At 71.6% G+C, this 55,435-nt stretch carries 55 protein-coding genes and 1 tRNA gene (1 of these 56 cut by a window edge); 22 read left to right on the forward strand and 34 right to left on the reverse strand.

The window, feature by feature from the left end; translation table 11 throughout:
* A tRNA-Gly gene (locus BM430_RS06055) sits at positions 1-75 on the forward strand.
* 267 nt (positions 76-342) lie between these two features.
* On the opposite strand, the gene BM430_RS06060 is transcribed toward BM430_RS06055, so the two are convergent.
* The 5 genes from BM430_RS06060 to mnmA all read right to left on the reverse strand — a co-directional run bounded on the left by BM430_RS06060 (position 343) and on the right by mnmA (position 5,643).
* Positions 343-1,239, reverse strand: a complete 897-nt coding sequence (locus BM430_RS06060) for a LysR substrate-binding domain-containing protein (protein WP_093566338.1) — start codon at positions 1,237-1,239, stop codon at positions 343-345.
* Between the two features lie 45 nt (positions 1,240-1,284).
* On the reverse strand, positions 1,285-2,721 hold the full coding sequence (locus BM430_RS06065) for a sensor histidine kinase (protein ID WP_093566339.1): 1,437 nt from the start codon (positions 2,719-2,721) through the stop codon (positions 1,285-1,287).
* A 162-nt stretch (positions 2,722-2,883) separates the two neighbouring features.
* Positions 2,884-3,738, reverse strand: a complete 855-nt coding sequence (locus tag BM430_RS06070; RefSeq protein ID WP_093566340.1) for a TVP38/TMEM64 family protein — start codon at positions 3,736-3,738, stop codon at positions 2,884-2,886.
* Positions 3,735-4,388, reverse strand: a complete 654-nt coding sequence (locus BM430_RS06075; protein WP_093566341.1) for a class I SAM-dependent methyltransferase — start codon at positions 4,386-4,388, stop codon at positions 3,735-3,737. Before BM430_RS06075 ends, BM430_RS06070 begins: the two co-directional genes overlap by 4 nt.
* 106 nt (positions 4,389-4,494) lie before the next feature.
* Positions 4,495-5,643: a tRNA 2-thiouridine(34) synthase MnmA gene (mnmA, locus tag BM430_RS06080; protein WP_093566342.1), complete on the reverse strand. Its 1,149-nt coding sequence runs from the start codon at positions 5,641-5,643 to the stop codon at positions 4,495-4,497.
* A 262-nt stretch (positions 5,644-5,905) separates the two neighbouring features.
* On the opposite strand from mnmA, the gene BM430_RS35025 reads away from it, so the two are divergent.
* The 9 genes from BM430_RS35025 to BM430_RS06125 all read left to right on the forward strand — a co-directional run bounded on the left by BM430_RS35025 (position 5,906) and on the right by BM430_RS06125 (position 16,355).
* The gene (locus BM430_RS35025; protein ID WP_244539343.1) at positions 5,906-7,207 is read left to right on the forward strand and encodes a flagellar hook-length control protein FliK; all 1,302 of its coding nucleotides are present in this window, start codon (positions 5,906-5,908) and stop codon (positions 7,205-7,207) included.
* 36 nt (positions 7,208-7,243) lie between these two features.
* Positions 7,244-7,924, forward strand: coding sequence for a flagellar hook assembly protein FlgD (locus tag BM430_RS06090; protein WP_093566344.1), 681 nt, complete (start codon positions 7,244-7,246; stop codon positions 7,922-7,924).
* Positions 7,925-8,036: 112 nt separating this feature from the next.
* Entirely contained in the window at positions 8,037-8,312 is a 276-nt protein-coding gene (locus tag BM430_RS06095) for a CtrA inhibitor SciP (protein WP_048436039.1), read from the forward strand.
* 531 nt (positions 8,313-8,843) lie between these two features.
* On the forward strand, positions 8,844-10,484 hold the full coding sequence (gene fliF / locus BM430_RS06100) for a flagellar basal-body MS-ring/collar protein FliF (protein WP_093566345.1): 1,641 nt from the start codon (positions 8,844-8,846) through the stop codon (positions 10,482-10,484).
* A gap of 58 nt (positions 10,485-10,542) precedes the next feature.
* Positions 10,543-11,592 carry a flagellar motor switch protein FliG gene (gene fliG, locus BM430_RS06105; RefSeq protein WP_093566346.1) on the forward strand — a complete coding sequence of 350 codons (1,050 nt, stop codon included), beginning with the start codon at positions 10,543-10,545 and terminating at the stop codon, positions 11,590-11,592.
* Between the two features lie 46 nt (positions 11,593-11,638).
* Entirely contained in the window at positions 11,639-12,277 is a 639-nt protein-coding gene (locus tag BM430_RS06110) for a FliH/SctL family protein (protein WP_093566347.1), read from the forward strand.
* Positions 12,278-12,320: 43 nt separating this feature from the next.
* Entirely contained in the window at positions 12,321-12,671 is a 351-nt protein-coding gene (fliN, locus tag BM430_RS06115) for a flagellar motor switch protein FliN (RefSeq protein WP_093566348.1), read from the forward strand.
* Between the two features lie 45 nt (positions 12,672-12,716).
* Positions 12,717-14,078, forward strand: a complete 1,362-nt coding sequence (locus BM430_RS06120; RefSeq protein ID WP_093566349.1) for a sigma-54-dependent transcriptional regulator FlbD — start codon at positions 12,717-12,719, stop codon at positions 14,076-14,078.
* 294 nt (positions 14,079-14,372) lie between these two features.
* A complete protein-coding gene (locus BM430_RS06125) occupies positions 14,373-16,355 on the forward strand; it encodes a methyl-accepting chemotaxis protein (RefSeq protein WP_177302954.1) in 1,983 nt (660 codons plus the stop codon).
* Positions 16,356-16,567: 212 nt separating this feature from the next.
* Here BM430_RS06125 and BM430_RS34580 read toward each other — a convergent pair whose 3' ends face one another.
* The 19 genes from BM430_RS34580 to BM430_RS06215 all read right to left on the reverse strand — a co-directional run bounded on the left by BM430_RS34580 (position 16,568) and on the right by BM430_RS06215 (position 38,124).
* Positions 16,568-16,717 (reverse strand): hypothetical protein, encoded by a 150-nt coding sequence (locus BM430_RS34580; protein ID WP_177302955.1) that lies wholly within the window; start codon positions 16,715-16,717, stop codon positions 16,568-16,570.
* Between the two features lie 117 nt (positions 16,718-16,834).
* On the reverse strand, positions 16,835-18,370 hold the full coding sequence (locus tag BM430_RS06130) for an ATP-binding cassette domain-containing protein (protein ID WP_093566351.1): 1,536 nt from the start codon (positions 18,368-18,370) through the stop codon (positions 16,835-16,837).
* A 49-nt stretch (positions 18,371-18,419) separates the two neighbouring features.
* Positions 18,420-19,346, reverse strand: coding sequence for a branched-chain amino acid ABC transporter permease (locus BM430_RS06135; RefSeq protein ID WP_093566352.1), 927 nt, complete (start codon positions 19,344-19,346; stop codon positions 18,420-18,422).
* A gap of 37 nt (positions 19,347-19,383) precedes the next feature.
* A complete protein-coding gene (locus BM430_RS06140) occupies positions 19,384-20,259 on the reverse strand; it encodes a branched-chain amino acid ABC transporter permease (RefSeq protein WP_093566353.1) in 876 nt (291 codons plus the stop codon).
* Positions 20,260-20,507: 248 nt separating this feature from the next.
* Positions 20,508-21,773: an ABC transporter substrate-binding protein gene (locus BM430_RS06145; RefSeq protein WP_093566354.1), complete on the reverse strand. Its 1,266-nt coding sequence runs from the start codon at positions 21,771-21,773 to the stop codon at positions 20,508-20,510.
* 456 nt (positions 21,774-22,229) lie between these two features.
* Positions 22,230-22,838: a 3-isopropylmalate dehydratase small subunit gene (leuD, locus tag BM430_RS06150; RefSeq protein WP_093566355.1), complete on the reverse strand. Its 609-nt coding sequence runs from the start codon at positions 22,836-22,838 to the stop codon at positions 22,230-22,232.
* A gap of 1 nt (position 22,839) precedes the next feature.
* On the reverse strand, positions 22,840-24,246 hold the full coding sequence (gene leuC, locus BM430_RS06155; RefSeq protein WP_093566356.1) for a 3-isopropylmalate dehydratase large subunit: 1,407 nt from the start codon (positions 24,244-24,246) through the stop codon (positions 22,840-22,842).
* A 249-nt stretch (positions 24,247-24,495) separates the two neighbouring features.
* On the reverse strand, positions 24,496-25,884 hold the full coding sequence (locus BM430_RS06160; protein ID WP_093566357.1) for an FAD-dependent oxidoreductase: 1,389 nt from the start codon (positions 25,882-25,884) through the stop codon (positions 24,496-24,498).
* Positions 25,881-26,492, reverse strand: coding sequence for a cysteine hydrolase family protein (locus BM430_RS06165; RefSeq protein ID WP_093566358.1), 612 nt, complete (start codon positions 26,490-26,492; stop codon positions 25,881-25,883). The genes BM430_RS06160 and BM430_RS06165 overlap by 4 nt, the downstream gene beginning before the upstream one ends.
* Positions 26,489-28,555: a hydantoinase/oxoprolinase family protein gene (locus BM430_RS06170; RefSeq protein WP_093566359.1), complete on the reverse strand. Its 2,067-nt coding sequence runs from the start codon at positions 28,553-28,555 to the stop codon at positions 26,489-26,491. The genes BM430_RS06165 and BM430_RS06170 overlap by 4 nt, the downstream gene beginning before the upstream one ends.
* Positions 28,552-30,237, reverse strand: coding sequence for a hydantoinase B/oxoprolinase family protein (locus tag BM430_RS06175; protein WP_093566360.1), 1,686 nt, complete (start codon positions 30,235-30,237; stop codon positions 28,552-28,554). Before BM430_RS06175 ends, BM430_RS06170 begins: the two co-directional genes overlap by 4 nt.
* Positions 30,234-31,133 (reverse strand): isocitrate lyase/PEP mutase family protein, encoded by a 900-nt coding sequence (locus tag BM430_RS06180; RefSeq protein WP_093566361.1) that lies wholly within the window; start codon positions 31,131-31,133, stop codon positions 30,234-30,236. Before BM430_RS06180 ends, BM430_RS06175 begins: the two co-directional genes overlap by 4 nt.
* A 269-nt stretch (positions 31,134-31,402) precedes the next feature.
* The gene (locus tag BM430_RS06185) at positions 31,403-32,797 is read right to left on the reverse strand and encodes an MmgE/PrpD family protein (protein WP_093566362.1); all 1,395 of its coding nucleotides are present in this window, start codon (positions 32,795-32,797) and stop codon (positions 31,403-31,405) included.
* Positions 32,798-32,800: 3 nt separating this feature from the next.
* Complete coding sequence (locus BM430_RS06190) at positions 32,801-33,502, reverse strand: ABC transporter ATP-binding protein (protein ID WP_093566363.1); 702 nt, start codon at positions 33,500-33,502, stop codon at positions 32,801-32,803.
* Positions 33,495-34,241, reverse strand: a complete 747-nt coding sequence (locus BM430_RS06195) for an ABC transporter ATP-binding protein (RefSeq protein ID WP_093566364.1) — start codon at positions 34,239-34,241, stop codon at positions 33,495-33,497. The genes BM430_RS06190 and BM430_RS06195 overlap by 8 nt, the downstream gene beginning before the upstream one ends.
* Before the next feature lie 4 nt (positions 34,242-34,245).
* Complete coding sequence (locus BM430_RS06200; protein WP_093566365.1) at positions 34,246-35,217, reverse strand: branched-chain amino acid ABC transporter permease; 972 nt, start codon at positions 35,215-35,217, stop codon at positions 34,246-34,248.
* Complete coding sequence (locus tag BM430_RS06205; protein ID WP_093566366.1) at positions 35,214-36,086, reverse strand: branched-chain amino acid ABC transporter permease; 873 nt, start codon at positions 36,084-36,086, stop codon at positions 35,214-35,216. The genes BM430_RS06200 and BM430_RS06205 overlap by 4 nt, the downstream gene beginning before the upstream one ends.
* A gap of 2 nt (positions 36,087-36,088) precedes the next feature.
* Complete coding sequence (locus BM430_RS06210) at positions 36,089-37,306, reverse strand: ABC transporter substrate-binding protein (protein ID WP_244539344.1); 1,218 nt, start codon at positions 37,304-37,306, stop codon at positions 36,089-36,091.
* Positions 37,303-38,124 (reverse strand): GntR family transcriptional regulator, encoded by an 822-nt coding sequence (locus BM430_RS06215; protein ID WP_093566367.1) that lies wholly within the window; start codon positions 38,122-38,124, stop codon positions 37,303-37,305. The genes BM430_RS06210 and BM430_RS06215 overlap by 4 nt, the downstream gene beginning before the upstream one ends.
* A gap of 545 nt (positions 38,125-38,669) precedes the next feature.
* On the opposite strand from BM430_RS06215, the gene BM430_RS06220 reads away from it, so the two are divergent.
* On the forward strand, positions 38,670-39,764 hold the full coding sequence (locus BM430_RS06220; protein WP_093566368.1) for a COX15/CtaA family protein: 1,095 nt from the start codon (positions 38,670-38,672) through the stop codon (positions 39,762-39,764).
* A gap of 91 nt (positions 39,765-39,855) precedes the next feature.
* Positions 39,856-40,578: a PAQR family membrane homeostasis protein TrhA gene (locus BM430_RS06225; RefSeq protein WP_093566369.1), complete on the forward strand. Its 723-nt coding sequence runs from the start codon at positions 39,856-39,858 to the stop codon at positions 40,576-40,578.
* Positions 40,579-40,582: 4 nt separating this feature from the next.
* Here BM430_RS06225 and BM430_RS06230 read toward each other — a convergent pair whose 3' ends face one another.
* A complete protein-coding gene (locus tag BM430_RS06230) occupies positions 40,583-41,035 on the reverse strand; it encodes a GNAT family N-acetyltransferase (RefSeq protein ID WP_093566370.1) in 453 nt (150 codons plus the stop codon).
* Between the two features lie 13 nt (positions 41,036-41,048).
* Positions 41,049-41,297, reverse strand: coding sequence for a hypothetical protein (locus BM430_RS06235; protein WP_093566371.1), 249 nt, complete (start codon positions 41,295-41,297; stop codon positions 41,049-41,051).
* Positions 41,298-41,514: 217 nt separating this feature from the next.
* On the opposite strand from BM430_RS06235, the gene BM430_RS06240 reads away from it, so the two are divergent.
* Complete coding sequence (locus tag BM430_RS06240) at positions 41,515-41,730, forward strand: hypothetical protein (protein ID WP_093566372.1); 216 nt, start codon at positions 41,515-41,517, stop codon at positions 41,728-41,730.
* A 36-nt stretch (positions 41,731-41,766) separates the two neighbouring features.
* Here BM430_RS06240 and BM430_RS06245 read toward each other — a convergent pair whose 3' ends face one another.
* Both BM430_RS06245 and BM430_RS06250 read right to left on the reverse strand, forming a co-directional pair.
* Positions 41,767-42,261 carry a DUF192 domain-containing protein gene (locus tag BM430_RS06245; protein WP_093566373.1) on the reverse strand — a complete coding sequence of 165 codons (495 nt, stop codon included), beginning with the start codon at positions 42,259-42,261 and terminating at the stop codon, positions 41,767-41,769.
* A gap of 94 nt (positions 42,262-42,355) precedes the next feature.
* Complete coding sequence (locus BM430_RS06250; protein ID WP_093566374.1) at positions 42,356-42,994, reverse strand: cold-shock protein; 639 nt, start codon at positions 42,992-42,994, stop codon at positions 42,356-42,358.
* A 338-nt stretch (positions 42,995-43,332) separates the two neighbouring features.
* Here BM430_RS06250 and BM430_RS06255 point away from each other — a divergent pair, with 338 nt between their 5' ends.
* The gene (locus BM430_RS06255; protein ID WP_280142265.1) at positions 43,333-44,274 is read left to right on the forward strand and encodes an acetyltransferase domain-containing protein; all 942 of its coding nucleotides are present in this window, start codon (positions 43,333-43,335) and stop codon (positions 44,272-44,274) included.
* A gap of 16 nt (positions 44,275-44,290) precedes the next feature.
* On the opposite strand, the gene efp is transcribed toward BM430_RS06255, so the two are convergent.
* Positions 44,291-44,860, reverse strand: coding sequence for an elongation factor P (efp, locus tag BM430_RS06260; protein ID WP_093566375.1), 570 nt, complete (start codon positions 44,858-44,860; stop codon positions 44,291-44,293).
* 166 nt (positions 44,861-45,026) lie between these two features.
* Between efp and epmA the strand changes: the two genes are divergently transcribed.
* The 5 genes from epmA to BM430_RS06285 all read left to right on the forward strand — a co-directional run bounded on the left by epmA (position 45,027) and on the right by BM430_RS06285 (position 49,383).
* The gene (gene epmA, locus BM430_RS06265; RefSeq protein WP_093566376.1) at positions 45,027-46,094 is read left to right on the forward strand and encodes an EF-P lysine aminoacylase EpmA; all 1,068 of its coding nucleotides are present in this window, start codon (positions 45,027-45,029) and stop codon (positions 46,092-46,094) included.
* Entirely contained in the window at positions 46,091-47,161 is a 1,071-nt protein-coding gene (locus tag BM430_RS06270; RefSeq protein ID WP_093566377.1) for a lysine-2,3-aminomutase-like protein, read from the forward strand. The genes epmA and BM430_RS06270 overlap by 4 nt, the downstream gene beginning before the upstream one ends.
* Positions 47,137-47,754, forward strand: coding sequence for a glutathione S-transferase family protein (locus tag BM430_RS06275; RefSeq protein ID WP_093566378.1), 618 nt, complete (start codon positions 47,137-47,139; stop codon positions 47,752-47,754). Before BM430_RS06270 ends, BM430_RS06275 begins: the two co-directional genes overlap by 25 nt.
* Before the next feature lie 107 nt (positions 47,755-47,861).
* Positions 47,862-48,566 carry a ribonuclease activity regulator RraA gene (locus tag BM430_RS06280; RefSeq protein ID WP_093566379.1) on the forward strand — a complete coding sequence of 235 codons (705 nt, stop codon included), beginning with the start codon at positions 47,862-47,864 and terminating at the stop codon, positions 48,564-48,566.
* Between the two features lie 28 nt (positions 48,567-48,594).
* Complete coding sequence (locus tag BM430_RS06285; RefSeq protein ID WP_093566380.1) at positions 48,595-49,383, forward strand: YdcF family protein; 789 nt, start codon at positions 48,595-48,597, stop codon at positions 49,381-49,383.
* Here the strand turns inward: BM430_RS06285 and BM430_RS06290 are convergent, their stop codons facing one another.
* The 4 genes from BM430_RS06290 to BM430_RS06305 form a co-directional block, all read right to left on the reverse strand.
* Positions 49,384-49,650 carry a DUF3253 domain-containing protein gene (locus tag BM430_RS06290; RefSeq protein WP_093566381.1) on the reverse strand — a complete coding sequence of 89 codons (267 nt, stop codon included), beginning with the start codon at positions 49,648-49,650 and terminating at the stop codon, positions 49,384-49,386.
* Positions 49,640-50,344 carry a DUF599 domain-containing protein gene (locus BM430_RS06295; protein ID WP_093566382.1) on the reverse strand — a complete coding sequence of 235 codons (705 nt, stop codon included), beginning with the start codon at positions 50,342-50,344 and terminating at the stop codon, positions 49,640-49,642. Before BM430_RS06295 ends, BM430_RS06290 begins: the two co-directional genes overlap by 11 nt.
* 11 nt (positions 50,345-50,355) lie before the next feature.
* Complete coding sequence (locus BM430_RS06300) at positions 50,356-50,652, reverse strand: acylphosphatase (RefSeq protein WP_093566383.1); 297 nt, start codon at positions 50,650-50,652, stop codon at positions 50,356-50,358.
* A gap of 70 nt (positions 50,653-50,722) precedes the next feature.
* Positions 50,723-51,127 carry a hypothetical protein gene (locus BM430_RS06305; RefSeq protein ID WP_093566384.1) on the reverse strand — a complete coding sequence of 135 codons (405 nt, stop codon included), beginning with the start codon at positions 51,125-51,127 and terminating at the stop codon, positions 50,723-50,725.
* A gap of 238 nt (positions 51,128-51,365) precedes the next feature.
* Here BM430_RS06305 and BM430_RS06310 point away from each other — a divergent pair, with 238 nt between their 5' ends.
* The 3 genes from BM430_RS06310 to BM430_RS06320 are packed head-to-tail and all read left to right on the forward strand — an operon-like array spanning position 51,366 to position 54,637.
* A complete protein-coding gene (locus BM430_RS06310) occupies positions 51,366-51,659 on the forward strand; it encodes a hypothetical protein (RefSeq protein ID WP_093566434.1) in 294 nt (97 codons plus the stop codon).
* A gap of 39 nt (positions 51,660-51,698) precedes the next feature.
* A complete protein-coding gene (locus BM430_RS06315; protein WP_093566385.1) occupies positions 51,699-53,639 on the forward strand; it encodes an ATP-binding protein in 1,941 nt (646 codons plus the stop codon).
* Positions 53,636-54,637 carry a hypothetical protein gene (locus BM430_RS06320; RefSeq protein ID WP_093566386.1) on the forward strand — a complete coding sequence of 334 codons (1,002 nt, stop codon included), beginning with the start codon at positions 53,636-53,638 and terminating at the stop codon, positions 54,635-54,637. The genes BM430_RS06315 and BM430_RS06320 overlap by 4 nt, the downstream gene beginning before the upstream one ends.
* Before the next feature lie 71 nt (positions 54,638-54,708).
* Here BM430_RS06320 and BM430_RS35675 read toward each other — a convergent pair whose 3' ends face one another.
* A protein-coding gene (locus BM430_RS35675) for a glyoxalase superfamily protein (RefSeq protein WP_093566387.1) crosses the window boundary here: on the reverse strand, positions 54,709-55,435 show its 3' portion. Its footprint extends 20 nt past the window's final position; the window shows 727 of its 747 coding nt (coding positions 21-747); its start codon lies beyond the right edge, outside the window — the gene reads right to left on this strand; its stop codon occupies positions 54,709-54,711.

The following is a 55,435-nucleotide window of genomic DNA, read 5'->3' on the forward strand; positions in this document are numbered from 1 at the left end:
GCGGGTGTAGCTCAGGGGTAGAGCACAACCTTGCCAAGGTTGGGGTCGAGGGTTCGAATCCCTTCGCCCGCTCCATTTTGTCCTCTGAATCAAATTCGATGCAGCCTGAGTCGGCCTCGTTCTTCGAGTGAGAAGAACGCATCGTCGACCGAGCGTCATGGGCGATACGTCATCTCAATCGAAATCGCGGTACCCTAATCCGGCTCAGTCGAACACGCTTCACGCCGATCGATCCGGCGCGCCCATCGATACCTCTCGACGTCATCCAGTGGCTCGCTGCAAGCGAGAACCCGGGATGACGATGGAGGATGTCAGTACCGGGACTGCCCCTCGGACATCTCCTCACGCCAGATCCTCCGGCAGCACCAGACCCATCTCCTGCGCCAGCCAGCGGGCGAAGACTCGTAAAGGCGCCCGCCGGCGGGTGGTCGCCGGGTAGACGAGGTAGTGGCCGACATAGGTCACGTCCTGCGCCAGGCCGCGGAGCGGCGCCACGAGGCGGCCGCTGGCGATCTCGCGCTCGGCGAGCAGCGTCGATTCGAGCGCGACCCCGAGCCCGTCGGCGGCGGCCGCGATGGCGAGGAAGCTGCGGTCGAACCGCACCCCGAGGGGGCGGGGGGCCGGCAGGCCGTTGCGGGCGAACCAGAGCGGCCAGCGCACCTGCTTGTTGTCGCTCTGGATCAGCACCTGGTCGAGGAGGTCTTCCGGCCTGCGGATGCGGGCGGCGCGAGCGGGGTCGCAGAGCGGGGTCACCGTCTCGGTGCAGAGCGGCACCGCCACCAGCCCCTCGCCCCGGGGCGGGCCGTAGACGAGGTCGGCGTCGAACTCGTCGCCGACGAAGCGGGCATAGTCCATGCCGGCGGCGAGCCGCACCTCGAAACCCGGATGGGCGGCGAGGAACCGGGCGAGGCGCGGCGTCAACCACTGCGCCGCGAGGCTCGGCGCGCAATGCAGGCGCAGCAGCTGAGGGCCCTGCGCGGCGACGAGGTCGAGGCCGCGATGCAGTTCGTCGAAGGCGCGGCTGACGTGCTCCAGCAGCGCCTCGCCGGCAGCGGTCGGCACGACGCCCTGGCCCTGGCGCTCGAACAGGGTGACGCCGAGCGACGCCTCCATCTTGCGGATGGCATGGCTGACGGCGCTCGCGGTGAGGTTCAGCTCCGCCGCCGCGTCCTTGAACGAGCGGCGGCGCGCCGCCGCCTCGAAGGAGCGCACGGCGGAGAGGGGGACGCGCAGGGACATGACGCTACGATGGGGCGTCGGCGCGCACCTTGGCAACCGCTCCGTTCAGCCGTCGCGGTCGGTCAGCAGGATGCGGAAGCGCGCTCCGGAACGGGTCTCGTCGAGGCTCAGGGTTCCCCCGTTGAGCCGCACCAGCTCGGCCGCGATGGCGAGGCCGAGCCCGGTGCCGCCGGAGCGGCCCGAGCCCTGGAACGCCTCGAACAGGTGGGCCCGGGCCCGCTCTGGCAGGCCGGGGCCGTTGTCGGCGACGAGGATCGTGACGGCGGCACCCGTACGCTCGGCCTCGATCGTGACCAGTGGCGCGCCCTCGCCGGCCCCGGCGAGGCCGATCGCCTGGACGGCGTTGCGCACCAGGTTGACCAGCACCCGCGACAGCTGGTCGGGATCGGCATCGACGCTCAACCCCTCCGGCGTGCGGTCCTCGATGGTGACGGCGGCGCCCGGCGCCAGCCCGGCGAGGTCGAGGGCGTCGCGCAGGATCGGCCGCAGCGGGGTCATCCGGCGCTCGGGCGGGCGCTCGGCGGCGCGGCCATAGGCGAGGGTGCCCTCGCAGTAGCGGATCGCCCGGCCGAGCGTCGCGACGAGGCGGGGAGCCACCCGCTGCACTCCCGGATCGCTGACATGCTCGAGCCGGTCGACCAGGAGTTGCGCGGTGGTGAGCAGGTTGCGCAGCTCGTGGTTGATCTTGCTCACCGAGAGGCCGAGATCGGCCAGCCGCCGCTTCTGGCGCAGCTCGTCCGACAGGATGGTCTCCATCCGGGCGAGGGCCGTCTCGGCGGCGCCGATCTCGTCGCTGCGCCAGGACGGGTTGATCCGCCGCGACAGATCCTCCGGATCCTCCGCGAAGGTCGCGATGTTGCGCGCCAGCCGCCGCACCGGCCGCACGATCGAGAGTTGCAGCACCAGGAAGACGAGGCCGGCGGTGATGCCGGAGATCGCCAGCGAAGCGACGAGGATCCGTCCCGAGAAGGCGACCATCGCCCGGCGCAACGGCGCCGGATCGAGGACCAGCTCGACAAAATCGACGCCGTCCATGCCGTGGCCGACGACCCGGATGGGCAGGGGATCGCTCCGCGTCAGGGTGCGCCAGGCGCCGCGGATGCTGTCCAGCCAGCCGGCCTCGCGCAGGTCGACGGTCTCGCCGACTTCCGGCGGCATCGGCGTGAGGTTGAGGAGGCGCCGCGCGCCGCCGGCCTTGAGGGCGATGGCCTGGGCGCCGACGCCCATCAGCAGGCGCCGGGCGAGGTCGTCCGAGACGCGGCTCTGAGGCGCAGCGTCGAGCACCAGGGCGGCGACCTGGGCGGCGGCGACCCGGTCGGAGAGCCAGGAGCGCCGGTAGCTCGCGACGCTCGGCACGTAGATCAGCACCTCGGCGATGAGGACGAACACCACCGTGAGCAGCAGCAGGCGGCCGGACAGGCCGATCCGCCCGGCGAGACGCCGGATGCCACCCTGGCTCGCCGCGTCATCGGCCCAATGCACGGTCTCGACGTCCCCGCTCGCCCGACTCCCGCACGCACGCAGGCCGGACACTAACACACTTGCTCCGCCCCGATCCCTCGCACGGGGCCGGCGGGGAAGCTATTCCCAAATTGTCGAAGATCAAGTCGCCGGCAAGAGAATTGTGCGCGGTCCTCCTGGTGCTCAGCCGGGACGGCCGCGCCAGCGCCGCCAAGCGACCGGCAGCAGCGCCAGCACGCCGAGGCCGACGAGGGTGGCGATGAGTTGCGGCGTGACGAGGGCCCGCAGCGACAGGGCGGCGTCGCAGGCGATGCCCCCGGCGACCACGCAGGCTTCCTTCGCCGCCTGGTGGGCCGCCACGATGGTCTCCACCCCGGCCCCCGCCGAGGCGTAGATGAAGGCGCCGGGGCTGATGCCGATCAGGGTCGCGAGCGCGAAGGTCCGCAGGCGCACGCCGAAGATCGCCGGCGCGAGGTTGGTCATCCAGAACGGGAAGACCGGCAGGAGGCGCAAGACCATCACGTAGGAGAAGGCGTCGCGGCGAAACCCCTCCGCGAGCCGGCCGAGCCGCGAGCCGGCGCGCCGCAGCAGCACCTCGCCCGCCGCGGTGCGGCCGATCGAGAATACAATGACGGCGCCAGTCGTGGCGGCCGAGATCGACACCAGCGCCCCGGCGACCGGCCCGAACAGGAAGCCGCACAGGGTCGTCATCACCACCGAGACCGGCAGCGACACGATCACCGTGCCGACATAGGCGAGGTAGGCGGTTGCATAGGCGCGCCAGAACCCCTCCGCGACCCAGGCCTTGGCGAAGGCCCGGGAGGCGAGGAGCTGGTCGAGGCTGAACCAGCGGGTGAAGCCGCCGACGAGGAGCCCGATCGACAGGGCCACCAGGGCGACGAGCGGCAGCACCCGCAGCCAGCCGCGCCAGGCCGGCGCCGCCACGGCCTCCGGGCCGGCGGCCGGCGCCGGGTCGGGCGCGGGCTCTCGCGTCAGGGGATCTTGCGGGGGATCTTGCGGCCGGGTCAGCGCGCTCACCCGGGCTTCTGCATGCGCAGGATCTTGAAGAACCCGCCCGGGAAGGTCGGGCGCACGCCGATGAAGGTCACGCCGCGGCTCCTGGCCCAGGCCTCGATCCGGGCGGCCTTGAAGGCCGAGCTCCAGCCGATCTTCTCGCAGAGCGGCGCCACGATCTCCTCGACCTTGGCGACGGTGCCGGCATCCTGGCCGAAATGGTTGGCGAGCACGATCATGCCGCCGGGCCGCACCACCCGCAGGAACTCGTCGAGGGCGCCTTCCGGGTCCGGCACCAGGGTGATGAGGAACTGCGCCACCACCGCGTCGAAGCTCGCGTCGGCATAGCCGAGGCGGCAGACATCCATGACCTGGAGGCCCTTGACGTGGGTGAGGCCGCGCCGCGCCACCTTGCGGTTGGCGCGCTTCAGCATGTCCTCGGACAGGTCGACGCCGTAGACCTCGGCATCCTTCGGATAGTAGCCGAGGGACAGGCCGGTGCCGACGCCGGCCTCCAGGATCCGCTTGCCCCCGACCAGAGCCGCCTCGACCGCGTCCCGCGCCGCCGGCTCGGTGAGCTTGTCGTAGACCACGTCGTAGACCGGCGCCCAGCGCGCATAGGCCTTGCGCATCAAGGCGGTGGTGGGCCCCGCCTCTCGCGGCTCGCTCAGCATGTCCGTATCGTCTCCGAGGATAAGTCGTCGCGCGGGGCGGCAACGCGCGAGGGTGTGATACGATTTCCCGAAGAAAGCTTCGGAAAATCGCATCGGGTGGTTCGTGTCAGGCCGCCGCCAGGCGCTCCGCCTCGACCCGCCGGATGGTGCCGCCCCCCAGCACCCGCGCGCGGGGCCCGTCATCGGCATAGATGACGCAGGCCTGGCCCGGCGACACCCCGTCCTCGGGGGTCGCGAGCGTGATCTCGGCGGAATCCGTGTCCGGGTTCCAGGTGAGCTGGGCGGGGCGCGGCTCGCGGGTCGAGCGCACCCGCACCGCGACGGGCAGGTCGCGCGCGGCCGAGAGCGGCGCGTCGCCGAGCCAGTTCGGGTCGGCCAGCCGGATCACCGAGGTGGCGAGCGCCTCGCGCGGGCCGACCACGACCCGGGCCTCGCCGGGCTCGAGGCGCACGACGTAGAGCGGCTCGCCCGCCGCCACGTTCAGGCCGCGGCGCTGGCCGACCGTGAAGCCGATGATGCCGTCGTGCCGGCCGAGCCGGCGGCCGTCGAGATGGACGATCTCGCCCGGGCGCACCGCATCGGGCCGCAGGCGCGCGATCACGTCCTGGTAGCGGCCCTGCGGCACGAAGCAGATGTCCTGGCTGTCGGGCTTGTCCGCGACCGACAGGCCGAAGGCCTTGGCGAGGGCCCGGGTCTCGTCCTTCGGCCGCTCGCCGAGGGGGAAGCGCAGGAGGTCGAGCTGTTCGCTCGTGGTCGCATACAGGAAGTAGCTCTGGTCCCGCGCCGGATCGAGGGCGCGGTGGAGCGCCCGGCCGCCGCCCGGCAGCGCCCGGCTCGCGACGTAGTGGCCGGTCGCCAGCACGTCGGCGCCGAGGTCCTGGGCGGTGGTGAGCAGGTCGCGGAACTTGATCGAGCGGTTGCACTCGACGCAGGGGATCGGCGTCTCGCCCTGGAGATAGCTGTCGGCGAAGCGGTCGATCACCGCCTCGCGGAACCGGTCCTCGTAATCGAGCACGTAGTGCGGGATGCCGATGGTCTCCGCGGCGCGGCGGGCGTCGTGGATGTCCTGGCCGGCGCAGCAGGCGCCGCGGCGGTGGGTGGCCGCGCCGTGGTCGTAGAGCTGCAGCGTGATCCCGACCACGTCGTAGCCCTCGCGCTTCAGGAGCGCGGCGACGACCGAGGAATCGACGCCCCCGGACATCGCCACCACGACGCGGGTGTCCTCCGGGGCCTTGTGCAGATCGAGCGAGTTCATGACCGTGCGAGAGATGACGCATCGCGGCCCCCGGGATCGATCCCGGCGCCGCACGCGGAGTCTATAGCGATCCGACCGGCATTCTGCCAGGGCGGGGCGACGCGTGGCCCGCAGGGAAGTTCTTGCCGGGGCCCCGGCAGATTTCGACCGGGCGGCACGGCCATGCCGATCGCCTTCGGAAAATCATCTCGCTGGATCAACGGCTTGCATGTCCGTCCGGACTGGCAGGGGGCTTGCTCTGCCGGGATCCAGGAGGTCGGCGATGCAGATCAGCGGAGCGGGTGAGGGGGGACGGGTTGCGGGGCGCGAGCCGGCCCGGCCGGTGAGGGCCGTCGCGCACGAGCCGTTTCGCCTGGGCGAACGGGAGGCCGCACGGACCGTCCGCACGACCCCGCGGGAGGCCGACGCCCCGGCGCGGCCCGGCGCCGAGGCGAAGTCCGCCGACACGCGCAACGAGGCCAAGTCCGCTGAAGCAAAGCAGGCCGGGGCGAGGCAGGCCGACGACGCCTCCGAGGCCCGGTCCCGGCGGGACCGCGCCGACGACGCGGCCGATACCGCCGCGCGCCGCAAGGACGTGGTCGCGAAGGACAAGGCCGCCAAGGACAGAGCCGTCAGGGACAAGGCGACCCGGGACGCGGCAGCCGATGATGGGGTGAGGAAGGACGTCGCCGCGAAGTCTGTCGCCGCGACCGGCGCGACGTCACCGGCGGCGGATCCCGACGCGGCGCAGGCCGAGGCCGTCCGCGCCGCGGCCGGCGAGACCGCGGAGGCCGATGACGGCGACGAGCCGGCGACGGAGGGCGACGCCCCCGATGGAACCCCGACGCTGATCCCGGTGGCACTGGCCGCCCCGGCCCCGACGGCGCCCGCACCCGGCACCGCCGCCGCGCCCGGCGCGGCATCGGCCGATCCGGGCGCCGATGCCGCCGCCATCCAGCCGGCGGCGACGCCCGCCGATCCGCGGATCGCCGCGCTCATGGCCGAGGCCTCGAAGGCGGGCGGCTCCAAGGACGCGGCGCAGGACGGCGGCGCGGCGGCCGCGCCCGACGGCCTGGCCGCCCCCGATCCCTCGGCGCCCGCGCCGCAGGCGAAGGGCGCCGACGCCGCGGCGCCGGCCGCCGCCGAGACCCGCCCGGCGGTCTCGGTCCAGGCTCCCTTGAGTGCGGTCCCGCTGACGATCGGGATGCGGGCGCTCGCCGGCTCGAACCGCTTCGAGATCCGCCTCGATCCCTACGAGCTCGGCCGCATCGACGTCCGCCTCGACATCGACCGCCAGCACGGCGCCGTGAAGGCGCATCTCGTGGTCGAGCGGCCCGAGACCCTGGCGCTGCTCCAGCGCGACGCCGCCAGCCTGCAGCAGGCGCTCTCCCAGGCCGGGCTCGATCCCGGCGAGGCGGGCCTGAGCTTCTCCTTGCGCGACGGCGGCGGCCAGAACCCGCAGCGCGACCAGGCCGGCCGGCCGGCGCCTGAGCACGCGACGCCGGTCGCGGCGGAGGCCGAGGCGCAGGGCCTGCCGCCCCTGCGCAACCTCGGCCAGCGCCTCGGCCTCGACCTTCGAATCTGACGACTCCCCGATGAATCCCGAACCCGCGAGGCCTCGATGACCGCCGGCATCAGCAGCCTGACCAGCCTCTCCACCGCCAGCACCGGAGCCAAGACCGGGAGCGACGCCAGCACGATCGCCGGGAACTTCAACCAGTTCCTGACCTTGCTGACGACGCAGCTGCAGAACCAGAACCCGCTCGATCCCCTCGACACCAACCAGTTCACCCAGCAGCTGGTGCAGTTCGCCTCGGTCGAGCAGCAGCTCAAGACCAACGACCAGCTCGGCAGCCTGATCACGGCCAGCAAGGCGTCGGCGGCCGCGACCGCCTCGGGGCTGATCGGCAAGACCGTGACGGCGGACGGCGCCACGACCTCGCTGGCCGAGGGCGCCGCGACCTGGACGCTCAACCCCGCGCGCGCCGCCGCCAAGGCGGTGATGACCATCACGGACGCCAAGGGCAACGTCGTCGCCACCCAGACCAAGGCCCTGCCCGCCGGCAGCCAGAGCTTCACCTGGGACGGGCGCGCCTCGACCGGGCAGCTCGCCGCGGACGGGAAATACACCCTGAAGGTCCAGGCCCTCGACGCCACCGGATCGAGCGTCGCCGTCGACACCAAGATCTCCGGCGCGATCACCAGCGTCGACGTCACCGGCGCCGAACCGGTCCTGACCATCGGCGACCGCACCGTGGCCCTCAGCAGCGTCGAGGCGATCGGTGGCACCGGCGGCAACTGATTCGGTGGATTGCTGTGGATTACGAATCACATGCGAGGGAAATGATTCAACCAATCTTAAGCGCGGATGCCTAGCGTCGGTCTCGACAGGTCAGTCGAGTGTAGAGCGTATCATGACCGAACCGCATCGCCCGAGGGCGAAGTACGTCATCGGGCCAGACGGAAGTCCGTTAACGATCGCGGACCTTCCGCCGACCGACACGCGCCGATGGGTGATCCGGCGCAAGGCCGAAGTGGTGGCCGCGGTGCGCGGCGGGCTCCTGAGCCTTGAAGAGGCGTGTCAGCGTTACACGCTGACCACCGAGGAATTTCTGAGCTGGCAGTATTCGATCGAGCAGCACGGCCTCGCCGGCCTGCGCACGACGCGGATCCAGCACTATCGGCAGTGAGGAGCGGTGCCTGCGTCTTGTACGCGGCACCCGCAGGCCTGCCCGGGAGAGTATAAGGCGCGGGTTTCTCCTCTCCCCGCGGGCGGGGAGAGGGCCGAACCCTCGTCCAGAGGGTTCGGCAAGCCCGTGCAGCGAACCGCAGGTTCGCCGCGAGGGTGAGGGGGTGTCTCCGGATGAGTCTCTTCCGGCACCACCCCCTCACCCTCGCTCCGGCTTTCGCCTCCGCTTGCCGTGTCTCCTGAACGGAGACACGGCCCTCTCCCCGCGAGAAGTCGGGCTTGCCCGACTTCGTCCCTTGATTGCAGATCCCGGGCAAGCTCGGGATCTGTCGGGGAGAGGGGAAACCCGCGCCAATTCTTTTCCCCGGACAGCGTTTGATCTGCCGTCCCGGTCCACCCCGCTTCCCCTCGAAGCCGCCGGTGTCCCGGGCCTGCGCGCACTCCGTTGCGCGCCGTTAACCAAAGCCTAACCACGACTCGGCAAATTTTGCCCTGGGGCCGCCGTGGCCCCGGTTGGCGGGTGCATGACGTCGTGAAGCCGGTCCTCGATCTGGTGGCGAAGCTCGGGCCCGCGCGGCTCGCCGCGATGGGTGCGGTGACCCTCGCGCTCATCGGTTTCTTCGCCTTCGTCATCCTGCGGGTCTCGCGGCCCGAGATGGGCGTGCTCTACACCGACCTCTCGGTGCAGGATGCCGGCGCGGTCGTGCGCGACCTCGACGCCAAGGGCATCCGCTACGAGACCAAGGGCGATGCCGGCCAGACCGTCATGGCGCCGCGGGCCGAGCTCGCCCGCCTGCGCATGGACCTCGCCGCCAAGGGCCTGCCGAGCGCCGGCGGCGTCGGCTACGAGATCTTCGACAAGGGCGACGCCTTCTCGTCGACGAGCTTCGTCCAGAACGTCAACCACCTGCGGGCGCTCGAAGGCGAGCTCGCCCGCTCGATCCGGGCCATCGGCCGGGTCCAGGCCGCCCGCGTCCACCTCGTCCTGCCCGAGAAGCGGCTGTTTTCCCGCGACCGCGAGGCGCCGAGCGCCGCGATCGTGGTGCGGCTCGCCGGCGACCTCGATCCGGGCCAGGTCCGGGCGGTGCGCCACCTCGTCGCCTCCGCGGTCGAGGGACTGAAGCCCGAGCGGATCTCGATCGTCGACGAGCGCGGGCGGCTGCTCGCCGACGGCGCCCGCGGCGCCGAGGCGCAAGCGGGGATCGGCCTCGACGAGCGCCAGACCGGCCTCGAGCGGCGTCTGCGCAACCAGGTCGAGGAGATCGTCGCCGGCATCGTCGGCCAGGGCAGGGCCCGGGTCCAAGTCTCGGCCGAGCTCGACGCCAACCGGATCGAGAGCCGCTCCGAGACCTTCGACCCCGAGAGCCGGGTGGTGCGCTCGACCCAGACCCGCAGCGAGAATTCGCAGTCGCAGAGCAACGAGACCGGCGTCACCGTCGGCAACGAATTGCCGGGCGCAACCCAGGGCCAGCAGAACCAGGGTCCGCGCGAGGCCTCGAACAAGAACGAGGAGACCACGAACTACGAGATCTCCCGGGTCACCCGCACCGAGGTGAGCGACGGCGGCCGGGTCAAGCGCCTGTCGGTGGCGGTCCTGATCGACGGCACCTACGCGGCCGGCCCGGACGGCAAGCCGGTCTACGCGGCCCGGCCGGCGCCGGAACTGGAGCGCATCACCGCGCTCGTGCGCACCGCGGTCGGCTACGACAAGGCCCGGGGCGACCAGGTCGAGGTGGTGAACCTGCGCTTCGCCGATGCCCCGGCGGTGCCGGACATGCAGGAGCCGGGCCTCCTCGCCTCGCTGCTCCAGCCGACCAAGGAGGACGTGCTGCGGGTGGCCGAGATGTCGGTGCTCTTCCTCCTCGGCCTCGTGGTGATGATGACGGTGGTGCGCCCGCTGGTGCAGAAGGTCGTCGCCTCCGAGGTGCCGATGCTCGCCCCGGTCTCGATCCTCGCCGCCGAGCCCGACCTGGTGATGGCGGTCGAGGGCGGGACCGCGAGCGCGCTCCCCTCCGAGCTCGCCCCGCCCGCGAACGAGGCCCGGCGCCTGGTCGAGTTCGCCAAGATCAACGGCAAGATCCAGGCCGAGACGATCGAGCGCGTCGTCGACATCGTGAAGTCGAACCCGACCGAGACGGTCGAGGTGCTGCGCACCTGGATCAACGACCGCTGACGCACGCGGCCCGCCCCGACCCCTCACGTTTCCGTCCCGCCCGAGAGAACCCGACGCCATGGCCGTGACTTCGATGCCGGCATCCCGCTCCGCGGCTGCGGGCCTGAGCTTCGCCGAGATGCCCGGGACCCAGCGCGCCGCCGCCCTGCTGCTGCTGCTCGGCGAGGCGGACGGCGCCCCGATCTGGCGGATGCTGGAGGAGGACGAGGTCAAGAAGGTCTCGCACGCCATGGTCCAGCTCGGCTCGCTCGAGGCCGAGGCGGTCGAGCACCTGATCGTCGACTTCGTCTCGCGGCTCTCGTCGAGCGGCGGCATCACCTCGAGCTTCGAGCGCACCGAGTCGCTGCTGCTGAAGATCTTCCCGCCCGAGCAGGTCGCGGTGATCATGGCCGAGGTGAAGGGCGCCTCGACCCGCCGGGTCTGGGCCAGCCTGACCCAGATCGACCCCGAGATCCTGGCCTCGTTCCTGCGCAACGAGTACCCGCAGACCGTCGCGGTGATCCTGTCGCGGGTGCGCTCGGACTACGCCGCCAAGGTCCTGACCATCCTGCCGGAGGACTTCGCCATCGACGTCCTCAACCGGATGCTCCGGATGGAGACGGTGCAGAAGGAGGCCCTGCGCCACATCGAGGAGATCCTCCGGGTCGAATTCGTCTCGACCATCGCCCAGACCACCCGGCGCGACGCGCACGAACTGCTCGCCGACGTGTTCAACGCCTTCGACCGGCAGACCGAGATCCGGTTCCTGACCGCCCTCGACCAGGCGAATCGCGGCTCGGCGAAGAAGATCCGCCAGCTGATGTTCACCTTCGACGACCTGATGAAGCTCGACGCCGGCAGCGTCCAGACCCTGATGCGCAGCGTCGACCGCGACGTGCTGGCCCGGGCGCTCAAGGGCGCGTCGGATCCGGTCCGGGCCTACTTCTTCGCCAACATGTCGAGCCGCTCGGCCAAGAACATGCAGAACGACATGGAATCGCTTGGGCCGATCCGCCTCAAGGATGTCGACGAGGCCCAGGCGAAGATGACCGACCTCGCCAAGGAGCTGGCGGAGAAGGGCGAGATCATGATCGCCAAGAACAGCGCCGAGGAAGAGCTGGTCTACTGATGCGCCCCTGCCGGACGATCACGCTCGATGCGAAGGAAAAAGCCTGATGGCGCAGATCCGACGCTTCCTGTTCGACACCGATTTCCGCCAGCCTGCCGGCCAGCCGCCGGCCGAGGAGGCGCCCGCCCCCGAGGCGGAGGCGCTCCGCGCGGCCGAGGCCGCCGCCCGGGAGGCGGCCGCCCGGGCCGAGGCCGAGGCGGCGGCCTATGCACGCGGCCTCCACGAGGGCCGCGCCCAGGCCGAGGCGCAGGTGCAGGCGCGGCTCGCCGACGCCCTCAACCGCGTCGCGGCCGCCGCCGCCGGCATGATCGCCGGCGCGGATGCCCGCGACGCCGAGCGCGAGGCCCAGGCCCTCGATTTCGCGGTGGCGCTCGGGCGCAAGATCGCCGGCGCCGCCCTCGACAGCCAGCCGGTGGCCGCGATCGCCGAGGCCGCGGGCCGCGCGCTCCAGCACCTGCGCGGCGTGCCGCACCTGGCGATCCGGGTGCACGACGCGCTCGTCGAGGAGACCGAGCGGCAGGTCGCCCGGCTCGCCCGCGAGCGCGGCTACGAGGGCCGCCTGATCGTGATGGGCGATCCCGGCATGGCGCCGGGCGACGCCCGCATCGAGTGGGCCGATGGCGGCGTGGTGCGCGAGCGCGCGGCGATCGAGGCCGCCGTGCTCGCCGCCCTTCCCAGCGCCTGACGTCCCGTCCCGGACAACAACGTCTTCCCCACGAGGTACCCGAATGTCCACCGACAACGATCTCGGCCTGCCGCAGCTCAGCGAGGCGGACCTTGCCTTCGACACGACGGTGACCGCGGCGATGCGCGACGCGCCGGTGGCGGCGAAGTCGGCCTCCGATCTCGAGCAGGTCTTCGACGTGCCGGTGATGGTTTCAGCGGTGCTCGGCTCGTCCCGGATGCCGATCGGCGACCTCCTGCGCCTCGGCCCCGGTACGGTGCTGGAACTCGACCGCAAGGTCGGCGAGGCGATCGACATCTTCGTGAACAACCGCCTCGTCGCCCGCGGCGAGGTGGTGCTGGTGGAGGAGCGCCTCGGCGTGACGATGACCGAGATCGTCAAGGTCGACGGCTGATCATTCGCCCCGCCGCCCGTAAAACCGCCTCACGGAGTGCCCGCCATGCGGCTCTTGATCATCGGACGCCTGAACGGCGAACTCGTCACCGCCTCCCGGATCGCGATGAGCCGCGGCGCCGCCGTGACCCAGGCCGACGGGGTCGAGCAGGGCCTCAACGCGCTGCGCGCCAAGGGCGCCGACCTCGTGATGTGCGAGGCGTCGCTGTCGATCCGCACCCTGGTGACGGCGCTCGCCGACGAGCGCATCCGCACCCCGGTGGTGGCCTGCGGCACCGGCACCGACGCCAAGTCGGCGGTGGCGGCGATCCAGGCGGGGGCCAAGGAATATATTCCGTTGCCGCCCGATCCCGAGCTGATCGCGGCGGTGCTGGAGGCGGTGACGGCGGATGCCCGCGCCTTCGTGTGGCGCGACGCCTCGATGGAGCGGGTGGTCAAGCTCGCCGAGCAGGTCGCGCGCTCCGACGCCTCGGTGCTGATCACCGGCGAGAGCGGCACCGGCAAGGAGGTGCTGGCGCGCTACGTCCACACCCGCTCGAACCGGGCCTCGAAGCCGTTCGTCAGCGTGAACTGCGCGGCGATCCCCGACGCGCTGCTCGAATCCGAGCTGTTCGGCCACGAGAAGGGTGCCTTCACCGGGGCGGTGGCCCGGCGCATCGGCCGGTTCGAGGAGGCCAATGGCGGCACGCTGCTCCTCGACGAGATCTCCGAGATGGACGTGCGGCTCCAGGCCAAGCTCCTGCGGGCGCTGCAGGAGCGGGTGATCGACCGGGTCGGCGGCACCCAGCCGGTGAAGGTCGACATCCGGGTGCTCGCCACCTCGAACCGCAACCTCGCCGAGGAGGCGCGCAAGGGCACCTTCCGCGAGGACCTGCTCTACCGCCTCAACGTCGTCCACCTGCGCCTGCCGCCGTTGCGCGACCGCCCGTCGGACATCATGGAGCTCGCCGGGCATTTCGCGCGCAAATACGCCGAGGCCAACGGCATCGCGCCCCGGCCGCTCTCGGCCGAGGCGCGCCGCCTCGTCGCCCAGAGCCCCTGGCCCGGCAACGTGCGCGAACTGGAGAACACCCTGCACCGGGCGGTGCTCCTCGCGAGCGGCCCCGAGATCGACGCCGACGCGATCCGCTCGCCGGACGGCGAGGCGCTGGCGGGCGCCAGCCCCGCCGCCCGCGCGGTGCAGGCCGCCGAGGCGGCGACCCGGGCCTTCGTCGGCCGCTCGCTCGCCGAGGTCGAGCGCGACCTGATCCTCGACACCCTCGACCACTGCCTCGGCAACCGCACCCACGCCGCCAGGATCCTCGGCATCTCGATCCGCACCCTGCGCAACAAGCTCAACGAGTACACCGATGCCGGCATCCCGGTGGCCGAGCCCGGCCACACCCGGGCGCTGGCCGCCTATGGCTGACCGGCGGGCGATTCGGTGCGCGATGACGCAGCGTCCCGTCGAGACGATCGCCGTTTTCGTGCGGAAACCAGCAGCGAACGGCGTCTCGCGCTCATGCAAGCCGCCCCGCGGCCGCGTCTCCGTTCGCCGCACGAGAGACCGGATTGACGTCTCTCGACGGAAATGTAGGAAAATTTTCAGGACTTCACTTCGCTCGCCCAAGCAAAAAACTGCTCATTTTAAATCTGCCTTAGCGGAAACCGCCCAATCTCCGTCCCAGGGTGAGCCTTGGACGGGGCGACGGGACCGATGCGGATGTGGTTCAAGGCCGGGCGTCTGTCGCGCCTGTCGATCAAGGCGCGGATCTTCGCGGGCTTCGGCGTCGTGTTGGCCACCACCGTGGGCGTGGCGATCTCGGGTTACATCCTGGTGCGGGAGATCAACGAGGGCTTCGCCGACTACCAGCAGAACCGGGCGAAGACCGAGCATGTCCGTGCCGTCGACATGGCGATGATGCAGACGCGGTTCGAGCTGAGCCGCTGGCTCCAGCGCTTCGATCCCGCGGCCCTCAAGGTGGCGCGCGACCATCTCGACAAGTCCCTCCGCCTGATAGAAAATCGCGGCGGCGTCCAGCTCGATCCCGACGAGCAGGCCTTGAGCGACGCGATCGCCGCCGCGCTGAAGACGTACGGCGCCGAGTACGCCGTGCTCGCCAAGGTCAAGGACGAGGAGCAGGCGCTCCACGCCCGGGAGATCGACCAGGCCGGCGACCAGATCGCGCAAGCCCTGTCGCAGCGGCGCAACCGCGCCTTCGAGGGCGGCGACCTCGACCAGGCCCGGATGCTGAACGGCACCACCGAAGCGTTCAAGTTCGCCCGCGAGCAGGTGGCGCAGTTCAAGGCGACGGGCGATATCAAGCACGCCGCGGCGGCGAACCAGTTCGCGGCCGAAGCCCAGGCGAAGCTCCAGGGCAACGCCGACCTGACGGCCAAGCTGACGGCCTGGCGCGGCGCCCTCGACCGTGCCTCGGCGCTCGCAGGCGAGTGGGGCAAGCACCTGAAGCTGTCCCGCGCCGCCCGGGACGCCTCGATGAAGGCCTCCGAGACGCTGCTGGCAGGGGTGAACAGCGACGGGCTGGCCCACGAGCAGAGTTTCGCCCGCAGCGTCGAGCAGGGCACCACGGCGTTCCTCGCCAAGGCCGTCGGCATCGTGCTGCTCGGGATCGCGATCTCGCTGCGGCTCGCCGGCTCGATCACCGGACCGCTGCAGCGCCTGTCGGGCGCCATGGCGGCCCTCGGCGGCGGGGCCCGGGCGATCGACATGCCGGATACCGGCCGCGCCGACGAGATCGGCGCGATGGCCCGCACCGTGGCCCTGTTCCGCGACGGGCTCGTCGAATCCGAGCATCGCGATGCGATCCAGCGCCGGGACACCGACGCCAAGATGGAACGGGCGCGCCACCTGGAGACCCTGACCCGGGGCTTCGAGGGCAAGGTCTCGGCGCTGATCGCCACCCTGACCGCGGCCGCGAGCGAGATGGAGGGGGCGGCGCGCCACCTGTCGACCTCGGCCGCCGAGTCGTCGAGCCTGTCGGCGGGCGTCGCGGAGGCGGCGAGCCAGACTTCCGCCAATGTCGGCGGGGTGGCGAGCGCGACGGACGAGCTCTCCGCCAGCATCGAGGAGATCGTGCGCCAGGTCGCCCATTCCTCGACGATCGCCGGCCGCGCCGACGCGGAGGCCGTTCGCACCGAGGCGACGATCCGGGCGCTGGCGGCGGCGGCCCAGCAGATCGGCGACGTGGTCCAGCTCATCACCAGCATCGCCGGCCGCACCAACCTTCTGGCGCTCAACGCCACGATCGAGGCGGCCCGGGCCGGCGAGGCGGGGCGCGGCTTCGCGGTGGTCGCCGCCGAGGTCAAGGACCTCGCCACCCGCACGGCGCGGGCGACCGACGAGATCGCCGGCCAGATCGGCAGCATCCAGTCCCGGACGGCGGAGGCGGTGCGGGCGATCGAGGCGATCGGCGGCACGATCCGCGACATGAACGCCATCGCCACCGGGGTCGCGACCGCGATGGAGCGCCAGAGCGCCGCCACCGGCGAGATCGCCCGCAACGTCCAGCACGCCGCCCACAGCACGCAGGTCGTCTCCGGCCATATCGACGCGGTGCAGCAGGGCGCCGACCGCACCGGCGGCACCGCCGACCAGGTGCTGCGCGCCGCCCAGGACCTGGCGCGCCAGGCCGTGACGCTGGAACGCGAGATCGGCGGGTTCGTGGCGGAGATCAAGGCGGCGTAAGCATCATCCTCGACCTCATCCCGGGTTCTCGCCAAGGCTCGCCACGGGATGACCCGGAGGGTGGATTATCGGTCGAGTGCGCCTGTCCTCCAGGCGGGGTCCTCTCCCGTCTAGTTCGCCTGCAACCGCGGGATCGCGTCGGCGAACCGCGCGATCGGCAGGAAGACGCTGAAGCGCCGCTCCTTGTCCTCGACGTGGATGATCGCCTCCTTCTACTCGGGCTCGCGGCAGGCTCGCCGCTTCAGCAGCACCGCGATGTGGGCCGAGCAGGTGATGATCTCGTGCGGCTCCTCGAGCTCGACGCCGCGGGTATCCCGGATGAGGCGGTTGCCGACCTGGAAATGGAAGTAGTAGCAGGACATTCCGCTCTCTCCTGAGGTGGCTGTCCTGCTTTTTTACGGCCGGTCGTCTCCGGCCGCCTTAACCCGAGTCAAGCGCTCTTCGATTCATCGGCCCGGCCGAGTTTCCCGCTGCGACGGCTATAGGTATCCTGTCCCGGCCTCCGCGGCGAAGCGGTCGGGCGTGCCCTCCCAGACGATGCGGGCATGTTCCAGCACGTAGACCCGGTCGGCATGGGGCAGCGCGAAGGTGACGTTCTGCTCGCCGAGCAGCACCGTGATGGGCGTCGTCTGGCGCAGGCGCTCCAGCGCCTTCGAGAGCTGCTCCAGGATCACCGGGGCGAGGCCGAGCGTCGGCTCGTCGAGGATCAGGAGGCGGGGCTTCATCATCAGGGCGCGGGCGATGGTGAGCATCTGCTGCTCGCCGCCCGAGAGCGTGCGGGCCATCTGGCCGCTGCGGCTCTTCAGGATCGGGAACAGCTCGAACAGCCATTCGAGCTGGCGGGCGCTCTCAGTTTTGGGCAGGTGCTGGCCGCCGAGATCGAGGTTCTCGCGCACGCTCATCTCGCCGAACAGCTCGCGGCTCTCCGGCACCTGGACGATGCCCCCCTTGATGTCCCCCTTGGCGATGCTCGCCGGCGTCCGCTTCGCCAGCGGCTCGCCGGCGAAGCTGATCCGCCCCGAATGCGGCACGAGGCCCGAGATGGCGTTGAACAGCGTCGTCTTGCCGGCGCCGTTGAGGCCGACCACCGAGACGAACTCGCCCTCGTGGACGTGGATCCCGACCTGGCGTAAGGCCTGGGCCTTGCCGTAGAGCACGTCGAGCCCCTCGACCTTCAGCAGCGGCTCGCCGGAAAAATTCGCCTCCGGTCGGGCCGCGGTCTCGATGCTGCCGCCGAGATAGACCCGGCGCACGGTCTCGTTGCGCATCACCTCGGCGGCGGTGCCCTCGGCGACCCGCTCGCCGAGATACATCGCGAAGACCCGGTCGACGAGGGCCGACACGCTCTTCACGTTGTGGTCGACGAGGAGCACCGCCTTGCCCTCGTCGCGGAACCCGCGGATCAGGGCCGAGAAATCCGCGACCTCGCCGGAGGTCAGACCGGCGAAGGGCTCGTCGACCAGCACCACCTTGGGATCGCGGGCGATCGCCTTGGCGAGCTCCATCCGGCGGAGATCCGCGAAGGGCAGGGTGCCGGGGCGCCGGTCCATCACGGCGCCGAGGCCGACCCGCTCGGCGATGGCCCGGGCCCGCTTCTCCACGCTCGCATCGGCGAAGAGGCGGATCAGGCTGTCGGGCAGGAGCGCCAGCTTGATGTTCTCCAGCACCGTCTGCCGGTGCAGCGGCCGGGAATGCTGGAAGACGAGGCCGATGCCGGCCCGCGCCACCCGGTGCGAGGGCCAGCCGGCGATCTCGGTGCCGTCGAGCTTCACGCTGCCGGCATTCGGCCGCTCCAGCCCCATGATGAGCTTCATCACCGTCGACTTGCCCGAGCCGTTCGGCCCGATCAGCCCGACGATCTCGCCGGCCCGCACCGTGAAGCCGATCGACTTGGCGGCGACGAGGCCGCCGTAGCGCTTGGTCAGCCCCTCGACCGCGAGCAGCGGGGTGCCGGTCTCCGGCGCGGGACGTGCGGCGGAGGGCAGGGGGTTCGGGGCGAGGCCGGCCGCATTCATGGACGCAACCCTCATGGACGCAACCCTTGTGACGCGAGGACTTTGGACATCAGGCGTGGCGCCCCTGGCGGGTGAGGATCCCGAGGAGGCCCGCCGGCACGAACAGGATGACGGCGAGGGCCGCGGCCGAGACGACGAAGGTCGATAGCGAGCCGAGCGGGCGCAGCAGCTCGCCGGCGGCGATCAGGAACACGGCGCCGAGCACGCCGCCCACGATGGTGCGCCGGCCGCCGAGCACCGCCCCGATGATGACCTGGACGCCGACCGAGACGTCGACCAGCGTTCCGACCGAGGCGGTGCCCATGTAGAAGACGAACAATGCCCCCGCGAGCCCGGAGAAGACGGCGCTGACGCAGAACGCCGCGAGCTTGTGCTTGGCGACGTTGAAGCCCAGCGCGCCTGCCTCGACCGGGTCCTGCCCGCTCGCCTGCAGGATCAGCCCGACCGGCGAGACCGCGATGGCATAGAGGATGAGCCCGCTCACCCCCATGAAGCCGAGCGCGATCCAGTAATTCGTCGCCGCGTCGATGCTGATGACGTCGGGCACGGTGAGCCCGATCTCGCCGCCGGTGGTGTCGGCGAAGACGACGATCAGGTTCTGCAGGATCAGCACCGCCACGACGGTGGTGAGGCCGAAATACGGCCCTCGCACCCGCAACGCCGGCAGCGCCAGGACGAGGCCGCCGATCACCGCCGCGACCGTGCCGGCGAGCAGGCACAAAGGAATGCCGACGCCGTGGCCGTTGAGGATGCCGGCGGTGTAGGCGCCCAGCCCGATCAGGAAGGTCGGCCCGAAATTGACCTCGCCGGCGAAGCCGAACAGCAGGTCCCAGGCCATCGAGAACACGCCGAAATAGTACGCGACGGTGAGGAGTCCGAGGATGTAGCCCGAGACCCAGAGCGGCAGCACGCTGGCGAGCGCGAGGCCGATCAGGCAGAGCCAGAACAAGGGATTGCGAAGAGTCTTGGCGAGCATGCGGGCCTCTTTTGGGAATCCGGGTGGAGCCGCTGCGTCAGCGGCGCCCGAGCAGGCCCTGCGGGCGGACATACATCACCGCCACCAGCAGCAGCAGCGCGGGGATGGTCCGGTAGGCCGGGGAGACGAGGTAGGCGGTGAGCGTCTCGAGGTAGCCGACGACGTAGGCGGCGATCAGCGAGCCGGAAACGCTGCCGAGGCCCCCCAGCACCACGATCGAGAAGGCGCTGGCGGTGAGCGGGCCGACGCTGTAGCTCGACACGCCGAGGAACTGGCCGAGCAGGACGCCGGCGATGCCCGCGAGCACGCCGTAGATCAGCCAGATCGCGACGTAGATCGTCGACAATTCGAAGCCGAGCAGGGTGACGCCGCGGGGGTTCATCGAGGCGGCGAGCAGCACCTTGCCGGTGCGAGTGCGATTGACCAGGAGCCAGAGCAGCCCGATCACCGCCCAGCAGACGACGGCGGTGAAGACCTGGTTCCACGGCGTGCGCACCCCCGCGATGGTCACCACGCCCTCGACGATCGGCATCACCGTCTTGGCGTTGCTGGTGAACAGGTAGGCGATGAACTCCTGGATCATGATGCCCCAGAGCAGCGTGCCGGTGAGGATGAAGATCTCCTTCTCCTCCGGCGGGATCGCCCGGGACTTGTCGATGGGCCGCACCACGGCGCCGTAGGTGGCGAGCGTCAGCAGCGTGCAGACGACGATGCCGGTCGCCGCGCCCGCATAGGAGCCGAGGCCGAACTCGCTCGACGCCGCCCAGGCCACCACCGCGGCGGTGACCATGAGGGCCCCGTGCGAGAGGTTGAGCACGCCCGAGACGCCAAAGATGAGGGTGAAGCCGGTGGCGCCGAGCGCGTAGAGCGCCGAGATGGCGAAGCCGTCGATGAGGATCTGGATCGCGGTCATGTCGCGTGTCTTGGGGCTCGCGGGGAGGGTGAGGGGGCGAGGCGCGCGCGAGAACTCCCCTCTCCCGTTTGGGAGAGGGGTCGGGGGTGAGGGTGGCTCGGTTTCAGAATAAGACGCCAACTGTCGAGCTGCGCAGCTCGACGGTTCAGGATCATTGCGGAACCCGAGCCACCCTCACCCCTACCCCTCTCCCAAACGGGAGAGGGGATCCCGCGCTGGCTGGAGCACGGTTGGATCGATGAGAGGGATCAGTTCGCCGCCGCCCCCGCCTTGACGAAGCTCGGGAAGCTGATCTTTCCATTGGCCACGTTCTGCGGCCAGATCGCCAGCTGCTTGCCGTCCTGCCACTGCATCATCATGCCCGATACGAGGCCCGGGCCGTATTTGATCGAGTGGGTGAACTCGTCGTCCTTGCCGTAGAACTGGATGCGCCCGAGGGTGCCCTCCCAGTCGGTCTTCTCCAGCGCCTCGACGAGCTTGTCGGGATCGGTCGAGCCGGCCCGCTTCACCGCGTCCGCGATGTAGTAGACCTCGTCGTAGGCGGTGTAGCCGGCATAGCCCGGATAGCTGCCGTACTTGGCCTTGAACGCCTCGGCGAATGGCGCCGTCTTCGGCGTCACGTTGGTGCCCGGCGCGGCGAACATCTCGAACAGCACGCCCTCCGTCGCGCCGTTCGTCTCCTTCCAGAAGGTGGCGTTGGTCGCCTGCGAGGCGATGCCGATCATCGGGATCGGCACCTGCTGGCTGCGCCACTGCACCGTCGGCTGCACGCCGACATGCGAGATGCCGGTGACGATCACGTCGGGCTTGGCGCCCTCGATGCGGCTGAAGATCGGGTTGAAGTCGGTCGTGCTCGGCGAGAACCGGATGTGGTCGAGCACCTTCAGGCCGATCTTCGGCAGGCACTCCTTGTAGCCCTCGTCGAGGGGCTTCGTCCACGCCGCGTCCTCGCTCATGATCACGGCGGTCTTCATCTGGCGGCCCTCGACGAGGATCGCCTTGGCGGCGTCGCAGACGGCCTGCGACTGCGCCTTCGAGGTGAGATAGCCGTGGAAGGAGTACTTGTTGCGGGCGTAGTCCTTGTGGACGTTGAGCGGGATCTCGTTCGAGGCCGCGCCCGGCGTGATGAAGGGCAGCTTCAGCCGGGCCGACCAGGGCTGGAGCGCCAGCACCACCTCGCTGATGTAGCTGGCGATGACCGCGTGGGCCTTGTCCTCGCTCGCCGCGCGCTGGAAGGCGCGGACCGAATCGGCGGCCGAGCTCTTGTTGTCGTAGGTGACGATCTCGATCTTGCGACCGTCCATCCCGCCCTTGGCGTTGATCTCGTCGGCGGCGAGCTGGGCGGCTTGCGGGATCGCGGCCCCGGCGATCGCCTGCGCCTCCGCGATCACCGCGATGCGGATCGGGTCCGCGGCCTGAACCGTCGAGAGCGAGGCATTGGCGGCCAACAGGATGGTCGAACCAAGCAACGCGCGGACGAGCCGCCGCCCGGCGACGGGTGCGCATTCCAGCATGACGTTCCCTCTTCCGGCCGCTGTTTGATTGATGGCGTCGCGGCTCGGGCCGGGAGTGTAGCGGGCGACGGATCGATCACAAGATGCTGATCGGCGCGGGAGCGCGGAGGGGCGGGATTAAACCGCGAGCCATCGCGTGGGTGCATGGCTATGGCGTGAGGAAGGAAGCGGGGCGGCCGCCCGCTTCCTCAAGGATGCCGGGTCACGGCAGCAGGGGCACGTGGCAGCCGTGGCAGGGCGTTACAGTGAGCAAGGAGCGTTAGATCTTGTTGTCGCGGTCAAACCCTCCCTCGTCATCCCGGGGCCGCGAAGCGGAACCCGGGATCCATATCCGCTGACGATGCAGGACTGGGCGAGACGCGTTCCGCCCTCTTCAGGCACGTTGGCGGTGATGGATCCCGGGTTCCGCTTCGCGGCCCCGGGATGACGTGGAGAGTGTCTGGTCCAGGGATGCGATCATCCACCCGTCGCCGGCACCCGCCACGGCGCCGCCTCCGCCGCCCGCGCCTCCCACGCCGCGATGGCCTCGGAATGCTCCAGCGTCAGCGCCACGTCGTCCAGGCCCTCGACGAGGCAGCGCTTCTTGAACGGGTCGATCTCGAACGGGATCGCGGCCCCGTCCGGGCCGGTCACCGCCTGGGCCGGCAGGTCGACCGTGAGGCGGGCGCCCGGTTCGGCCTTCAGGCGTGTCCGCAGGCCCGCCACGACCTCCTCCGGCAGCGTGACGGTCAGGAGCCCGTTCTTGGCCGCGTTCGACGCGAAGATGTCGCCGAAGCTCGGGGCGATCACGCAGCGGATGCCGCCGTCGACGAGGGCGTAGACCGCGCCCTCGCGCGAGGAGCCGCAGCCGAAATTGCGGTCGGCCACCAGGATCCCGGCCCCGGCGTAGGGGGCCGCGTCGAGGGGCACCGCCTCGCTGCGGCGGCGCTCGTCGTGGAACAGGAAGTTGCCGTAGCCGGCGCTGCGCGGCTTCTTGAGGAAGCGGGCCGGCAGGATCTGGTCGGTGTCGATGTTGGCGACGTCGAGGGGGACCGCGACGGCCTGGAGCGTGGTGAAGGGCTGCATGTCAGCGGCTCCCGAGCCGACGGATGTCGGTGAGGCGGCCGGTGACGGCGGCGGCCGCGGCCATGGCCGGGCTCATCAGGTGGGTGCGGGCGTTCGGGCCCTGGCGGCCGGGGAAGTTGCGGTTGGTGGTCGAGGCGCAGCGCTCGCCCGCCGGCACGAGGTCGCCGTTGATGCCGACGCACATCGAGCAGCCCGGCTCGCCCCATTCGAGGCCGGCGTCGCGAAACACCTGATCCAACCCTTCCGCCTCGGCCTGTCGCCGCACCGGGCCGGATCCCGGCACGACGAGGCCCGGGACCGCGGCCTTCTGGCCGCGCAGCACGTCGGCCGCGGCGCGCAGGTCCTCGATGCGGGAATTGGTGCAGGAGCCGATGAACACCCGGTCGATCGCGACCGCTTCGAGCGGGGTGCCGGGGGTGAGGCCCATATAGTCGAGCATCGTCCGCATCTGCCCAGCCTTGGTGGCGTCCGGCTCCGCGCCGGGATCCGGCACCGTCGCGGTGACCGGGAGCGCGGTCTCGGGGCTGGTGCCCCAGGTCACGGCCGGGGCGATGGCGGCAGCATCGAGCGTCACCTCGCGGTCGAACCGGGCGCCCTCGTCGCTCGGGAGTTGCCGCCACGCCGCCACGGCCTCATCGAACAGCGCACCCTTCGGAGCGTAAGCGCGGCCCTCCAGGAACGCGAAGGTGGTGTCGTCCGGCGCGATCATCCCGGCCCGGGCACCGGCCTCGATCGACATGTTGCAGATGGTGAGCCGTCCCTCCATCGACAGGCCGCGGATCGCGCTGCCGGCATATTCGAGCACGTGCCCAACCGCGCCGCCGGCCCCGATCACCGCGATGATCGCCAGGATCACGTCCTTGGCGGTGACGTGGGGACCGAGCTGCCCGTCGATGGCGACCCGCAGGGTCTTGGGCCGGCGCTGCCACAGGGCCTGCGTCGCCAGCACGTGCGCGACCTCCGTCGCGCCGATGCCGAAGCCGAGCGCCCCGAAGGCGCCGTGGGTCGAGGTGTGGGAATCGCCGCAGACGACCGTGAGGCCCGGCAGGGTCAGGCCCTGCTCGGGCGCCAGGACGTGGACGATCCCTTGCGCGCGGTCGTCGAGGCCGAAATGCCGGATGCCGTGGCGGCCGGCATTGTCGGCGAGCGTCGAGACCATGTTGGCGATCTCGGGGTCGGGGATCGGGCCGCCGCGGTCGCGGGACGGAACGTAGTGGTCGGCGACCGCGAAGGTCAGGTCCGGGCGGCGGATCTGGCGCCCGGCATGGTCGAGCATGCCGAAGGCGTGGAACGAGCCCTCGTGCAGCAGGTGCCGGTCGATGGCGAGGAGCGCCTGCCCGTCGGGCCGGGTCGCCATGACGTGGGCGTCCCAGACCTTGTCGAGGAGGGTGCGAGGGGGCGGGGTCATGGGCGTCCTCCGTCTTGTTCTCGAACTCGAAATGACGAACACCACCCCCTTTCCCGGACGACTGAAGCGTCAGCGGAAGGAGATCCGGGATCCAGCATGAAAAGTCGCGAAGCGTCTTCATGTCTGCAACGGTGCAGTATGCAGAGCCGCTTCGCGGCGAGTCCTTGTGCTGGATCCCGGATCTCCTTCCGCTTCGCTGCAGTCGTCCGGGAAAGGGGGGAGGATGTCATAAATGGTGGGTGACAGGAGCTAACACACCCCCATCGCCCCCGCCGCTTGCCCGGCGATGCGGCCCAGCGCCACCGCCGCCAGCAGACCGTTGCCCGACAGGTACCCTCCGGGCCCCGTCCCCGACACGCCGCAGGCCGCGCCACCCGCGGCGAACAGGTTCGGGATCGGCGCACCGGACGGCGTCAGCACCCGCGCATCGTCGTCGACCACGAGACCGCCCTGGGTGTGGAACAGGGCGCCGGTCACCCGCACCGCCCGGTAGGGCGCCGTGAGCGCCGGCACGCCCGCGAAGGAGCGCCCGAACCCGTCCCGGCCGCCGTCGCGCTTCAGGGCCTCGACCTCGGCGAGGGTGGCGGAGAGAGCTTCCTCCGGCAGGTGCAGCCGCGCCGCCAATTCCGCGATCGTCTCCGCCGCGACGATCGCCCCGGCGCTCTCGGCCCGCCGAAAATCCTCGAACTGGCGGGCGATCCCGGCGATGCGCGCGTCGAACAAAGTCACGGCGGTGCCGCCGGGCTGGCGCAGCACCTCCGCCGCCTGCTCGGAATAGCCCTTGCTCTCGTCGGAGAAGCGCCGCCCCTCGGTGTTCACCTGGAACCCGCCCTCGGTGACCGTGGCCCAGGTGATCAGGATGCCGTGCGGATGCGCCACCGAGCCGTGGCCCTGGTGACCCGAGAGGTGGCGGGTGGCCGCGCCGAGCGCCTCGCCCCAGAGCAGCGCGTCGCCCTGGTTGCCCTCGTGGCCGAAATAGAGCGCGCCCGACAGCTCCGGCACGTGCTGCGCCACCAGCGCCTTGTTGCCGCCGTAGCCGTTGCAGGCCAGAACCAGCGCCCGGCAGCCGACGCGCTCACGCGAGCCGTCGGGGCGGGTGAGGCCGATGCCGCGGATCGCGCCGGCCTCGGTGTAGAGCGTGTCGACGGTCGCCCCGCAGAGGACCGGGATGCCGGCCTCCTCGACGGCCCGCGCCAGGCGGTCGACCAGTTCCTCGCCCGACCGGCTCGGCAGGCCGTGCATGCGGTTCGCCGAATGGCCCGGATAGCGGAAATCGGTGATGACTGAGAAGGGCAGGCCGTGGCGGTCGGCGAGCCATTCGAGGGCGGGACCGACCGCCCCGGCGAGGCGCGCGACGAGGGCCGGATCGGGCTCGTTCTTCGCCTTCGCCATGATGTCGGCGGAGAACAGCTCCGGGCTGTCGTCGAGCCCGGCCTCGCTCTGCCAGCGGGTCCCGGGGGCCGGGACCAGCCCGGCCGAGAGGGCGGTCGAGCCGCGGGGCACGGGGTCGCGCTCGACCACCAGCACCTCGGCCCCGGCCTCGACGGCGGCGAGCGCCGCCACCAGCCCGGCGGCCCCGGCGCCGATCACCGCGACCGGAACCTCGATGTCGAAGGAGGCGGCGGGCTCGACCCTCATGCCGACAACTCCCGGACGATCTCGGCGACGTCCGCCGCCCGGCAGACGGGCTTCAGCGCCTCGATCGCCGTCCGGTGCACCGCCGGTGAGAAGGCCGCGCAGCCATCCGACAGGACGGTGACCGAGAAGTCGCGGACATGGGCATCGCGCACCGTCGAGGCGACGCCGCCATTGGTGACGATGCCCGACACGATCAGCCGCTCGATCCCCGCCTTGCGCAGGACCCATTCGAGCCGGGTCATGTAGAAGGCCGAGTAGGCGACCTTCTCGACCGAGAGGTCGGCAGGCTGCAATTCGTCCACCAGGGCGTGGCCCCAGGCGCCGGGCAGGAAGTCGCCCTTCTTGAGGAACGGCCGCAGCTCGCGCAGGTGCGGCGAGATCAGGGGTTCGCCACCCTTGCCCGGCACCAGCGTGAAGTGGGTCGAGACGATGAACCCGCCCCGCGACCGGATCAGCTCGGCGAGGGGCCGCACCGTTGCGGGCACGGCGGCGATCTCCGGCGCGGCCTGGCCCGCCCGGCCGTAGGCGCCGTCCGGGTGCAGGAAGTCGTTCTGGAGGTCGCAGATCAGGAGCGCGGTGCGCTCGATCGGGATCGGAGCGTGGCTCATGCGGGCTCTCCCGTGCGGGTGACCACGACGTTGCCGAGCCGGTCGACCCGGGCCGTCAGGTCGGGATCGACCACGGTGGTGGCGTCCGGTTGCTCGAGGATCGCAGGTCCCGGAATCTCGGCGCCGACCGGCAGCGCGAGGCGGGCATAGATCGTGGCCTCGTGCCAGGCGCCGGAAAACCAGACCGGCCGGCTGCCGAGGCGGGAGGCCTCGAGCGAGGCGTCCGGTCCCGGGGCCAGGGCGGCGAGGTCGAAATGCGGCCGACGGCCGATCGCGGCGGTGCGCAGGTTGACGATCCGGGTGCCGAGGCCCGGCAGCAGCCGGCTGAACGAGGTGCGGTAGGCCGCCTCGAACGCCGCCTGGATCACCGCGACGGTGACGCCGGTGGTGCCGTTCGCGACCGTCACCGGGAGCGCCACCGCCACGGTGTGGGTCTGGCCGACATAGTGCATGTCGAGCTCGAACACCGTATCGATGCGCGAGACCGTGAGGCCGGCGGCCTCGACGACCTGCCGGGCGGCCTCGGCTTCCGCCACCATCCGCCGGTCGAGGGCGGCGGCGTCGAGGCCGGCGAGGGACAGGTTCAGGGTCTGGACCTGGTCGTGCCGGATGTCGGCGATGACGCAGCCCAGCGCCGAGGTGACGCCCGGATAGCGCGGCACGAGAGCCCCGCGCAGGCCCACATCCTTGATCAGCGCCCCGACATGCAGCGCCCCGCCGCCGCCGAACGGCACGGCCGCGAACTTCTGCGGATCGTGGCCGCGCTCGATCGAGACGAGGCGGATCGCGCCGGCCATCTTGCCGTCGGCGACGCGCACGATCGCTTCCGCCGCCGTCATCACGTCGAGGCCGAGCGGTTCAGCGACGTGCTCGGCGATGGCCGCCTTCGCCGCCTCGACGTCGAGGCGCTTCAGCGCCCCGCCGATCGGCCGCTCGGCGTTGATGCGGCCGAGCACGACGTTGGCGTCGGTCAGCGTCGGACGGGTGTTGCCCTGGCCGTAGCAGACCGGGCCCGGCCGCGAGCCGGCGCTCTCCGGTCCGACCTGGAGCAGGCCGCCGGCATCGACATGGGCGATCGACCCGCCGCCGGCCCCGATCGTACTGATCTCGATCATCGGCGTGCGGATGACGAGGCCGAAATCGATCGTCGTCTGGGCCGCGAGCGCCGTCTCGCCCTCGACCACCAGCGACACGTCGAAGGAGGTGCCGCCGAGATCGCCCGTGATCACGTTCGGGAAGCCGGCCTCCTTGGCGATGGCGGCCGCCGCGATCACGCCGGCGGCGGGGCCCGAGAGCGCGGTGCGGACGGGGAGCCGCCGGGCGGTGGCGGTCGACATCACGCCGCCATTCGACTGGACGATGTGGAAGCGCCCCTCGAACCCTTCCGAGTCGAGCGCCCGGTCGAGCTTGCCGAGATAGCTGCCGACGACCGGTTGGAGATAGGCGTTGAGCACGGTGGTCGAGGTGCGCTCGAACTCGCGGATCTCCGGCAGGATGCCCGACGAGCGCTCGACATTGGCGTTGGGCCACACGGCGCTCGCCGCTTCCAGCGCCACCCGCTCGTTCTCCGGGTTGGCGTAGGCGTTGACGAAGCAGATCGCCAGGGCCTCGGCGCCGTTGGCCAGCAGCGCGCGGGCGGCTTCCACCACCTGCTCCGGATCGACGCTCTCGCGGATCGTGCCGTCGGCGAGCGTCCGCTCGTCCACCTCCAGGCGCAGGTCGCGGTCGACCACGGGAACGAAGTCGCCCCACAGGCCCCAGGTGTGGCGCCGGTCGCGCCGGCGCATCTCCAGCACGTCGCGGAATCCACGTGTGGTGATGAGGCCGATCCGGGCGCCCTTGCGCTCCAGGAGCGCGTTGGTGCCGACGGTCGTGCCGTGGACGATCGAGGCGAGGCCGGCGACAGGGCCGAACCCCTTGAGGCCGGCGAGGAAGCCGACCGCCTCGTCGCCGCGGTTCGACGGGACCTTGCCTGTCTGGAAGCGGCCGGCGGCCTCGTCGTAGTAGAAGAGGTCGGTGAAGGTGCCGCCGACATCGACGCCGACGATGGCGCGGGGGGTCATTTCTCGTCTCCCGACACGAATTCGTAGTCGCGGGCGGCGGCCGCCGAGCTCACGTAGCCGAGGCGCAGGTCGCGGTTGAGGGCGTCGCGGTTCCGCTCGGCCGGGTGACCGAAGCCGCCGCCGCCGGGGGTCTCGAGCCGGACCCGCTCGCCGGCCTTGATGCGGACATCCGTCACCTTCGAGACCATCGGTGGGCTCGCCCAGCCCTCCGGCGTCTGCCAGGCGAAGCGGTTGAGCGCCGCCTGCCTGCCGCCCTCGACGCCGAACGGCGCCACCTTGCCGCGCTCGCCGAGGAGGAAGACATCGGCGTCGGTCAGGGTCTCGATCTCGTAGACGGCGCCCAGGCCGCCGCGATGGGCGCCGGCCCCGGCACTGTCGGGGCGCAGAGCCCACTGGGTGAAGACGACCGGGTAGGCGGCCTCCAGGATCTCCACCGGCGGGATCGTCGCGGTCGAGATCGGGTTGTTGGCGTGGCTCAGGCCGTCGGTCTCAGGATTGCCGCCGAGGCCGCCGCCGAAGAACGAGAACATCACCCAGCGCGAGCCGTCCGGCCGGTGGCCGGCGAGCGAGAGCGCGTTGATGGTGCCGAAGGGCGCCGCGGTCGCCCGCTCCGGGTCGGCTTCGGCGAGTGCGCCCAGCACCACGCCGATCAGCCGCAGGATCGTCTCGGTGTAGCCGGCCATGGGCTTCGGGGCGCCGGCGCCGAGCAGGGTCGTCTCCGGCACCGTGAAGGTGATCGGCCGCAGGCAGCCGGCATTGGCCGGGACCTCCGTGAAGACGTGCTTCAGGGCGACGTAGCAGGCGGCCACGGTGGTGGCGTGAGAGATGTTGATCGGCCCCTGCGCGGGAGCTGACGAGCGCGAGAAGTCGAGCGCCATCCGATCGCCGTCGATCGTCAGGTCGAGGGCGATGGTCAGCGGCTCGTCGGTGATGCCGTCATTGTCGAGCACGTCCGAGAAGCTGTAGCGGCCGTCCGGGAGCGCCCGGATCGCGGCGCGCATCAGCGCCTCGGCCCGGTCGGAGAAGGCCGCGAAGGCGGCGTCCACGATGCGGTCGCCGTACTCGTCGAGGAGCGCGGTGAAGCGGCGTTCGCCGAGGTCGAGGGCGTTGAGCTGGCCGTTGAGGTCGCCCCAGTTCGAGGTCGGCACGCGGGTGTTGGCGGCCAGGATGTCGACGATGTCCTGGTTCAGGCGTCCGGCGGAGAAGAGCTTCACCGGCGGAAAGCGCACGCCCTCCTGGAAGCTCTCGGTGGCCTTCGGGTTGTAGCCCCCCGGCACGTTGCCGCCGATGTCGAGCCAGTGGCCGACCGAGGCGAGCCAGCAGAACAGCTGTCCGTCCCGGAAGACCGGGCGGACCAGCCGGAAATCGTTGAGGTGGGTGCCGCCGCTATAGGGATCGTTGAACAGGAACGTGTCGCCGGGCTCGAGTCCCCCTTCGCGCTCGACCTTGGCGATCACCGCCTTCACCGCGAAGGCCATGGCGCCGACGAAGATCGGCAGGCCCTTGGTGCCCTGGACCAGGGTGTCGCCGGTGGTGGCGTGGTAGAGGCCGTGGCAGGCGTCGCGGGCCTCGGCGATGATCGGGTTGAAGGCCGAGCGGTAGAGCGTCGCGTCCATCTCGTCGGCGATCTGCTCCAGGCGGCCCTTCAGCACCGCCAGGGTGACGGGATCGATCGCGGTCATTGGGCGGAGCCTTCCATAGCGCCCGCAGGGGCGCGTTCTGCCCCTTCATAGGCGCGGCCGCGGGCCAGCATCTCGGGAGTGCCGATCAGGGCGTTGAGCTCGCCGAAATCGAACATCCGCTCGGAGAAGGGGGCGTTGGTGCCGGCCTTGGCGAGCGAGCCGTAATAGTCCTTCGCGGTACGGGCGAGCGCCCGGACGATGCCGCCGGGGAAGATCACCAGGCGGAAGCCCAGAGCGCCGAGATCGGCGGCCGCGGCGAGCGGGGTGTCGCCGCCCTCGACCATGTTGGCGACGAGCGGGCGCTGCGTACCGAGCGCCTTCGTCACCGCGGCGAGCTGGCTCTCCGAGCGCGGCGCCTCGACGAACAGCACGTCGGCGCCGGCCTCGGCGTAGGCCCGGGCCCGCTCGATCGCCCGCTCGAAGCCTTCGACGGCGACCGCGTCGGTGCGGGCGACGATCAGCGTCTCGGCGCTCACCCGCGCATCGAGCGCGGCGCGGATCTTGCCGACCATGTCGCCTTGGCCGATCAGCGTCTTGTCCTGGAGGTGGCCGCAGCGCTTCGGGTAGCTCTGGTCCTCGAGCTGGATCGCGCTGGCGCCGGCGCGCTCGAACAGCCGCACGGTGCGCTCGACGTTGAGCGCGTTGCCGTAGCCGTTGTCTGCATCGACCACGAGGGGCGTCGCCACCCGGTCGCGCACCAGCGCCACGGTCTCGGCGACCTCGCTCATCGAGACGAGGCCGATATCCGGCCGGCCCAGCCGCGTATAGGCGATCGCCGCGCCGGAGAGGTACAGGGCCTCGAAGCCCGCATCCGTGGCGATCGAGGCCGTGAGGGCGTCGTAGACGCCCGGAGCGACGAGGACGCGGTCCTCGGCGAGACGGGACTTCAGGGACATGACGATCAGTCTTCCTGGTGCGATTGCTATCTGTCAGGCTTTCTCTGCGAGGCGAGAGACCTGGTCGATGAAGGATCTCCGCGTCATCCCGGGGCTCGCCGCAGGCGAGAGCACGGGATCCAGAACCGCTGAGCTTGCAGAAAAGAGCGAGATGCTTTCCGCTAAATCTTGAAACACTTGTGTTTCTGGATTCCGGGCTCCGCTGCGCGGCCCCGGAATGACCCTGAGAGTGTGTCGTCGGTCATGGTCAACTGGAGGGATTGCAGGAGCTACGCCACCAACCCCAGCAGCTCCCCAATCCCCTCCGCCTTCTCGATCCCCGCCACCGCCGCGACGATCCTCTCGCTCCGCTCCGCCCCCCAGACCGGCCCCGCCAGCGCGCGAAACTTCTCCCGCACGTCGTCGGCCGAGTACGGGTCCTCGGTGTCGCCGCGGTTGGTGAGCGCCTGGGCCGAGAGCTTGCGGCCGTCGGCGAGCGTCAGCGTGACCTTGGCGGGCCTCAAGGCCGGCAGCTGCGCGGTCATGGCGGGGTCCTCCTGCACCATCACCCGGCGGGCGAGGGACAGGATGCGCCGGTCGGCCCGCGCCTCGTCGCGAAACGCGTCGGTGTTCGCCTCGCCCCGCACCAAAGCCGCCGCGAGGGCGAAGGGCAGGGAGAACTTCGCCGCCAGCATCGTCTCGGGCGCCGGATGGTCGAGCTGCGCCGCCCAGACGTAAGTCGCGACCTCGACCGAGCGCACCGAATCCGGGTCGAGCGGGCCGGCCTCACGGCGGATCTGCGCCAGGGCATCGAGGGCGCCGTGGGTGTAGCGGCAGGCGGCGTGGCGCTTGAAGTAGTTGCGGGCGATCTCCCAGCGGGTGCCCAACTCCTCCACCATCGCCTCGGGCAAGAAATCGTCGGCCAGGATGCCGCCATAGACCACGCCGATCCCGTCGCGCTCCGGCAGGAAGCCGCTCGCGGCGAGGTCCCAGGCGGTCAGCCCGAGCTGGTTGGAGAGGCCGGCATAGGTGTTGCGGACGGTGGCCCCCTCCAGCATCGTGCGCCGGCTGGTGCTCAGGCCGAAGGACGAGGCGAGCCCGATCGCCCGGCCGATCATCCCGGCGTCGGCGCCATGGAGCCTGGCGACCGCGAGTGCCGCTCCCACCGTGCCCCAGGTGCCGTGCGGGTGCATCGTCACCCGCAGTTTCGAGGCGATGCCGATCCGCGCGCCGATCTCGTAGCCGAGGACGAGCGCCGCGATCAGCTCGGCGCCGGACGCCCCCGTCTCCTGCGCGGTAGCCAGAACGGCGGGGACGACGTGGATCGCCGGATGGCCGCGGGCGTATTGGTTGCCCTCGTCGAGCTCCAGCGTCGTGCCGGCCGCGCCGTTGACGAGGGCGGCGTCGCGGGGATCGAGCGACAGGCCGCTGCCGATCGCCGGCGCGTCGCCCCGGCGGCGGGCGGCGAGCCGTTCCGCCAAGGCGCGGCATTCCGGCTCGCGCATGCCGGCGGCGATGACGCCGAGGGAATCGAGCAGGACCAGGCGGGCGCGGTCGATGGCCGCCTCGGGGATGTCCGAGAACGACAGGTCCGCCGCGAAGGCGGTCCAGCGGTCGAGCCAGGCGGGAATGGGCTCGGCGAGGAGCGTGGTCGCCGGGACGATGCCGGGGGTGACGATGCCCATCGCTTACAGCCCCAGATAGGCCCGGCGCAGGGCCGGGTCGGCGGCGAGCGTCGCGGCGTCGCCGGACAGGGCGACGGTGCCGTTCTCGAGGATGTAGGCGCGGGTCGCGAGATCGAGCGACTGCACCACGTTCTGCTCCACCAGCATGATCGGCAGTCCTTCGCTGTTGAGGGTGCGCACGAGGGCGAACATCTCCTCGACGAGGAGCGGCGAGAGCCCGAGCGAGGGCTCGTCGAGGATGAGCAGGCGCGGCTCGGCCATCAGGCCGCGGCCGATGGCGAGCATCTGCTGCTCGCCGCCGGACAAAGTGCCGGCGGCCTGGGCCGCCCGCTCGCGCAGGCGCGGGAAGGTGGAGAAGACCCGTTCGATGTTCTCGGCTCGCCGCGCCCGCCCGCGGCGGTAGCTGCCGAGCACCAAGTTCTCGCGCACGCTGAGGTTCGGGAAGATCTTGCGGCCTTCCGGCACGTGGATCAGCCCGGCCTCGACGATGGAGGAGGCCGAGGCCGTGGTGATCGGCTTGCCGTCGAAGCGGATTTCCCCGGCCCGCGCCGAGACCACCCCGGACAGGACCTTGTTCAGCGTCGTCTTGCCGACCCCGTTGGCGCCGAGCACCGCGACGATCTCGCCCGGCTGCACCGAGAGGTCGAGGCCGCGCAGCACCTCGGTGGCGCCGTAGCCGGCGCGGAGCCCCGAGACCTTAAGCATCGACCGCCTCCTCAGCCTTCATGCGGGCGGCGGCGCCCTTGCCGAGATAGGCCTCGACCACCTGCGGGTCGGCGCAGACCTGCCGCGGCGGGCCGGATGCGATCATCTTCCCCTGCGCCAGGACGAAGACCTCCTCGCACAGGGTCATCACCGCCTGCATGATGTGCTCGATCATCAGGATGGTGACGCCGCCGTCGCGGATGGAGCGCACCACCGGCAGGATGTCGCGGATCTCGGAGGGGTTGAGGCCAGCTAGCACCTCGTCGAGGAGGAGGAGCCGCGGCTCGGTGGCGAGCGCGCGGGCCACCTCCAGGCGCTTGCGCCCGGCGACCGTGAGGTCGGCGGCCGGCTTGTCGAGCTGGTCGCCGAGACCGACCCTCGTCCCGACCTCGCGGGCCTTCCCCACTGCGTCCGCCCGGCGCGGGTGGCGCAGATAGGCGCCGACCGCGATGTTCTCGGCGACCGTCAGGCCCGCGAAGGGCTGGACGATCTGGAAGGTGCGGGCGATGCCGCGACGGGCCCGCAGGTGCGGCGCCTCCGCGGTCACGTCCTGCCCCTCGAACAGCACCCGGCCCTCGCTGGGGGCGAGGAAGCCCGAGATCATCCCGAACAGGGTGGTCTTGCCGGCGCCGTTCGGGCCGATCAGCCCGGTGATCGAGCCCGCCGGCACGGTGAGTGAGGCGCGATCGACCGCGACGAGGCCCTGGAAGCGCTTGGTGAGGGAATCGACGGCGAGCATCGGATCAGGCTCCCACCGTGGCGGCTTGGCCGGACGCCTTGCGCCGGCGGCGCAGGCCGAGCAGCCCCTGCGGCGCGAAGGCGATGACGGCGATCAGGCAGGCGCCGAACACCACGAGGTCGACCCCCGGGACGCCGCCGGCGAGGTGCTTGGTGACCTCGCCGAGGCCTTGCAGCGCCAGCGCGCCGACGAGCGGCCCGAAGGCGGTGCCGATGCCGCCGACGATCGGGGCGAGCAGCGCCTCGACCGAGATCCAGGTGCCGTAGGCGACGCCGGCATCGAGGTAGAGGAAGGACTGCACGTAGAGCCCGCCGGCCGCCGCGGTGATCGCCGCCGAGAGCGCGATGGCGCGCAGCTTCACCGCGAGGGCGTCGACGCCGAGCGCGCGCGCCGCCTCCTCGTTCTCGCGCACGGCGATCAGGTGGGCGCCGAAGCGCGAGCGCTCGAGCCAGCGCGAGGCCAGCAGCGCCACGCCGACGAAGGCGAGGACCAGGAGGTAGAAGAAGCGGCGATCGGCGAATTGCAGGGTCGCGAGGCCCGGCCGCAGCGGCAGCAGCAGGCCGGCGGCGCCGCCGGTGAAGTCGGCGGAATTCGCCAGGATGCGGAAGACCTCGGCGAAGGCGAGCGTCACCAGGGCGAAGTAGGAGCCGCGCAGGCCCGCCCGGAAGCTCAGATAGCCGATGGCGAGGCCGGTCAGCGCCCCGAGCCCGATCCCGGCGCCGAGCGCGCCCCAGGCGTTGATCCCGAGCTTCATCTGGAGGATCGCGGTGGCGTAGGCACCGGTGCCGAAGAAGGCGGCGTGGCCGAACGAGTACTGGCCGCCGAAGCCGCCGAGCACGTTCCAGCCAAGGCCTGCGAGCGCGATGATGAGCGTCGTGACGAGGAAGTTGAGCACGCTGCCCGACAGGCCGAGGAAGGGCAGGACGGCGAGGCCTGCGAGGGCCAGGATCACGGGCAGGAGGTCGCGGGCGCTCATGCGCGGGCTCCGAACAGGCCGGTCGGGCGCACCAGCAGCACCAGGATGAAGATCAGGAAGATGCCGATCTGACCGAGGCTGTCGCCGAGGAGCAGCCCGGAGAAGCTCTCGACCACCCCGATGATCAGGCCGCCGACGAGGGCGCCGGCGATCGACCCCATGCCGCCGAGCACCACGATGGTGAAGGCGACGAGCACGAAGGCCGCACCCGAGCGCGGGTTGACGTAGTAGGTCGGCATCAACAGGCAGGCGGCGACGGCCAGACACGCGCAGCCGATCCCGAAGGTGACGGCGTAGACGTGGTCGACCTCGATGCCGACGAGGCGGGCTCCCAGCTTCTCCCGCGACACCGCCCGGATCGCCCGGCCGGTGTCGGTGCGGTTGAGGACGAGCCAGAGGAGACCGGTGACGGCGAGCGAGGCGGCGAAGCCGATCAGCCGCGGCGTCGAGAGCAGGAGGGGGCCGAGCTCGACGACCTGGAGCGCGGCGTCGGAATCGAGCGCCCGCGTGTCGGAGCGGAACGCTGCTAGCAGCGCGTTCTCCAGCACGATCGACAGGCCGAGGGTCACGAGCAGCACGTTGTTGTCGCTGCCGTGGCTCGCCGGGCCGATGACGAAGCGTTGCAACCCGTAGCCGAGGCCGAACATCAGCGGCACGATCCCGATCATCGCGAGATACGGATCGAGGTGGAACAGCGCGAAGGCGCCCCAGACCGCGAACATCGCGACGGTGAGAAGGGCGCCATGCGCGAAGTTGATGATGTGCAGCACCCCGTAGACCAGGGTCAGCCCGAGGGCGATGAGGGCGTAGACCGCCCCCGTCATCAGGCCGTTGAGGGCCGCCTCGATCAGGATCTGGGGCGCGTACATCGTCACGCCTTGAGCGGGAAGTTGGCCTTGGCCTCGGCGAAGGCGTCGGGCGCGATCACCTTGACGTCGCCGCCCTGGACCTGGGTGTTGAGCGGGAGCGCGCTGGTGTTCTGGCCGCTCGAAAACTTCGACTGGCCGTAGGGCATCACGCCACTCGAAAAACTCTGGGTCGACAGGGCCTCGATGATCTTGAGGCGGTCGGGCGCCCCGGCCTTCTCGATCGCCTCGGCCATCAGCCGCACGGCGGAGTAGTTCATCGGCACGTTATAGGCGAAGGCGCGGCCCGCGGCCTCCGTGCGCTTGCGCAGATCGGCCGTCAGCGGGTTCTTCGGATCGGGCCAGTGGTTGCAATCCATCACGCCCTCGGCCGCCTGCGGGAATTCCTTCACGAAGCGCAAGGAGGAGGCGCCGCCGCCGAGGATCGCGTAGATGCCCTTCGGCCGGACGCGCTGCTGCTGCATCGTGCGGGCGAGCAGCACGAACTCGCCGTAGTAGTTCGACGGGATGACCAGGTCGGGCTGGAGCGAGCGGATGCGCAGGACCACGTTCGCCATGTCGCGGGCCGGGCTCGGATGCGACACGGTCTCAAGGATCTGGAAGCCGAGCTTCGGCAGTTCCGTCTGAAGGAGCTTGGCGAGGCCGGAGCCGAACAGCCCGTCCTCGTGCACGATCACGACGGTGCGGGCCGGCTTGCCGGCGGCGTCGTTGAGCGCGACGAGGCGCTCCAGCGCGCTCTTCGTCACCATGCCGAAGCTCGGCGAGAACCGGAAGGTGTTCTTCAGCCCGCGCTGGGTCAGCTGGTCGGCGACGCCGACATCGATCAGGTAGGGCAGGTCGTAGCGCGAGGCCGCCTGGCTCGCGGTGGCGCAGAGCCCGCTGCCGAAGCCGCCGACGATCGCCGCGACGCCCTCGCCGTTCAGGCGCTCGGTCTCCTGCGCCGCCGTCTCGGGATTCGAGCGGCTGTCGGCGAAGACGATCTCGAGCTTGGCGCCGCCGAGGGCCTTGAGGCCGCCGGCGGCATTGATGTCCTGCACCGCGAGCTCGGCGCCGAGCTTGCCGAGGTCGCCGTCATTGGCGAGCGCGCCGGTCACCGGCTGGATGATGCCGAGCTTCACGGCCGCGCCTTGCGCCCGCAGGATCGCCGGCATCGCCACGAGCGAGGTCGCCGCGAGGCCGGTGCGCAGGATCGTGCGGCGGGACGGGGAGAGGGTCGGGATCACGGCGTCGGTCTCCTGTGGGCGGCGGGGCGGGGACGGGTCTCGGACTTGACCGGACGGGGCGCGGCAGGCGTCCAGCGGCGCTCGCCGGCATCGCCGGTGCGCAGGAGGTCCATCTGGAAGGCGTAGCGGTCCGGCCGGTAGAGCGCGTGCAGGTGCTCGACGCCGCGGCCGGAGGGGTCGAACACCACCCGGGTCAGGTCGATCAGCGCCGATCCGACCTCGAGGTCGAGGGCCTGCGCCACCTCCGGGCCGGCGAGCGTCGCGCCGATCGCCTGCGTCGCCCGGTCGGCGGTGACGCCGGAGCGCTCCATCAGTTCGAGGAGCGGCGTCGCCGCGAGATCGGCTTCCGAGTAGGACAGGCCGACCCGCTCGGGCACGTGGGTGGTGAGGTAGGAGAAGGGCTGGCCGTCGATCAGCCGCACGCGCACCGAGCGCTGGACCCGCTCGCCGGGCTCCAGCAGCAGCGCCTCGGTGATGCCGGCGGGCGCCGCGACGTACTCGAAGGACAGGAGGCGCACGCCGGTGGCGCGCCCCATGGCGATCAGCCCGGAGAGCAGGTTCGGCAGGTCGCCGACCACCGGCCGGGGGCCTTCCGGCCCCTGCACGAAGGTGCCCGACCCAGGGCGCCGCCGCACCAGCCCCTCGCCGGCGAGGAGATCGAGGGCGCGCCGGACGGTCACCCGCGCCAGGCCGTGCTCGGCGGCGAGCGCCGGCTCGCCGGGCAGCCGCGCGCCGGGGGGCAGGCGGCCGCTGGTGATCTGGTCGCGCAGCAGCAGGTAGAGCCGGCGCGCCTTGTGCGGTTCGATCGCGGAGGTCACGGGGCCATCCCTGGCTCGTAGCTTGCCTGGCGTAGGGCCGACGATGTCCCCGGAAGGGTTTGTCAGCGCTTACCTGTCCGATTATGGAGACAGGTAGCTGTCTGTCAATTGGGACAGGTGAGGTGCCGGTGTGGGAATTTTCGCGCGCCGGGCGCAGGGCTGTCTGGGGAAAGAAATGGCGCGGGCCTCTCCTCTCCCCGCGGGCGGGGAGAGGGCTCTGCCGACCTCGTCGTCGGCAGAGCGAGCTGCGAACCGCAGGTTCGCCGCAAGGGTGAGGGGGTATTCCCGGATGAGGCTCCTCCGTCACCTCCCCCTCACCCTCGCTCCGGCTTTCGCCTCCGCTTCTTTCGCCCCCGACGAGGGGGGCGAAAGCCTCTCCCCGCCCGCGGGGAGAGGGGGATACCCGGCGTCCTTCTTTTCCCCGGACAGCCCTGCGCCGGGCGGGGAGGGGACCGGCTCGTGTCAGCGCTTATGAGATCCTCGGAGCCCGGTGCGGCACCGCAGGACGTTGCGCGGGAGCGCCGGCCCCCGCTAATCGGGCGCGTATGAGCAGCACCTCCTCGATCAGCCTCGCCCCGTCCGCGACCCCCGTCGCCGCGGCGTCCCGGTCCCGCCGCGCCGTACGGACTTGGCTCTTCGTCATGGCCGCCCTTGTGGTGGCGATGGTGGCGGTCGGGGGCGCGACGCGGCTCACCGGCTCCGGCCTGTCGATCACCGAGTGGAAGCCGGTCACCGGCGCGATCCCGCCGCTCTCGGCCGAGGCCTGGGCCCAGGAATTCGCCAAGTACCAGGCGACGCCGCAATACAAGCTGCTGAACGAGGGCATGAGCCTGTCCGAGTTCCAGTTCATCTACGGTTGGGAATGGGGCCACCGGTTCCTCGGCCGCCTCATCGGCTTGGCCTTCTTCCTGCCGCTGCTCGTCTTCTGGTGGCGCGGGCAGATCGACCGGCGCCTCGGCTTGAGCCTCCTCGGCCTCGGCGTGTTCGGCGGGCTGCAGGGGGCGGTGGGCTGGATCATGGTCGCCTCGGGCCTCCAGCCGGGCATGACGGCGGTGGCGCCGCTCAAGCTCGCCCTGCACCTGACGCTGGCGAGCGCGATCTATGCCGGCCTCGTCTGGATCGCCTCCGGCCTCGACCGCCGCCGCGACGAGGCCGTGCCGGCGCGGCTCTCGCGCACCGCGCTCGCGTTGATGATCCTGGTGCTGGTGCAGATCGCGCTCGGCGGCCTCGTCGCCGGCTCGAAGGCGGGGCTGACCTACAACACCTGGCCGCTGATGGATGGCGGGCTCACCCCCGGGGGCCTGTTTGCCGGCACGCCCTGGATCGAGAATTTCGTGGATAACGTCGCGCTGGTGCAGTTCAACCACCGGCTGACCGCCTACGCGCTGCTGATCGTCGCGGTGCTCCACGCCCTCGACGCGCGGCGCCTGACGCCCGGCACCGGCGCGGCGCGGCGGGCGACGGCGCTCGCCGGCCTCGTCGCCGCGCAGGCGACGCTCGGCATCGTCACGCTGCTCCTGGTGGTGCCGCTCTGGGCGGCGCTCGCCCACCAGGTCGCCGCCATGTTGGTGCTGGGGATGGCGAGCGCGCATGCCCGGCTGTGCCGGGCACCCGCCCCGGTGGCCCTGCGCACCGTCTGAGTGTCGCGGGAACGTTCGTCCGACGTTCATGCTTCCGCTTTAACCTTGGCCAACCGGGGGCTCTCCCCCGGACCCGAGGCACGGAGGCCCGATGTCTGTGCAGGAGTCTTCACTGGACGCTTCCTCAAGCACCGCTCGCTTCGCCCCGGACGGCCGCCCCTTGAGCCTCGCCTGGACCTACACGCCGCGGGAACTGCTCGCGGACGGCGTGGTCCACGTGGTCGGGGTCAGCCTCGGCGTGATCGGTGCCCTGGCGCTGACGATCAGCGCCGCGCTCACGACCCTCAGCGCTTCCGAGAAGGTCGCGGTCGCGGTCTACGCCGCCGGCCTCGTGGCGATGCTCGGCACCTCGGCCGCCTACAACATGTGCCCGGTCGGGCGGCTGAAATGGCGCCTGCGCCGGGCCGACCACGCCACGATCTTCCTGATGATCGCCGGCACCTACACGCCGCTCGTGACGCTCGTCGGCACCGACGGCTTCGCCTTCGGGCTGCTCGCCGGGATCTGGCTCGTGGCGGCGGCGGGCGCCGTCGTGAAGCTGACCCTGCCCGGCCGCTTCGACCGCCTGGCGATCGCCCTCTACCTGGCGCTCGGCTGGAGCGGGCTGATGGCCTACGAATCGGTCATCGCCGTCCTGTCCCCCGGCGCCCTGTGGCTGCTCGCCGCCGGCGGCCTGCTCTACTCGCTCGGGGTGATCTTCCACGTCTGGCGGCAATTGCCGTTCCAGAACGCGATCTGGCACGGCTTCGTGCTGGCGGCGGCGGCCTGCCATTACGGCGCGGTGTTCCGCAGCGTGCTCGATGTGGGGGCGTGAGCCGTCACTGTCCCGGGACGACCGGTATGTCGAAGTGGTGCACATCCTCGCGCTCGCCGAGCCCGGAATAGAGCGCGAGCGCGGCCTCGTCGCCTGGATCCGCCTGCACGAAGATCACATAGCCGCCGCAGATCGTCCGAAGATGCGCGATCAGGGCCGTGGCCACTCCCTTGCGCCGGTGCTGCGCATCGACCGCCAGGTCGTAGAGATAAACCTCGCGCCGCGCCTGCTCGATCTTGTCGAGGCCGTACGCCACAAGCCCACCCGCCACGTCTTCGCCGTCGAAGGCGACGATGACGAAGACGTGCTCCTTTGCCAGCAGATCCGTCAGGTAAGCATCACCGGGCCGCGAGGCGCCGTAGCTGTCGGTATCCTCGAAGGCACGGCCGAACAGCCGGTTGAGGTCACGGATCAGGGTGATATCGCCGGGGGCAAGGCGGCGGACCGCGATCGACATGCGCGTCTATCGGTCAGAACGGGGTGTAATCCCCGCCATCCGTGATCGTGTCGAGCGCCCGCTCGATGGAGGTGACGGCGTCCAGCACCATCTGCACCGTGCGCTCGGCCTCACCGCGCGGCCGGCCGAGGGCGGCGGCGCGGGCGCCGATGTCGTGCAGCTGCTCGGCGATCGTCACCAGGTCGGAGACGACCGACGCGGTGGCGCGGGCGGCGGCATCGGGCGCCGGGCGCGGGCGCAGCAGGGGAACGACGTTGCTCATCGGCCCGGACTCTCGCGCAAAGCCCCGGACTCCGCCAGCCGGAGAATCGCAGCCCTCCACACATTCCGCGGAGCGCGGCCCGGGGGGCACAGGCGAGGGGGTTTCCCGCCGCGGGGAAAGCCGGCGCCTTGACGGGGCGTCGGGAGCCGGGCACCCCGGCGGGATCGTGAGTGCCGAGAATCCCCCGATTCGAGCGGCCCGGACATCAGGACCCCTCATGCGTCTCCTTCGCGTCGCCGCCTCGCTCGCCCTCGCCGGCCTCGCCGCCGCCTGCACCAGCGCCGGCGATTCGCGCGGCACCGGGCTGTCCGAGAGCTTCGACAGCAAGAACTACGTGCGCTCGAACGACACCAACGGGACCCAGCGCCGGCCCGACGTGAACCGCATGTTCACCCAGCCGTCGATCCCCAGCATCTCGAATCGCGGCTTCTAGAATGGTCTCCGGCGGCTCTCGCGCCGCCGGATCCGTTCAGCGCCCGCGGAACAGCGGGTGCTCGACCCTGTCGCCCGGATGCAGACCGAGGCGCGCGGCGGTGCCGGCATTGAGCTCGAGCACGCCGAGCACCGGCTCGCCGGACGGGATGGTGCGGGTCGAGAGCGGCTCGGTATCGGCGGCGATGCGCGCCACCGTGCCGTCGGCGCGGATGAACAGCATGTCGAGCGGCAGGTAGGTGTTCTTCATCCACATCGCGACCGGCTCGGTGCGCTCGAAATCGAACAGCATGCCGCGATCCGGCGCCATGGTGCGGCGGAACATCAATCCTTGAGCCCGTCCGGCATCGTCGCGCATCACCTCGACCTGGAAGGTGTGTCGGCCGGAGCGCGAGGCGATGGTCAGCGGCTCGAACGGGCCGTCGGCGAGGACCGCCGTGGGCAGCAGCAGGAGGACGAGCGCGGCGAGGAGCCGGCGCGGCGGGATGGCCGGAAGACGGGCGGCTCTGGGCCGTACGAAGCGGAGCGACATGAGGCTGAGTTAGCGTAGTCTGCGGCAAAGGGGATGGGTCGTCGCCGCCGGAAACGCGGGCGAATCGAAATTCGCTGCGGCGCGCCCGCTCGCGTCAGTGGGAGGAGGGCGGTCCCGATCCCACGCTGGCCTCGGACAGGAGGCGCACCTCGGCGGCCATCAAGCCCTTCGAGCCGTCGCCGTAGCGGACCATGACGTGCTCGCCGGGCTTGAGCTCGGCGATGCCGTAGCGCCGCAGGGTCTCCATGTGGACGAAGATGTCCGGCGTGCCGTCGCCGCGGCTGAGGAAGCCGAAGCCGCGCAGGCGGTTGAACCACTTCACCACCGCGGTCTCGAGGCCGCTGGTCGGCACTACCGTGACGTGGGTGCGCGGCATCGGCAGCTCGGCCGGATGGGTCGCGGTCGACTGGTCGAGGGACACCACCCGGAAGGCCTGCCAGCCGCGCGGGCGCTCCACCGCCTCGACCACGATCCGGGCGCCCTCGCTCGCGCTCGGGTGGCCGTCGCGGCGCAGGCAGGTGACGTGGAGCAGCACGTCGGGCGCACCGCTATCCGGCACGATGAAGCCGAAGCCCTTCGCGACATCGAACCACTTGATGCGGCCGCTGACCTCGACGAGTTCAGTCGGTCGTTCCACCGCCGCGTCGAGCCCGGGCCGGGTGTCGCGCGCGCCCTCTCCGAACGCGCCCACCGGCCGTTCCCAGGCGGGGCCTGAACCGAACTCGTCCGACATCGTAAGCAACCCACTCGAATCGCGTCGCGCGCTTCACCGGCAGATTAACAAAGTCATGACTTCGGGGAAGCCCAAATCGGCCGAGTTGAGACGCCGGAGGGGCGATGTCCTCGCCGGATTCGCCTCGGGCGTGTCCATTCTGCAATCCCGGGAGGCAGGCATTCGGGGAAGCGCGCGCAGATTGCGTCTCAAAAGACGGTACCGCCCCCGATCCTGCGCGTTTTCGCCGCAGAGGCGGCCGGGAGCGCCGGGCTCGGCTATGACGGCATCCGTCCGCCACCCCGGAGACCACCGCGATTCAGACCCTGCTCCCATCAGCCGCGCCGGCCCGGCGCCTCGTGGTCATCGATCTCGCCCGCGGCGTCGCACTCCTGGCGATGGCGCTCTACCACCTGACCTGGGACCTCGGCTTCCTGCGGCTGACGCCCGAGAACGCCGCCCTGTCGCCGCTCGGTCGGGCGGCGGCGCACGGCATCGCCGGTAGCTTCCTGGTGCTCGTCGGGCTGAGCCTCGTCCTGGCGCGGGGCCGGAAGGCAGGCTGGTGGCGCCCCTACCTGGCGCGGCTCGGGCGCATCGCCCTGGCGGCGGCCGCGATCTCGCTCGCCACCGTCTTCCTGTTTCCCGGGGCGTGGATCTTCTTCGGCATCCTGCACTGCATCGCTGTGTCGAGCGTGCTGGCGCTGCCGGCACTTCGCGCGCCCCTGCCCGTCGTCGGGCTCGCTGCCGGCCTCGTCTTCGCCGGGCCGGCGCTGGCGGCACTCGCGGGATCTCCGCCGATCCTCGACGCGCCGGCACTGTCTTTTCTCGGGCTCGGCGCCACCGTGCCGACGACGAACGACTATGTGCCGGTGTTTCCGTGGTTCGGCTTCGTGCTGGCGGGGGTCGGGCTCGGCCGGCTGGTCCTGCCCCGCCTCGCCGCCTCGCGCATGGGGGCCTGGGCGCCGCGGGGCCGGGTCGGGCGGCTCGCCGCCTTCGCCGGGCGGCACAGCCTCGCCGTCTACCTCGTGCACCAGCCCGTGCTGCTCGGGCTGCTCTACGGGGTCGCGGCGCTGACCGGGCCGCATCCGCGGGCGGGGGAGGCGCAGTTCCTGGGCGAGTACCGGGCGAACTGCGCCGAGGCCGGCGGCAGCGAGGCGTCCTGCCGGGTGGCGGCGCGCTGCGTGCTGGTGCGGCTGCGGGCCGAGGGCCTGTGGCGGGCCGGCGGCGATTATACGGGCGAGGAGCAGGCCCGTGCGATCGCGCTGTCGCGGGCCTGCTTCCGGGAGGCGGGCGGGGGTTGAGCCCCCACCCCATCGATCAATCCTTGGCGCGCTCGACGTAGGAGCCGTCCGCCGTCATGACGACGATGCGGGTGCCGGTGCCGATATGCGGCGGCACCAGGGTGCGCACGCCGTTCGAGAGCGTGGCGGGCTTGTAGGACGAAGAAGCGGTCTGGCCCTTGGTCACCGGCTCGGTATCCGTCACCTCGAGGGTGACGCGCTGGGGCAGCTCGAGCGCCAGCGGCACGCCGTTATGGGTCGAGAGCATCACCGCCATGCCCTCCTGCAGGTAGGGGGCCATGTCGCCGATCACGTCCTGCGGCACGGCGAGCTGCTCGTAGGATTCCGGGTTCATGAAGTGGAACCCCTCGCCGTCGCTGTACAGGAAGGTGTGCTCCCGGTCCTCGACATAGGCGCGCTCGACCTGCTCGGTGGTGCGGTAGCGCTCCGAGACCTTCACCCCGTCGGTGATCCGGCGCATGTCGAGCTGGGTGACAGGGGTGCCCTTGCCGGGATGGATGTTCTCGGCGGAGAGAATCACGTAGAGCCGGCCGTCCTTGTCGACGACGTTGCCTTTGCGGAGTGAGCTGGCGATGACCTTCGGCACGGGGCGAATCCTGGACTGGAAGCGTTGACAGAGAGCGGCGGCGTCCGCCAAGCCGCGGGCGTCGCGCGCCGCGCCGGCAGAGGATGCCTTCGGCCCGCCCTATCGCATCTCAGGCGCGACCGCCAGTCGCCCGCCGTCGCTCAATCTCGCCGATGATACCGACCCGATGACCTCCGCCTCGCCCTGGTGGGCCCCCCACGTCCACGCCGACCGCCGGCCGCGGCTCCTGGCCCGCAACCGCATCGCCGCGTCCCTGCGGGCGTGGTTCTCGGCCCGCGACTTCGTCGAGGCCGACGCCGCGATCCTGCAGGTCTCGCCCGGCAACGAGGCGCATCTCTCGGCCTTCGCCACCACGGCGATCGGGCCGGACGGGGCGGAGCATCCGCTCTATCTCCACACCTCGCCGGAATTCGCCTGCAAGAAGCTGCTGGCGGCGGGCGAAGCGCGGCTGTTCAGCTTAGGTCCCGTCTATCGCAACCGCGAGCGTGGGGCTCTGCACCACCCGGAATTCACCATGCTCGAATGGTACCGGGCGGGGGAGACCTACGACAGCCTGATGCGCGACTGCGCTGCATTCCTGGCCCTCGCCGCCGAGACGGCCGGCGCGAACGTCTTCACGTGGCGCGGGATCGAGGCCGACCCGTTCGCCGAGCCGGAGCGGCTGACCGTGGCGGAGGCCTTCCGGCTTTTTGCCGGCATCGACCTCCTGGCGACGGTGGCTCCGGATGCGGGCACCGACCGGGCCGGGCTCGCCGCCGCCCTCGCCGGGGCCGGCATCCGCACTGCGCCCGACGACACCTGGGCCGACCTGTTCAGCCGGGTGATGGTCGAGCGGGTCGAGCCGGCGCTCGGCCGCGGCCGGGCGACGATCCTGTGCGAGTACCCGATTCCCGAGGCGGCTTTGGCCCGGCCGAGCCCCGCGGATCCGCGGGTGGCGGAGCGTTTCGAGCTCTATTGCTGCGGCGTCGAGCTCGCCAACGCCTTCGGCGAGTTGACCGACGCCGAGGAGCAGCGTCGGCGCTTCGCCGCCGAGATGGACGAGAAGGAGCGCGTCTACGGCGAGCGCTATCCCCTCGACGAGGACTTCTTGAGCGCCCTCGCGCAGATGCCGGAGGCGAGCGGCATCGCGCTCGGCTTTGACCGGCTCGTGATGCTGGCGACCGGGGCGCGGCGGATCGAGGACGTGCTCTGGACCCCGGTCGCCGCGTATCGCAGTGCCGAGTCTTCCCGGTGAGCGGGTCGATCCGCAGGGCGGGCGAACTCGCGGCGCGCGGCTTGGTGCCGGCGGAGCGGCTGCCGGTCCTCGAACGGGTCGCGGCGCGCTACGCGGTCTCGATCACCCCGGAGGTGGCCGAGCTGATCACTGAGGCCGATGACGCCATCGGCCGCCAGTTCGTGCCGCGGGAAGAGGAGCTGGTCACCGCCCCAGAGGAGCGGGTGGACCCGATCGGGGACGAGGCCCACGCCCCCGTCCCCGGCATCGTGCATCGTTACCCCGACCGGGTGCTCCTGAAGCCCCTTCACGTCTGCCCGGTCTATTGCCGCTTCTGCTTCCGCCGCGAGGTGGTGGGACCGGAGGGGCAGGGCAGCCTCACGGAATCCGAGCTCGACGCCGCTCTGGCCTACATCGCCGGCCGCCCGGAGATCTGGGAGGTGGTGATCACCGGGGGCGATCCGCTGGTGCTCTCGCCCCGGCGCCTCGGCCGCATTGCCGCCGCGCTTCAGAAAATCCCGCACGTGCGGGTACTGCGCCTGCACACCCGCGTGCCGGTGGTCGATCCGTCGAGGGTCGACGCGGATCTGGTCGCGGCGCTGAAGCGCTTCGAGGGCGCGGTGTTCGTGGCGCTCCACGCCAACCACCCGCGGGAATTCTCCGAGGCCGCCCGGGCCGCCATCGCGCGGCTCGTCGATGCCGGGATCCCCATGGTGAGCCAGTCGGTGCTGCTCTCCGGGATCAACGACGATCCCGAGACGCTGGCGGCCTTGATGCGGGCCTTCGTCGAGAACCGGATCAAGCCCTACTACCTGCATCACGGCGACCTCGCCCCGGGCACCGGCCACCTGCGCACCACCCTCGATCACGGCCAGACCCTGATGCGCGCGTTGCGCGGCCGGGTCTCGGGGCTGGCGCAGCCGACCTACGTCCTCGACATCCCGGGCGGATACGGCAAGGTGCCGGTGGGCCCGGGCTACCTGGCGGGGGGACAAGCGGGCTGGACCGTCACCGACCCGAAGGGCGGAACGCACGCCTACCCGCCGAAGGAGGAGGATACGCCATGCGCAGGCTCTGGGGACGGCTGAGCTCCGTCAACGTGCAGAAAGCGGTGTGGGGGCTGGAGGAGCTGGGGCTCCCTTACGAGCGGGTCGAGGCCGGCGGCGCCTTCGGGCGGGTGCGCGAGCCGGACTATCTGGCGCTCAACCCCAACGGCCTCGTGCCGGTCATGGAGGAGGACGGCTTCGTCCTGTGGGAATCGAACGCGATCCTGCGCTACCTCGCGAGCACGCAGGGTCTCGGCACCCTGTGGCCGGAGGATCCGCGGGCGGCCGCCCTCGCCGACCAGTGGCTCGACTGGCAGGCGACCCGCTTCACGCCCTCGACCCGGGACGCGTTCTGGCAGACCGTGCGCACGCCACTGGCGCAGCGCGACCAGTCGGTGATCGATCGCTCGGTCGCGGCCTCCGAGGAATGCGCAGGAATCCTCGACGCGCACCTGATGGGCCGGCCTTACGCCGTCGGCGACCGGTTCACCGCGGCCGACATCGCGCTCGGCGCCGCCACCCATCGCTGGCTCCATCTCGACGTGCCGCGCGTCGAGCGGCCGGCCCTGCGGGCCTGGTACGAGCGCATCCGGGTGCGGCCGGCCGCCGCTGTGGCGCTGCCGCCGTTGAGCTGACCCTGGAAGCTTGACCGTTCTTCGGGCCATGCACTGACGGCGTGGCCGCCTCGCCCCGGATCGGCTAGTTCTCGATCCGTCCGACACTCCACGCTCCCGAAGGCCCGATGCCGCTCGACAAGACGCTCCTCGACGCCCTGCAGGCCGTCACCACCGCCACCCTCACCACGGTGCTCCTGAAGAAGGGCATCCGCCGCTGCTACATGCGCGGACCGATGCCGCGCTTCGCTGCCGGGCAGCGGGTGGTCGGCCCGGCCTTCACGCTCCGCTTCGTGCCGGCCCGCGAGGACCTGGCGACGCCCGAATCCTGGTCGAGCCCGACCTCGACCCGCGCGGCGATCGAGGCGATGCCCGAGGGCTGCATCGCGGTGGTCGACGCGATGGGGGTGCAGGATGCCGGCATCTTCGGCGACATCCTGTGCGCCCGGATGAAGAAGCGCGGCGTCGCGGCGCTGATCACCGACGGCGTCGTGCGCGACGGCGAGGGCGTCGAGGGCACCGGCCTGCCGGTCTGGTGCTCCGGTGTCGCGGCCCCGGCCTCGGTGGCCGGCCTGACCTTCGTCGGCTGGGGCGAGCCGGTCGGCTGCGGCGGCGTCGCGGTCTATCCCGACGACATCGTGGTGGCGGACGGCGACGGCGCGGTGCTGATCCCGGCGGCGCTCGCCGAGGAGGTGGCGCTCGCCGCCGTCGAGCAGGAGCGCCTCGAACTCTGGATCATGCGCGAGGTCGACAAAGGCCTGGCCCTGCCGGGCCTCTACCCGCCGAACGCCGAGACCAAGGCCCGCTACGAGGCGGAGACCGGCAAGGCTTGATCCCGCCATCGACGACCGGACACGACCGGTGTTCTTCGTGCTCTCGAAGGTGCTGTGGTTCCTCACGGCGCCTTCGAACCTGCTCCTGCTCCTGGTTCTGGCCGGGGCAGGCCTGGCCCTGCGCTGGCGGCGCCTCGGCCTTTGCCTCGTGGCCGCCGCCGGCCTCGCCCTCCTGGTCGGCGGCCTCTCGCCGCTAGGCTCCTTCGCCTTCCGGCCGCTCGAGGAGCGGTTCCCGGCGTTCCGCGACGACGGCGCGCCGGTCGTCGGCATCGTGGTGCTCGGCGGCGGCATCGAGACCGGGCTGTCGGCGACCCGCGGCCAGATGCTGCTCAACGAGGCCGGCGAGCGCCTTGTCGCGCTCGGCGACCTCGCCCGGCGCTATCCCCAGGCCACGCTCGTCTTCGCGGGCGGGTCCGGCCGCCTCACCGGCGACGGCGGCGTGTCCGAGTCGCGGATCCTGCGCCGTCACGCCGCCTCCCTCGGCGTCGCGCCGGAGCGGATCACCTACGACGAGAAGTCCCGCAACACCCACGAGAACGCCGTCTTCAGCGCCGAACTGGTGAAGCCCAAGCCCGGCGAGCGCTGGCTCCTCGTCACCTCGGCCTGGCACATGCCGCGGGCGATGGGCTGCTTCCGCCGCGCCGGCTACACGGTCACGGCCTATCCGGTCGATTATCGGACCGCACCCCGACGGAACTCGATCCACGCCACGGCGGCGGACGGCCTGTTCGAGGTCGACATCGCGGTGCGCGAGTGGCTCGGCCTCGTGGCGTACTGGGCATCGGGGTATACGGAGGCGGTGTTTCCGGGGCCGTGATCACTCGCGCGGCAGCGACAACCGGTAGACCCCGCGAAAATCGTCCGGATCGGCCACCACCTTGCCCTTGCGCAGGATGGCGATCCGGCCCGCCTTCATCAGCCGCACCGCCTGACGGCGGACCGGCTGCATCAGGGGGCCCCAGCCATCCGGATGGGGACCGCCGAGCGCGCGGGCGACTTCGGAGGGGCAGACGGTCTTGTCGGCCCCGCGATCGGTGACGAGGCGCACCAGCGTGAGTTCGATCTCGTAATCGTCAGGGATCATCGTAGTCCTGCAGGGCCCTGCGGGCGTCGGAGGCGAACTGGCGCTGCCACATCACGGTGAGCACCATCGCGGTGGTGGCGAACAGCACGTAAGCGCTGACGAACCATCCGAGATAGGCCAGCGCGAAGAAGAACGCACGCTGCCCGCGGTTGAAATGGCCGCCCGCCACCACGTTCATGGCGGCGGCGCGCCGCGCCGCCCGCTCGATCAGCGCCGGGTCGCCGTCGCGCGGCGGCACCGCGCCGATCAGGATCGCGCCGTAATTGAACAGCCGGTAGGCCCAGGCGAACTTGAAGAAGGCGTAGACGAAGATCAGCGCGAGGCCCGCCACCTTGATCTCCCACACCGCCCGGGTCATCGGCGCGCCGAAGGGCAGGGTGGAGAACAGCGTCAGGGCGTCGTCGGACGAGCGCGACAGGGTGAGCGCGCTGCCCAGGGCGATCAGCGCGGTCGAGGCGAAGAAGGCGGTGCCGTTCTGGAGCGAGGCGTTGATGGTGGTGTCGACCACCCGGTTCTCGCGCACGATCTGCTGGTCGGCCCAGGCGTGGCGGTAGCGGTTCATCATGCCGTTGAGGCTGCGCTTGCCCCCCGACAGGTGCTCGACCGCGTAGGAATAGCCCCACCACGCCGTGAGGAAGCAGAGGAGGGCCGCGAGGTCGAGGAGCGAGAAGCTGCTCCCGAGATCCGGATTCATGCCGGGCCCCGTCAGGCGGTCGGCAGGATCTGCACGCCGCGCGGGGCAGCCTGCGGCTCGCTCTCGACGAGGTCCTTCACTGCAAGATCCTGGACCCGCGCCCCGGGCGGGCCCTGCCGGCAGGCCTCGATCATCGCCGCGACCGCCTCCGCCGGCCCGGCGAGGCGGGCCTCGACGCTGCCGTCGTGCCGGTTGCGCACGGTGCCGGCGAGGCCGCGCGCCTCCGCCACGCCCTTGGTCCAGGCCCGGTAGCCGACGCCCTGGACCCGGCCCCGGACGATGATCTCCACGCTGCGGTGCCCGCTCACGCCCGCCCACTCCCCGCACGATATCGCTGCGGTGGGCTCTAGAGCATTTCCCGGCGCCCGGGGAGAGTGTTCAGGCGCTTGCCGCCACCAGCGGACGGACCGACATCCGCGGCGCCGGCGCCCGCAGGCGGACCAGATCGGCGAGCGGCACGAAGGCGTCCGGCGCGGCCCCCCCGACCCGGGTGCCGAAGCCGAGGGCGAAGGACAGGGTGAGCTTGCGGTCCGGCGCGATGCCGAAGGCGTCGAGGGCGGCGGTGAAGGCCTCGCGGAAGCTGCGCACGCCGCACCAGCTCTTCTCCGAGAGATGCAGCGGCCATTCCCAGTGGCCGTCCGGCCGTTTGGCGCCCATCGCGTCGCGGTCGATGAAGTAGCCGGTGTCCCGGTGCTCCAGGCCGTCCGCGTGGAGGCGCCAGTCCCGGTTCTCGAACAGCGGGGCAGCCTCGGCCGCGTCGTCGTCCAGGCGGGTGGTCTCCATGCGGGTCTCCCAAGGTTCCACTGCGGAGGTTCCGCCGCGACGCCGCGCCGCCTCCCGGACCGACTCGTCGTGTGGAACATTTCCGGAACACTGGGCTGATTTGCACAGGTCGTCAACAGGGATCGACGGACATTTCTCGAAGGCCGGCGCGGTTGCCAAAGCCCGGCCCGGATGCCACCTCACGCCGATGAATACGAGGAGCCAGATGGAGCGCAGCCGCAAGGGGCAAGACCCCGGTATGCGAGAGCCGGGTCCCGACGTCGAGGCCCTGCGCCGCCTCGAGGCGCTGCAGCCGGCCTATGAGCGCCTGCGCGCCGACCGGATCCGGGCCGAGAGCGACGTCGAGCGCCTGACCGCCGAGCTCGCCGCCGCCCGGGCCCAGGCCCGCGAGGAGCTGGGCACCGACGACGAGGCCGAGATCCGCCGGATGATCGAGGAGGCCAGGGCCGAGAATGCCCGCCGGGTCGAGGCCTTCGCGCAATCCCTGCGCGCGGTCCAGGACCGCCTCGACGCCCTCGATCCGGGCCGCTGAGGCGCCCGCGACGTGAGACAACCGTGACTTGAGATACCCGTGACGCCTGCCGACATCCAGGACGCGCTGACCCGCGCCGGCCGCCTGCTCGCCCGCCTGGAGGCGGCCCGCGACGGCGACCGAAAGATCCTCGCCGAGCGCACGCGGCTCGTCGCCGTCGCCAAGGGGCGGCTCGCGCAGCGCGACGCCGTCGACACCTACCTGCGCGAGTTGCAGCAGGACGCCAACCGGCGCAGCGTCGCGACCTTCGAGACCCTGCTCACCGCGCTCGTCCAGGAGGTCTTGCCCGGCGAGAAGCCGGTGCGCCTGGATCTCACCACCGAGCGCGGCCTGCCGGCCCTCGATATCGGGGTCGAGCGCCCGGATGGCGGCCGCGAGGACGTGCTGGAGGACAATGGCGGCGCGATGACCAACGTCGTCGGCATGGCTTTGCGCCTGATCGCGGTGGTCAAGGCCGGCGTCGGCCGCTTCCTCGCCCTCGACGAGGCCGATTGCTGGATCGCGCCCGAGCGGGTCCCGGCCTTCTACCGCGTGCTCGACGACGGCGCCGCCCGCCTCGGGGTGCAGTGCCTGGCGATCTCGCACCACGATGTCGCGGGGTTCGAGGCCGGCCTCACCGTCAGCCGCATCGCCGGGCGGCCCGAGACCGGGGTCGCGATCGAGGGGCCGGCGGCGGCCTGCGCCGCTCAATGGACGCTCGACAGGCCGGGCTTCCGCTTCATCCGCCTGATCGACGTCCAGGGTTTCTGCGATGCGACCCTGCCGCTCTCGCCCGGGGTCAACGCCCTCGTCGGGCCCAACAACCACGGCAAGTCGACGGTGATCCGGGCCCTGCGGGCGGTGTTCTACGGCGAGGTCCGCGACAGCCTGGTGCGGGCCGGCCGCAGCGCGGCGCGGGTCGAGATCGGCGTCGCCCAGGGGCGCGTGCTCCGCTACGTCCGCCAGCCGAAGCGCACCCCGGTCAACCTGTGGTCGCTGCACGAGGCCGACGGCTCGCTGGTGCAGGAGGCCGGCACCACTTTCGAGACCGGCGGGCGCGACGTGCCGGCCTGGGTCGAGCGGCTCTACGGCATCACCCGGGTCGAGGAGCTCGACGTGCACGTCGCGCACCAGAAATTCCCGGTCTTCCTGCTCGGCGAGAAGCCGGCCCGGCGCTCGGCGGTGCTGTCGATCGGCCGCGAGGCCGGGCTGATCCGCGACATGCAGGCGCTCCAGCGCGAGCGCGTCACCGAGGACCAGCGCACGATCCGCGAGGGCGAGCGCGAGATCGCCCGCCTGCACGAGCGCCTCGCGGCCCTCGACGGGCTCGACGCCCTGGTCGAGACGCTGCACGGGCTGCACGGCGAGGCCGGCGCCCTCGCCGAAGCGGCGGCGCGCCTGCGCGACCGCGCGGCCCTGGCCGAGCGCCTCGCCCGCGCCGCGCGCCTGGCGACCGGCGCCGCCGCCCGTGCGCGGGCGCTCGCCGACCTGCCGGGTCCGGAAGTCGGTGCCGAACTGGGCCGGGCGCTGGCCGAGGCGCGCAACCGCGAGGCCCTCGGCCGCCGCGTGCTCGCCGCCGCCGCCGATCTCGCGGGGGCGCAAGGCAGGGTCGCGGCCCTGGCGGACCTGCCGCCGGAGGCGCCGCTGCCGCGCGACACCGCTCAGGCCGCGTCTCACACCGCCCGGCTGCGCCGGCTGTGGGCCGGCCTCGCCGACGCGGATGGACGGGCGCAGGCTCTGCGTGATCTGCCGGCGCCGCCCGTGCCGGTGCTCCGGCCGGACGCGGCGGCGACCGCCCGGCGCCTCGCCGAGATCGGCCGCCGCCTCGCCGAGGCGCAGGGCCGGGAGGCGGCGGCCCGCGACGGGCTCGCGGCGGCGGAGGCCGAGATGGCGGAGGTGCTGGCCTCGACCGGCGGGCGCTGCCCGGCCTGCGGCACGCCGGCCGCGCCCGCGTCTCTCCTCGCCGGCCACCGCCACGCCCCGGCGGGGGAGGCGGCATGATCCTCGGCCGCGAGCGGCTCGACGCCGCGCCGGTCGCGTGCGCCGGCCTCCTCGTCATCGGCGATCCGCATGTCTCGTCGCGCCGGCCCGGCCGGCGCAAGGATCCGGACTGGCCGGCGCCGGTCCTGGCCAAGCTCGAACATTGCTTGGCGCTCGCCAACGACCGCGACCTTGCGCCCGTGCTCCTCGGCGACCTGTTCGAGCGGCCGGTCGAGCCGGACGAGAGCCTGAAGTCGCGCCTGATCCGGATCCTCAAGGGCTTTCGCCACCGCCCGCTCGCCAATGTCGGCAACCACGACATCCGCCACACCCGCCTGTCGGACGGCGACAGCCTGGCGATGCTGGCGGTGAGCGACGTCCTCGACGCGGTGCCGGAATCCGGCCCGGCGGCGCGGTACCGGTTGGGGGACCGCCTGATCGGCCTCGGCGCCACGCCTTTCGGGCAGGCGATCCCCGCGGACGCGCGCGGGCTCTTCCAAGGGGCCGACGCGATCGTCTGGCTCACCCATCACGACCTCGCCTTCGGGGCGGGCTATCCCGGCGCGGTGCCGCCGGAGGCGATCCAGGGCTGCGCGCTGGCGCTCAACGGCCACGTCCACAGGCGCCATGCGCCGGTGCGGATCGGCGACACGCTGTGGGTCAACCCGGGCAACATCACCCGCGGCTCGATCGACCTGATTGCCCACGTGCCGGCCGTCTTCGTGCTCTCGGGCGATCTCTCGCTCGGCGAGGAGCGCCTGCCCTTCGCGGCGGACGTGTTCGACCTCACCGGCCGCCAGGTCGCCGCCGACGCCTCGCCGGAGGCGATCGGCCGGGTCGAGAGCGCCTTCGTCTCCCTTCTGCAGGCCGAGACCACCACGGACCTCGCGCGCAGCGACGACGGCGCCCTGATCCGCGAGGAGATCGAGGCGAAGTTTTCTCGCGATGAGACCCCGGAGCCGGTGCGGGCGGCGATCCGCTCGCTGGTCGAGGCGGCCGTGGCGAAGCGGGGTACTTGAGAGCGTGCGCAGGCCCGGTCGACTTTGACGACCGGGCCTGCCTTCCAGATGACGAACGCAGAGGAAGCGGTTCAGCCCGCCATCGCCTCCGCCGGCAAGGCGAAATCGAGGTTGGTCGGCTCCGGGCGGACGCGGGCGAGCACCGTGGCCTCATCCTCCGGGGAGGCCTCGCGGAGGGCGAAGCCGCCGGCCCAGGCCCGGCCGCTGCCCCGGAGATAGAAGCCGAAATGCAGGGTCTCGGCCTCCTCCGGGACGTCGAGCACGATGCGCCGGGCGGTCCAGCCCCGCGTACCGGTGAGCGGCCCGTCGACCGCCCGCTCCTCCATGTTGTCGAAGGCGACGCTCCGTCCGATCGCGGCGTCGGCCCGCAGCCACAGGGTGGCGGCACCCACGACGTCCCGCACCCGCAGCTCGGCGCTGAGGCAGACCCGGCGCCCGCGGAACGGTGCGGCCGCGACGCTCTGCATCAGCGTGGCGAACCCCTTCTCCATCGCCGCGTAGGCGGGATCGTCCTCGGCATAGCGGCAGCGGATCAGGGCCGCCCGGCCGCCGCCGTGGGACGTGGTGGGATCGACGCCCATCTCGTAGAGATGCGGCTTCGACCCGGAGACGATCCAGCCTGCCGGCGGCACCAGAGCGGCCTCCCGTGCCGGCTCGACCGGCGCCGTCAGGCGGGCGGACAGGATGTTCCAGTTGTCGAAGCCGAACTGCCGGGCGACGATCTCCAGGCACTCGCCGTGGGACAGGGCCGTACCCCGCCGGCTCAGTTCCTCGCGAAGGGTCTTCGCCATCACCTTG

Origin of the sequence: Methylobacterium sp. 174MFSha1.1 (assembly GCF_900116815.1) — a bacterium.
Lineage (GTDB): Bacteria > Pseudomonadota > Alphaproteobacteria > Rhizobiales > Beijerinckiaceae > Methylobacterium.

Coding starts and splice junctions, on each gene's coding strand:
- leuC (WP_093566356.1), bottom strand. CDS start 24,246: ATGACCCCGCCCCCTCGCACCCTCCTCGACAAGGTCTGGGACGCCCAC.
- BM430_RS06095 (WP_048436039.1), top strand. CDS start 8,037: ATGACCGAACCGCATCGCCCGAGGGCGAAGTACGTCATCGGGCCAGAC.
- BM430_RS06235 (WP_093566371.1), bottom strand. CDS start 41,297: ATGAGCAACGTCGTTCCCCTGCTGCGCCCGCGCCCGGCGCCCGATGCC.
- fliG (WP_093566346.1), top strand. CDS start 10,543: ATGGCCGTGACTTCGATGCCGGCATCCCGCTCCGCGGCTGCGGGCCTG.
- BM430_RS06250 (WP_093566374.1), bottom strand. CDS start 42,994: ATGTCGGACGAGTTCGGTTCAGGCCCCGCCTGGGAACGGCCGGTGGGC.
- BM430_RS06320 (WP_093566386.1), top strand. CDS start 53,636: ATGATCCTCGGCCGCGAGCGGCTCGACGCCGCGCCGGTCGCGTGCGCC.
- BM430_RS06205 (WP_093566366.1), bottom strand. CDS start 36,086: ATGTACGCGCCCCAGATCCTGATCGAGGCGGCCCTCAACGGCCTGATG.
- BM430_RS06220 (WP_093566368.1), top strand. CDS start 38,670: ATGAGCAGCACCTCCTCGATCAGCCTCGCCCCGTCCGCGACCCCCGTC.
- BM430_RS06310 (WP_093566434.1), top strand. CDS start 51,366: ATGCGAGAGCCGGGTCCCGACGTCGAGGCCCTGCGCCGCCTCGAGGCG.
- BM430_RS06165 (WP_093566358.1), bottom strand. CDS start 26,492: ATGAGCCACGCTCCGATCCCGATCGAGCGCACCGCGCTCCTGATCTGC.
- BM430_RS06125 (WP_177302954.1), top strand. CDS start 14,373: ATGTGGTTCAAGGCCGGGCGTCTGTCGCGCCTGTCGATCAAGGCGCGG.
- BM430_RS35025 (WP_244539343.1), top strand. CDS start 5,906: ATGCAGATCAGCGGAGCGGGTGAGGGGGGACGGGTTGCGGGGCGCGAG.
- BM430_RS06195 (WP_093566364.1), bottom strand. CDS start 34,241: ATGCTCGCCGTCGATTCCCTCACCAAGCGCTTCCAGGGCCTCGTCGCG.
- leuD (WP_093566355.1), bottom strand. CDS start 22,838: ATGCAGCCCTTCACCACGCTCCAGGCCGTCGCGGTCCCCCTCGACGTC.
- BM430_RS06130 (WP_093566351.1), bottom strand. CDS start 18,370: ATGAATGCGGCCGGCCTCGCCCCGAACCCCCTGCCCTCCGCCGCACGT.
- epmA (WP_093566376.1), top strand. CDS start 45,027: ATGACCTCCGCCTCGCCCTGGTGGGCCCCCCACGTCCACGCCGACCGC.
- BM430_RS06110 (WP_093566347.1), top strand. CDS start 11,639: ATGGCGCAGATCCGACGCTTCCTGTTCGACACCGATTTCCGCCAGCCT.
- BM430_RS06200 (WP_093566365.1), bottom strand. CDS start 35,217: ATGAGCGCCCGCGACCTCCTGCCCGTGATCCTGGCCCTCGCAGGCCTC.
- mnmA (WP_093566342.1), bottom strand. CDS start 5,643: ATGAACTCGCTCGATCTGCACAAGGCCCCGGAGGACACCCGCGTCGTG.
- BM430_RS06185 (WP_093566362.1), bottom strand. CDS start 32,797: ATGGGCATCGTCACCCCCGGCATCGTCCCGGCGACCACGCTCCTCGCC.
- BM430_RS06120 (WP_093566349.1), top strand. CDS start 12,717: ATGCGGCTCTTGATCATCGGACGCCTGAACGGCGAACTCGTCACCGCC.
- BM430_RS06275 (WP_093566378.1), top strand. CDS start 47,137: ATGCGCAGGCTCTGGGGACGGCTGAGCTCCGTCAACGTGCAGAAAGCG.
- BM430_RS06245 (WP_093566373.1), bottom strand. CDS start 42,261: ATGTCGCTCCGCTTCGTACGGCCCAGAGCCGCCCGTCTTCCGGCCATC.
- BM430_RS06295 (WP_093566382.1), bottom strand. CDS start 50,344: ATGAATCCGGATCTCGGGAGCAGCTTCTCGCTCCTCGACCTCGCGGCC.
- BM430_RS06175 (WP_093566360.1), bottom strand. CDS start 30,237: ATGACCGCGATCGATCCCGTCACCCTGGCGGTGCTGAAGGGCCGCCTG.
- BM430_RS06290 (WP_093566381.1), bottom strand. CDS start 49,650: ATGATCCCTGACGATTACGAGATCGAACTCACGCTGGTGCGCCTCGTC.
- BM430_RS06240 (WP_093566372.1), top strand. CDS start 41,515: ATGCGTCTCCTTCGCGTCGCCGCCTCGCTCGCCCTCGCCGGCCTCGCC.
- BM430_RS06170 (WP_093566359.1), bottom strand. CDS start 28,555: ATGACCCCCCGCGCCATCGTCGGCGTCGATGTCGGCGGCACCTTCACC.
- BM430_RS06230 (WP_093566370.1), bottom strand. CDS start 41,035: ATGTCGATCGCGGTCCGCCGCCTTGCCCCCGGCGATATCACCCTGATC.
- BM430_RS06280 (WP_093566379.1), top strand. CDS start 47,862: ATGCCGCTCGACAAGACGCTCCTCGACGCCCTGCAGGCCGTCACCACC.
- BM430_RS06135 (WP_093566352.1), bottom strand. CDS start 19,346: ATGCTCGCCAAGACTCTTCGCAATCCCTTGTTCTGGCTCTGCCTGATC.
- BM430_RS34580 (WP_177302955.1), bottom strand. CDS start 16,717: ATGTCCTGCTACTACTTCCATTTCCAGGTCGGCAACCGCCTCATCCGG.
- BM430_RS06140 (WP_093566353.1), bottom strand. CDS start 20,259: ATGACCGCGATCCAGATCCTCATCGACGGCTTCGCCATCTCGGCGCTC.
- BM430_RS06225 (WP_093566369.1), top strand. CDS start 39,856: ATGTCTGTGCAGGAGTCTTCACTGGACGCTTCCTCAAGCACCGCTCGC.
- fliN (WP_093566348.1), top strand. CDS start 12,321: ATGTCCACCGACAACGATCTCGGCCTGCCGCAGCTCAGCGAGGCGGAC.
- BM430_RS06190 (WP_093566363.1), bottom strand. CDS start 33,502: ATGCTTAAGGTCTCGGGGCTCCGCGCCGGCTACGGCGCCACCGAGGTG.
- BM430_RS06180 (WP_093566361.1), bottom strand. CDS start 31,133: ATGTCCCTGAAGTCCCGTCTCGCCGAGGACCGCGTCCTCGTCGCTCCG.
- BM430_RS06305 (WP_093566384.1), bottom strand. CDS start 51,127: ATGGAGACCACCCGCCTGGACGACGACGCGGCCGAGGCTGCCCCGCTG.
- BM430_RS06090 (WP_093566344.1), top strand. CDS start 7,244: ATGACCGCCGGCATCAGCAGCCTGACCAGCCTCTCCACCGCCAGCACC.
- BM430_RS06075 (WP_093566341.1), bottom strand. CDS start 4,388: ATGCTGAGCGAGCCGCGAGAGGCGGGGCCCACCACCGCCTTGATGCGC.
- BM430_RS06160 (WP_093566357.1), bottom strand. CDS start 25,884: ATGAGGGTCGAGCCCGCCGCCTCCTTCGACATCGAGGTTCCGGTCGCG.
- BM430_RS06060 (WP_093566338.1), bottom strand. CDS start 1,239: ATGTCCCTGCGCGTCCCCCTCTCCGCCGTGCGCTCCTTCGAGGCGGCG.
- BM430_RS06145 (WP_093566354.1), bottom strand. CDS start 21,773: ATGCTGGAATGCGCACCCGTCGCCGGGCGGCGGCTCGTCCGCGCGTTG.